We start from the raw sequence: 52873 nt of genomic DNA on the forward strand, positions 1-52873 counted from the left end.
GGCGGGTCGGGCAGCTTGACGATCCGCTCGATCGCGGTCAGCCCGTCCACGCCGGGCATCCGCAGGTCCATCAGCATGACGTCGGGCCGGAAGCGCCCGGCGGCCTCGACGGCTTCGGCGCCGTCCTGCGCCTGCCCGACGATGTCGATGTCCTCGGCGGAGGTCAGCACCGTACGCAGGTGCGCGAGCACCATCGGCTCGTCGTCGACGATCACCAGGCGGATCACGCTCTCGTCTTTCCCTTGGGTGCGCACACCCCGCAGTATCGCATTGACCGGGCCCGCGCCGCCGCCGGACGCGGAACCCGCCGGGGCGGGTTCCGCGCCGTGCGTCAGCCCTTGGCGACCAGGTCCAGCAGGCGGCCGGTGAGGTCGAGGTGCTCGTCCACGCTGCTCGTCAGGTAGGTGATGTCGACGAAGGTCTGGTCCGGCTCGAGGATCCCGGCGATCTTCGTCACCGACTCGGCGATCTGCTCGGCTTCCGTGCCGGGCGCGGCGTTCACGCGCAGCGCCACGCCGAGCGCCTGCGGGTCGCGCCCGGCCTGCTCGGCGTCCGCCCGGATTTTGGCGAGGGTGGAGGTGAGCACGTCCGCGGGGAACTGCTCGGGCACCGACCAGACCGGCAGCCAGCCGTCGGCCCGCTCGGCGACCCGGCGCAGCGCCTTCTCGCCGAAGCCGGCCAGGTGCACCGGCGGCTTGCGCACCGGCTTGAGGCCGACGTGGGATTCGGCGATGGCGTAGCCGACGCCCTCGTGCGACACGGTCTCCTTGGTCCACCACGTCTCGAGCAGGTCGAGCAGGTCGTCCAGCCGCTTGCCGCGCTCGCTCATCGGGATGCCGACGGCCGTGTACTCGTCGGGCGACCAGCCGATCCCGAGGCCGGGCAGCAGCCGTCCGTTGGAGGCGACGTCGAGGCTGGTGAGCAGCCGGGCGAAGTTCGCGGGCTGGTACTGGGTGGCGTTGATGGTGCTGGAGCCGAGGATCGCGGTCTCGGTCACGGCGGCGGCGACGGCCAGCGCGGTGAACGGGTCCTGGGCGGTGTGGAACTCCTCGGGCATGGTGTCGTAGCCGGGGTAGGGCACGACGGGGGCGACGGGCGAGAGCAGCCGGTCACCGACCCACAGACTGGCCGCCCCGGCCTGTTCGGCTTCGCGGGCGTACCGCGCGATCCCGCCCGGTGTGGCCGCCGCCTTGCCGAAGACCGGAAGGCTGAAACCCAAGTGCATGAATTCTCCCCTGGAGAGCGAACGGATCTTTGGTGATCCTCTGCCCAGTAGTACTCCCGTTTAGTTGCTCGTTCAAGCACTACCAGTCGATGTTCGCGAACAGGAACGGTTCGTTCTCCGGCGCGTCCTTGCGGGCCCGTAAGGCTTTTTCGGCGGGCGCTCCGGCGGGGACGCGCAGCGGCGGCTCTCGCTGCTCGATCGTCTCGGCCACCGTGACAGCGACCTCCTCGGGTGTCACGACTTCGCCGCGCAGGGCAGCGAGCTGTTCGCACAGCGGGAGGTACGGATCTTCGTCGGCGAAGAAGACCCTCGGCGCGCTCGGCGCCACCCGAGGAAACCGCGCCGGGCTGGACGATTGCCCTGGACACTCGACACGAAGAGGAGGCGACCGTCGCCGCGAGCGCGCATCGCGGGGAGGACGGCTCTCCTGATCGGTGACGTCCAGGCGCAGCCGCGATCGCGCGGCCGATGCCGTTGCCCGCGGCGGTGATGAGGACGGATGCCCCGGGTTTCTCCTCAAGCGACGAAGTACGGGCCGTTGCCGGCGAAGGAATCCTTGTTCGCGAGCACGAACTGCTCGACCGAAAGCGGGGCCTGGCCGCCGACTCGCTCGACGACGTCGTTGGTGCCCGCGAAAACGCCGTTCCGGTAGTCGATCGCGACGTTGCCGAGGTGCTGGATCAGGTGGGCCGGCAGTCCGCGCGCGGCCATCGACGCCGAGAACTCTTCGACGCTGATCGGCTCGTAGCGCACCGGGATGCCGAGCGTGCCGGCGATGACCTCGGCGATCTCGTGGTGGTTCAGCTCGACCGGGCCGTGGAGGGAGTAGGTGGCGCCGGCGTGGGGCTCGGGATCGGCGAGCACCGCGGCGATGACGCGTCCCTGGTCGGCCGCGGCGATCGGTGCGTGCCTGCCTTCGCCGAACGGGAGGCGCAGGAGACCTTCGCCGTCGCGCAGTTCCCACCACGAGGTGAGCCACTCGGCGAAGAACGTCGGCCGCAGGTGGGTGGTGAGCAGGCCGGTCCGGTCCAGCACGCGTTCGGCGAGCCAGTGCTGCCGCGCCGCGTTGCTGCGGGCCGCGCGGCGGGCGGAGATCTGGGACATGTCCACGATCGAGCGAACGCCGGTTTCCGTTGCCGCTTGGGCGAAGTTGACGGTCGCGTCGAGCAGGCCTTCGCGGATCGGGTAGCAGAAGTAGGCGCCGGTGACGCCGTCGAGCGCCGCGGTGACGGCGTCGAGGTCGAGAAGATCTGCCTGCACGACTTCGGCACCGGCCGCGGCGAGCGCGCGCGAGCGGTCGTCGTCTTGGCGGACCATGGCCCGGACGCGGTGGCCGCGGGCGAGCAGGTGGTCGAGGGTGGCGCGGCCGGTCTTGCCGGCCGCGGCGGTCACGAGGAACACGGAAACCCTCCAGGTGTTGGTAGTTCATTCACTGAACTCCCGCACCGTAGCACGACTCAGTTCAATGAACGAACTGCCGCGGTGTAGGCTCGTCCCATGGCCCTCCCCAGCACCTACGCGGACCGCAACTGCTCCCTCGCGCGCTCCCTGGAGGTCGTCGGGGAGCGGTGGACGCTGCTGATCGTCCGCGACGCCTTCTTCGGCGTCCGGCGGTTCGGGGACTTCGCCGCCCAGCTCGGGATCCCGCGCGCCGTCCTGACCAGCCGGCTGAAGGCCCTCGTGCGGGAGGGCGTCCTCGTCCGCGAAAACGCCGAATACCGGCTCACCGACAAGGGACTCGCGCTCTGGCCGGTCGTGCGCGCGCTGATGGGCTGGGGCGACGCGTTCTACTCCCCGGACGGCGAAAAGCGCACGACCCGCCACGACGCGGACGGCGGCCGCCTCGACGCGGACGGCCGGTGCGAAGAATGCGGCGTGGCCGTCCCGGTGCCGGAGATCCGCATCGAGCCCGGCCCCGGGTACCGGCCGGCCGCGGACCTCGACCCGGTGTCGGCCGCCATGAGCACGCCGCGGCGGCTGCTCGAGCCGGTGGTGTGACCCGCGTCATGCCCTGTCACAGCGACCGGGCAGCCGGTGTCTTGAGGCCGACCGAAGGAGACCTCATGAACACCGCACTCTGGATCGCCGCCGCGCTGCTCGCCGTCGTCGCCCTGACCGGGGGCGTCAGCAAGACCTTCGTGCCGCAGGCCAAGCTCTCCGCGCACCCCGGCGGCGCGTGGACCGGCGAACGCAGCGCCGGTTTCGTCAAGACGCTCGGCGTCCTCGAACTGCTGGCCGCCGCCGGCCTGATCCTGCCCGCCGCGCTCGGGATCGCGCCCGTCATGGTCCCGGTGACGGCCGGCTGCTGGGTCCTGCTCATGATCGGGGCCATGGTCACCCACCTGCGTCACGGCGAAGCGAAGTTCGTCGCGCTGAACCTGGCTTACCTCGCTCTCGCGGTCTTCGTCGCCTGGGGGCGCGCGTGACCGCCACCGAAACCTTCGTCGCGCACCGGAACCTGCTCTTCACCGTCGCCTACGAGATGCTCGGCTCGGCGGCCGACGCGGAGGACGTCCTGCAGGAAACCTGGCTGCGCTGGGCCGACGTCGACCTCGGGGAGGTCCGCGACGAGCGCGCGTACCTGGTCCGCATCACGACGCGGCTGGCGCTCAACCGGCTGCGCACGATGAAGCGCCGCAAGGAGGCCTACGTCGGCCCCTGGCTGCCCGAGCCGCTGCTCACCGCCCCGGACGTCGCCGAGGACGTCGAACTCGCCGAGAGCGTGTCGATGGCGCTCATGCTCGTCCTCGAGACGCTGGCGCCGACCGAGCGCGCGGTCTTCGTGCTGCGGGAGGTCTTCGAGTTCGGCTACGACGAGATCGCCACCGCCGTCGGCAAGACCCCGGCCGCGGTCCGCCAGATCGCGCACCGCGCCCGCAAGCACGTCGACGCCCGCCGCCCGCGCGAGCCGGTCTCCGCCCGCGAAACCCGCGCGGTGCTGGAGTCGTTCCAGCGCGCGCTGGCCACCCGCGACTTCCAGGGCCTGCTGGACGTGCTCGCCCCCGATGTCGTCCTGCTCAGCGACGGCGGCGGCGTCAAGCAGGCGGCGCTGCGGCCGGTCGCGGGCGCGGACAAGGTGGTCCGCTTCATGTCCGGCGGTATCGGCCGCACGGAGGCGGTGCTCACCAGCGGGTTGACGGTGGTCAACGGCAACCCGGGACTGGTGCTGCACCTGGACGGCGAGCTCGACGGCATCATGGCGGTCCGCCTCGACGACGGCCGCATCACCGGGCTGTACTACGTGCGCAACCCGGAGAAGCTGACCCGCGTCGAGTCGGAGACCCCGCTGACCCTGCGGTGAGCGTTCAGACGTGGGCGGAGCTGACGACGTAGGCGGTGATGTGCTCGGCCAGGGCGCGGACCGCGGGGTGGTCGAGGTGCTTCTCGGCTTCCAGCTTGAGCGGCCGCAGCCGGTCCTTGGTTCGGACGGACTTGAGCATCTCGGCGGCGTCGACGGCTTCGATGCCGATCCGCGCGCCGCGCTCGAGGTCGCCGTCGAGCAGGTGGGCGTGCGCCAGCATCGCCAAGCAGAACGCGCGGCTGCGGGCCATGTCCGGGCCGTACCGGGCGACCACGTCGGTCAGCGCGGCGATCGCCGTCCGGGCGTGCCGGGGCCGGCCGCGCAGGGCGAGCTCGGTGCGCACCGTCCCGGTCATCGCCGCGACGTCGGTCTCGGTGAAGAACCGCGCCCAGTCCGGCGGGTCGGCGGGCCCGGCCGCCTCGAACTCCTCGGCCGCCCGCCCGAGCAGGGCGAGCGCGAGCTGTTCGTCGCCCTTCCCGGCGTAGGCCCACGCCTGGTTGGCGCTGAGGATGCTCGCCGCCAGCGCGGAACCGCAGCGCCGCGCGGCCAGCCTGCCGTGCTGGAACTGGGCCAGTGCCTCGTCCGCCGCGCCGTGGTGCAGGTGGATGCGCCCGCGCCGGTAGCGGAGGTTGGCCGCGAGCTCGTCGTTGCCGCCGCGCTCGGCCAGCGCGAGCGCCAGGTCGAGGTGGTGGTGCGCGGCGCCGGTGTGCCCGCTGTCGAAGCTCGTCCACGCCGCCAGGTTGTGCAGGTCGGCGACCGTGGAGAACAGCCGCGCCCGCACCTCGTCCGCAGCCGCGGCCAGGAGCTCGTGCCCGCGGTGGATCCGGACGAGGACGGCGTCGCGGCACATCCCGCCGCCCGCCGTGTAGTCGACCGCGCGCAACGCCCTCGTCTGCGACTCCAGCTGCTCGACGTCGGGCGGCCCGGGGCGGTCGGGCCGGGCCCGGCGGACGGTGAACTCGGCATCGGTCATGGCGACGTCTCCGTTTCGTGGCCGTAAAGCTTACTCGCCGCGCCGGTCCCCGGCGACCGCCGCGGCGGCGGAGGGTAGCGCCGTGGGCGCGGCACGTGACCGCCCGGACAGGTATGGGTTCAGGTACTTGTACGGGTGCGGCGCCGCGCGCCCCGGCGCAAGCTTGACCGGCCCCCGATGACCGCAGGAGGTCGGAAAACCCATGGTGCACGGCCGGTCGCGTCCCCTCCTCCGGGTCGTTCCCCCCGCGAGCGCCCCGGAGCCGCGACCGGCCGGCTCGGGTTCGCGTGACCGCTACGCCGACCTCGACGACCGGCGGCTGGCCGCGATCCTGGCCGCCGAGGACACCGCGGAGGAGCACGGCCTCAACCCGCACACCCGCAGCACCTGCTACGTCCACCGGTGCTGGGCGCACCAGTGCGTCGGCGACCCGCTGCACGTCCTCGTCGTCACCGGGCACCGGTGGTGCCGCCGCTGCGAGTGCCCGGTCGACGTCGCCGTCGACGAGACCCCGCCCGGCGCGGTCCACCTGTTCTGCCCGCGCTGCGGCCAGGCGGGCTCGGCGGCCAACCGCGAAGTCCGCCAGGCGTGCCGCACGAGCCTCGCCGCGATGCACGGCGGCGACACGCCGACCCTCTACCGCATCCCGGACGCCTGACCCCCGCGAGGTTGCTTCCTCCGAGGGGCTTGCGTTGACCGGCCCGCGGGGACGTCCTTACGGTGCTCGGGTGGGCAAGGCCGGCACGACGTGGGGGAAGGGCAACCTGCCCGCCGACACCACGAGCTTCGTAGGGCGCAAGTCGGACGTTTCCGAGGTCAAGCAGCTGCTGACGCGGGCGCGGCTGGTCACGCTGACCGGGGTCGGCGGCGTCGGCAAGACGCGGCTGGCCGTCCAGACCGCCGCCGGGCTCTCGCGGGCGTTCCCCGACGGCGTCTGGCTGGTCGAGCTCGCCGGGCTGCAGGACCCGGCGCTGGTCGCGCACACCGTGCTCGAGGCGCTGGGCGTCCACGACGAAACCGGCCGGAAGCCGGCGGCCGTGCTCGCCGAGCACCTGCGCGACCGGCGGCTGCTGGTCGTCCTGGACAACTGCGAGCACGTCCTCGACGCGTGCGCGACGCTGGCGCACGACCTGCTGCGGGCCGCGCCGGGCCTGCGGCTGCTCGCGACCAGCCGCGAGCGGCTCGCGCTGGCCGGCGAGCACCTCTGGCCGGTGTCCCCGCTGCCGCTGCCCGAGCCCGGCCGCCCGCTGCCCGGCGGGGCCTGGCTGCAATACCCGGCGCTGACGCTGTTCGCCGAACGCGCGGCCGCGGTCGACCCCGGGTTCGCCGTCACCGCGGAGAACCAGGAGCGCGTGGCGCAGGTGTGCCGGCTGCTGGCCGGCATCCCGCTGGCGATCGAGCTGGCGGCCGTCCGGCTGCGGGTGCTGACGCTGGCGGAGCTGGAGTCCGGGCTGGACGACTGCTTCCGGCTGCCCGGGACGGTGAAGCGCGGCGGCGAACCCCGGCACCAGACGCTGCTGGCGGCCGTCGACTGGAGTTTCGCGTTGTGCAGCCCGGCCGAGCGGCGGCTGTGGGCCCGGACGTCGGTGTTCGCGGGCGGCTTCGACCTGCCGGCGGCCGAGCGCGTCTGCGCGGGCGAGGACGTCCGCGGCGGGCTCGCCGGGCTGGTGGAGAAGTCGGTGCTGATCCGCGAAGCCGGACGGTTCCGGCTGCTGGAGCCGTTGCGGCAGTTCGGCCGGGCCAAGCTGACCGAGTCCGGGGAAGCGGCCGAGGCCCAGCGGTCGATGCGGGACCACTACCTCGAACTGGCGGTGCGCGGCGAGCGGGCGTGGTTCGGGCCGGAGCAGGCGGAGGTCTTCCGCCGGACGCGAGTGGAGCACGCGAACCTGCGGGCGGCGCTGGACTACAGCCTGACGGTGCCGGGCGAGCTCGAAACCGGTCTCCGGCTCGCCTCGACGCTCTGGTACTACTGGGCCGGCTGCGGGGTGTTCGGCGAAGGCCGCCACTGGCTCGACCGCGCGCTGGCGCTGTCCCCCGAACCGGGTGCGTCACGGGCGAAAGCGTTGTGGGTCAACGGGTACGTGGCGACCCTGCAGGGTGACAACGCGGGCGCGATCGCGATGCTGGAGGAGTGCCGCGCGTACGCGCGCCGGGCCGGCGACGACGTGGCAATGGCGTACGCGACCCACCGGCTCGGCTGCAACCTGCTGGTGGGCGACGACGTCGGCGACGCGAAGGCGCTGTTCGAGGAGGCGCAGGCGCGGTACCGGCAGCTCGGCGAGCTGAACAGCAACGTGATGCTGGCCGGCATCGAGCTGGCGGTGGCGTCGGTCTTCCTGGGCGACCTCGACCGCGCGGGCGAGCTGTGCGAAGAGGCGTGCGCGACGGGCGACGCCCACGGCGAGCAGTGGGCCCAGGCGTACGCGACGTTCGTCCAGGCGCTGGTGGCGCTGGGCCGCGGCGACTTCACCCGCGCGGCCGAGCGCGGCCGGCATTGCCTGCGCGTCAAGCGGAAGTTCCACGACCTGCTGGGAATCGTGCTGGCGATCGAGGTCCTGGCGTGGAACGAAGCGGCCCGAGGCCACTGGGAACCGGCGGCGACGATGCTGGGGTCGGCCCAGCCGATCTGGCAGGCGGTCGGCTTCCCGATGTTCGGCTCGAGGTATTTCGGGGCCCCGCACGGGGAGTGCGAGAAGTCGGCCCGCCGGGCGTTGGGCGAGGGCCCGTTCACGGCGGCGTTCCGCCGCGGCCGCGAGTTCGGCTTGGAGGAAGCGATCGCGTACGCACTGGGTGACGCGACACCGTCGCCGGTGCCCGGTCCGTCGAGGGTGACACCGTTGACGGACCGCGAGCGCGAAGTGGCGGTGCTGATCGCGGACGGGCGGTCGAACCAGGAGATCGCGGACAAGCTGGTGATTTCCCGGCGGACCGCGGAGGGCCACGTGAACCGGATCCTGCGCAAGCTGGGGTTCGATTCACGCAGCCAGATCGCCGCCTGGGCGGCCCAGGTCTCGCGGCTCTAGGCGAGCCGGGAGTCCCAGTCGGCGAACGACGCCACCAGGTCCTCCGGCGCCCCGATGTCCTTCAACCGCCGCAGCTGGTCCTCGATGTAGTACCGGTACAACGGCACCAGCCCCGCGCTCAACTCCGGCCCCAGCTCGTCAGCGTCCAGCGGATGCCCCTCCCGGACCCGCAACGCCAACCGCACCAACGACTTCGCCGGGGCGTCCGGCTGGGCCAGGTACCACTCGATCGCCTCGTCGTTGTTCGCCGCGCGGCCCGTCTCCAATGTTCCCGAGTACAGGAAGCGGACCGGGAACAGCACCGCCTTCGTGAACCACACCGTGTCCACCAGCAACCGGCGCGGCGCGCGGAACTCCGCCGTCACCTCGGGCGTCGCCAAGACCGCGATCGCGAAGGAAGCGCTCTCCAGCAACAGCTCCGACGCCTCCGGGCGGGCGATCTCCGCCAGGACGTCCGAACCGAGCAGGACCACGCCGTGGTCGGCCAGCTGCAAGCGGTCCAACGCCGGGAAGCGCCCGTCGTCGCGGCCTTCGCGCAACGCCGGCAGGGATGCCCAGAACACCGAAAGCTTGCGGTGCAACGGGCTTCGCTCCTGCAACGCCGTCGTCGTGTCCGCGATCGACGCGCCGTCGGCGTCGGTCAGTACCAGGGCCAGGTCGATGTCGCTCGCCGCCGGGGAGTAGCCGCCGTAGGACAGGCTGCCCAGCAGGTACGCGCCGATCAGGCGCTCTCCCAACGCTTCCTGGTACGCGCGGGCGGCTTCGGCGGCGATTTCGCGGGCGGCCGCGGCCGGGTCGGTGGTCGTCATGCCGCCACCGTATCGCGGCGGGCGCACTCGGCGATGCGGTCCGAGACGACGCCGATCACCTGCCACGCCCGGTCGAGCACCGTGACGACCTCGTCCACCGACCAGTCGCTGCGCCGGCGCAGCAGTTCGTAGCCCATCTCGAGGTGCTCGACGTCGGCTTCGTCGTGCAGGTCGAAGTACTCGTCTTCGGGGAACGCCCGCGTGCCCGCCTGGCTGAACACCAGGCTGCCCGCTTCGAGGGCCAGGTGCGCCAGCACCGCGCGCTGCACGCCCGGCAGGATCCCGAACTGGTCGACGAACCACGACGCGCCCGCTTCGATCACCGGGTCCCAGACCAGTTGCCGGTCGTCCGCGCGGCTGCGGGCGAGGATCTTGTCGTGCCCGATCTCCTCTTCCTGGTGCTCCAGGGCCAGCGCGCGCAGCTCCGGGTCGCTCTCGAACGTGACGCGGGCGCTGATCATCCGCTGGAAGGCGTTCGACCACGGCTGCAGGTAGGTGAGCACGGCCTTCTTGGTCTCGTCGGTCGTGTTCGCGTCGGTCAGCAGCCGGATCAGGTCCGACGCTTCGTACTCCCGCTGCCGCTGCTCGTTGTGCCGGGCCACGCGCTCGACGTCCTGCTGGGTCACGATCGGCTCCTTACCGTGGTGCTTCGGGAGATCATCTTTCCTGGCACGCTAAGCAAGATCAACAGGCGTCAACGAGCGGTCGTACACGGGAAACCGGAAGTACGTGGTGACGTCGCCGCGGCGGCCCGCTGTGCGGTAGCTCACCAGCTCGAGGATCCGCGTCTCCGTCAGCGGTCCCGGCGCCAGCGCGGCGGTGAGGAGGCGGAACCGGCCGGGGTCGACGCCTTCGCGGTGCAGCAGCGCGGCCGTCCGTTCGACGGCTTCTTCGTCACTGGCAGCGAGATCGGGCAGCCGCAGGTAGGTCGTCGACTCGGCCGCGCGGTCGAGTCCGGACCGGAACGCCAGGCAGCTCAAGGCCGCTTCACCAGCGTCTTCCCGGTCACCGGCCAGGGTTTGGTACGCGACGCGCGCGTCTTCGGCGTCGTGGCGCAGCGCCACCGCGGCGACGCGGTTCACCTCGGCGAGGCCCGCGCCGTGGTTGCGGTAGTAGACCTTGACCCGCGCCTCGGCCTCGTCGGCCAGGTCCACCGCGAAGAACTCGATTTCCCGGTTGCCTTCGACGGCTTCGATCCGGCGGCGGGCGTCGTCCCACGCGCGGGCCATGCCGAGCCGGTCCATCGCCTCGGCCACCGCGATCTCGCGGTGCGCGTGCGGCCACGGGTAGAGCCCGAAATAGGTCTTGTGCACGATCCGCGACGGCGGGCGCCAGGCGATCGAGTGCCACAGGGGAGCGGGCGACGGGCGGCCCCCGCGCACGGTGAACGTCTCGTGCACCCGCTGCAGCCTGCGGAAACCGCTCTCCGGCGGCGGCGCGACGTCGTGGCCGAGCCCGTCGAACAGCACCCGCAGTTCGGGGTGCGCCCCGGACCAGTTCACCGACATCTCGGCGGGGAACCCGTCGTCCGCTACATAGGACGGCTGGGCCGGGGTGGCCCCGATCCGTTCGTGCGCCCACGGCGGCAGCAGCGCGCGCAGCATCCGCGTGGTGCGGACGGACTGCTCCACCGAGACCTCGAGCGCTTCACACGCGGTAGACCAGAGCCCGCACAGAAAGTCACCGAAGAGACGACCCTGAGGCGGGTAGTTTTCCCTTATATATTCAGGAAACTCCGGCTCACGACTCGTCACGTCCGGATGCTATCAGTTTGATGCTTGCTCAACTAAAAAGCTGCACCCGGGTGGTCGAACCAATTGGGCCATGTGGGTTTGCCGGTGTCCGACGTGGACACGCACGGACACATCGGACACCGGCGCCGTCCGAGGTGGACAGGGACAGGACAAACCGCAGGTCTCAGACCGGCGCGGGCACGATCGTCATGGCGTGCTTGACCAACCGGATCAGCGCGAGCTTGCTCGAGTCCCTGTCACGCGCGTCACACATGACGATCGGCACCCGGTCCGGGACGACGAGGGCCTCGCGGATCTCGTCCGCGGTGTAGCGCGGCGCGTTGTCGAAGCAGTTCACCGCCACGACGAACGGGATCTTCCGGCGCTCGAAGAAGTCGATCGCGGCGAAGCTGGTCTCCAGGCGCCGGGTGTCGACGAGCACGATCGTCCCGATCGCGCCGCGCGCCAGGTCGTCCCACATGAACCAGAAGCGCGCCTGGCCCGGCGTCCCGAACAGGTACAGCACGTGCCGCGGCGAGATCGTGATCCGGCCGAAGTCGAGCGCGACCGTCGTCGTGGTCTTGCGCTCCACGCCCGACAGGTCGTCCACCCCGGCGCTCGCCTCGGTGAGCACCTCCTCGGTGGTCAGTGGCGGGATCTCGCTGACCGAACCGACCATGGTGGTCTTCCCGGCGCCGAAGCCGCCGGCGATGATGATCTTGACCGGCGTGGGGACCAGTTCGTCAGTACTTGATGAGGCCATCGAGAACCGCCTGGAGTGTTTCGAGGTCCGGCGACTGCGCCGGGTGGTGGGCAGGGGAGCGCGTGATCACGAGACCGCGTTCGATGAGGTCGCCGACGAGCACGCGCACGACCCCCAGTGGGATCTTCACGTAGACCGCGATCTCGGCCACGGACACCGGGTGCCGGCACAGCTGCACGATCGCCTGGTGCTCCGGGCCCAGCCCGGCCGGCTCCTGTTCCGACCGCAGGGTCATCACCTGCGTGGAGAGGTCCAGCCGCGCGTTGTCCGCGGGCGTCCGGCCGCTGGTGATCGTGTAGGGCCGGACGAGGGGCCCGGCGGCCTCGTCGTACCAGCTCTCGTCCCCGCTCATGTGGCCTCCCGCAGGATCTGCGCCGCCTCGCGCGGCGCCGACACCATGTAGTCGCCGACCCGCTTGACCAGGCGGCTCATCTCGTAGGCGATCATCTCGACATCGACGTCGTCCGCGGCCAGCACGGCGAGGCAGGCGCCCTGCCCGGCGGCCGAGACGAACAGGTAGCCGCGCTCCATCTCGATCATGTTCTGCAGCACGGGGCCGCGGTTGAACTGCTTGCTCACCCCCTTGGCCAGGCTCTGCAGGCTGGAGGCGATGGCCGACAGCTGGTCGGAGTCGTCCTTGCCCATGCCGGCCGACTTGCCGATCAGCAGCCCGTCGGCGGACAGCACGATGGCGTTCTGCGCGCCGACCACGCGGTTGACCACGTCGTCGAGCAGCCAGTTGAGATCGGGTTTGGGGTTCCCGTACTCGTTCATGCGTCAGAGACCTTGACTTTCCTCTGTGGACATTCGATGTGCTGTCGCGGACTTACGCATCGTCCGACCCGACCCGGCCCCGGCGAGTGCCCTTGTGGAACGCGGCGAGGGTCCGCGCGGTCCCCTCGCCGGGCGCGACGACGTCTTCGTCGCCTTCGTCGGGTTCGTTTTCGAGCTGGGCGACGAGGTTCTGCTGGGGCTCGCGCCGGGGCAGCCGGGGCCGGTCGTCGGCCGTCGGGGCCGGCGTCGCGGCGGCCTCGGCGGCCGGCGGCTCCGCGACCGGCGGCGCCGCGGCGGGCACCGCGGGCAGCGGGTCGGGCGGCGTGAGCGCGCGAGCCGGGTAGGGCCTCGGCTTGGCCTCTCGCTTCATCGGGATCTGGCCGCTGAACGAGCTGGGCGTGTCCATGGAACCGGGTGCGCTTTCTGCTGCCTGCGGCGCGGGTGCGCCCACCGGGGCCAGCACCGCGGTGGTTTCCGCGGGGGAGGACCCCGGCTCGTCGGAGTGTTCCCCCTGCCGGCCGGCCAGGTGCTGGGACGGGATCAGGACGGTGGCGCGCAGGCCACCGTAGCGGGACGGGTCGAACGTGACGGTCATGCCGAGCTTCGACGCCAGGCGCGCGACCACGAAGAGGCCGAGGCTGGAGTCGGCCCGCAGCGCCATCGCGTCGAACTCGGGCGCCTCGGCCATCATCGCGTTGGCCCACTCGCGGACGCCGTCCTTCATGCCGAGCCCCTGGTCCGACACGTCGACGACGACCCCGCGCGCGACCGCGCGGCTGGTCACCTCGACCGGCGACCCGGGCGGCGAGAACGACGTCGCGTTGTCGACCAGCTCGGCGACGAGGTGGATCGTGTCGGCCACCGCGGCGCCGACGATCGCGACGTCGGGCACCTGCTCCACCTGGACCCGCGCGTACTGCTCGGTTTCCGAGACGGCCGCGCGCAGGACCTCCATCAGCGCCACCGGCTTGCGCCAGCGGCGGCCCGGCTGCTTGCCGCCGAGGATGATCAGGTTCTCGGTGGTGCGGCGGGCGCGGGCGGCGAGGTGGTCGAGCTGGAACAGCGAGGCCAGCTGCGTCGAGTTGTCCTCGCGCGCTTCCATCTCGTCGAGGATCTGCAGCTGCTGGTGGACCAGGACCTGGTTGCGGTGGGCGATGCCGAGGAACACGTTGTGCACACCGCTGCGGGCCTTCGCCTCGCTCGCCGCGGCGTTGACCGCGGTCAGCTGGGCGGTGTTGAACGCCTCGGCCACCTGCCCGATCTCGTCGCGGCCGTGGTCGAGCTGCGGGAGCTCTTCCTTCAGGTCGACGGGTTCGCCGTTCTTCAGCCGCTCCACGATGTTCGGCAGCCGGTTGCGGGCGAGGTCGAGCGAGTCGTTGCGCAGCCGGGCGAGGCGCGTCATCAGCGCGCGGTCGACGAGCGAGCGGGACACCCGCACCGCGACGATGATCGCGGCCAGCGACGCGAGCAGCGCCAGGATGCTGCCGATGATGACGTTGCGCAGCTGGGCGTCACCCGAGTCGATCGCGGCCGCGGAAACCTTGTCCGCCTGGGTGATCGCGAGGTCGTTGAGGCCCTGGGCGACCTGGGTGGTCGTGTTCAGCCAGTCCGTTTCGGACACCGGCACGGAGTTCTGCTCGCTCGGCGACCACGGGCCGTGCTTGACGATCGCCTGCTCGGCGGTCGCCAGCTGCTGCCAGGCGGCGGTCTTGGTCAGTGCCTGGTACTTGTCGCGGACGCTCGCGTCGAGGAACGGCTCGATCTGCGCCAGCTGCGTCCGGTAGGCCCCGGACAGCTGCGCGAACTGGGCGAAGTCGTCGGGGGCGAAGGTGCCGGCCGAGAAGGCGGTCGAGACGAGCGACGTCTCGCGCGACATGGCGTCACCGGCGCGGAACACCGAGGTCGCCGTGATGCCGCCGGTCGCGGCGTCGGCGTCGGGCACGACGCGGGCCTGGGTGTCGAAGAGGTTGGACGCGGTGTCCATCACGCCGTTGTAGTAGCCGTTGACCTGCGCGCGGTCGATGCTGCGGAAGGAGATCTGCGAGCGCAGCACGGGCAGCTGGTCGAACTGGGCCTTCAGCGCGTTGACCTTGGCCGCGATCTCGTCGGGCGCGTTGGAGATGGTCGCGGCGAACGCGTCCTTCAGGGCGCCGAGCTTTTCGTCGGTGGCCTTCTGCTGCTGCTGGAGCCGGCCCGGGCCGAGCGCGGGGTCGTCCAGGTACTGCAGCGCGGACTGGCGTTCCTTCTGGAACTCGGCCAGCGCGGAGGCGGCGGGGATGGACACCTCACGTACCGACGCCGCGACCAGCCGGACGTAAACGCCGTTGAAGAGGAAGTAGGAGGAGACCGCGATCCACAGCACGAGCAGCGTCACGCTGGGAATGAGAACGGTCCTGGTCAGCCTTTTGCGGATCGACTTGTCGTACGGCTTGTCCGACTCGTCCTGGGCGTCTTTGTTCTGCACGGCGGTTCACGAACTCCTGAGTGACGGTCGGCGAAAACTCCGGACCCGGACGAGGAAGCGGACACGACGATGGGACACAGCGGCCGCCGTCACCCGTCTTCGCCTCACCCTCCGTGTTGCCGCGGAATCGATCAGGGTCCGTTTTTTACCACGAACCAGGTGGGACCGGTGGTGCTGACCCGGCGTCCGGACGGGTGTCCGCCGGGCGGCGAACGGTGTTTACCGAACGCGTCCGGTTGATTACCCGCATTTCCTCTGGTAACGGCCCCGAGACGGTTTTCGCGGCGTTGCACGCTGGGCCGAACGGGTGAAAGTGAATTCGTTCGGTCCGCCGCGCCGAGGCGTTCGCAAGGCGGGAAAACGGGCACGACGGTTGCCTGGAGGTGCTCCCCGGCGGGCGACGCTCGGTCACGGGCGCGGGAAGATGATCTTCGTCACGGAAACAGGGGCGGCCGGGGAATCTCTGCTGTCGCGAAAAAGCGTGGGCCGGAGGAGGGTGTCGCGACGGTTCGGGCGGGCCGCGGCGCGCCGGGAACACTTAGGGCTGCGCTGCTTCGGGCTCAGCCGACGTCCGGCTCGCCGAACCCCGCGTCCTCCCGCATCTCCGGCAACGGCCGCCGCGGCTCGCGGACTCCGCTGGGGTCTCCGCCGTCGCTGATCCACACCGTCACCGTCGCCCAGCGGGTCACTCGCGCGCCCGCGGCCGGTAACTGGGCCACCACCACGCCGTTCAGCAACGGGTGCGGGCTGTCGGGATCGGGGCCCTGCAGCAGCAACCCCGCGTCGTGGCCGGACAGCCACGCGTCGAGCGCCTGCCGTCCCCGGAAGTCCGGCACCACGACCGGTTCGTCCACTGCTCCTCACCCGCTCTCCAGCGTAGCGAGCCACACAAGGATTTACATCAGGTGAGCTATTGTCAAGCAGAATGGACATCACCTACAGTTCTGTAAACCAGCCAACGGAGGAGGGTGTCATGACCGCAACCGTGCCCGCCGGGTCGACCGAGCTGTGGCGCGACCGCAAGCGTTACCTGTGGCTGATCGGCCTGGTCGTCCCCTCGCTGGCGTTCCTCGCCATCGGCCTGCACGCCGCCACCGGCTGGGGCGCCTGGTTCTGGATCGGGCCGGTCGTGATCCTCGTCGTCGTGCCGCTGATCGACCTCGGCGCCGGGCTCGACCGCAGCAATCCGCCCGACGACGTCATCGAGCGGCTGGAGAAGGACCGCTACTACCGCTGGATCACGTTCGCGTTCCTGCCGATCCAGTACGTCGGGTTCGCCGCCGCGTGCTGGCTGATCGCCCGCGGCGACCTGACCGTCGCCGACAAGGTCGGGCTCGCGATCTCCATCGGCTGCATCGGCGGGATCGGCATCAACACCGCGCACGAACTGGGCCACAAGAAGGAGAGCCACGAGCGCTGGCTGTCGAAGATCGCGCTGGCGCAGAGCTTCTACGGGCACTTCTACATCGAGCACAACCGCGGCCACCACGTCCGCGTCGCGACGCCGGAGGACCCGGCGAGCAGCCGCGTCGGCGAAAGCTTCTACCGCTTCTGGCCGCGCACGGTCTTCGGTTCGCTGAAGTCGGCGTGGCGCCTGGAGCGCAAGCGCTACGCCCGCCGGGACAAGCACCCGTTCCGCCTCGGCAACGACGTCCTCAACGCCTGGCTGATGTCCCTGGTCCTCTGGGCGGCCATGGTCGTCTGGCTCGGCGCCGGCATCCTGCCCTACCTGGTGATCCAGGCCGTGATCGGGTTCTCGCTGCTGGAGGTCGTCAACTACATGGAGCACTACGGCATGCGGCGGCAGCGCGTCGGCGCCGAGGGCAAGCGCCGCTACGAGCGCGTGGATCCCAGTCACAGCTGGAACTCCAACAACATCGCCACCAACGTCCTGCTCTACCACCTGCAGCGGCACAGCGACCACCACGCCAACCCGACGCGGCGCTACCAGACGCTGCGCGACTTCGCCGAGTCGCCGGTGCTGCCCACCGGGTACGCCGGGATGATCGTGCTGGCGCTGGTTCCGCCGCTGTGGCGCCGGGTGATGGACCCGCGCGTGCTCGCCCACTTCGACGGCGACATCTCCCGCGCGAACATCCAGCCGTCGAAACGCGAGAAAATCCTCGCGCGGTACGGAACCCGCGTCACGGCCGCCGTGCCCGAGCGCGCCGACACCCACGGCGACGCCACCGAAGGCGGCATGTGCCCGGGCTGCGGGTACGTCTACGACGAGAAGCTCGGCGACCCGCGCGAAGGCTTCCCGGCCGGCACTCCGTGGTCGGCGATCCCGGACTCCTGGTGCTGCCCCGACTGCGGCGTGCGCGAGAAGGTCGACTTCGTCGCGCCGGGCCGGGTGGGTGCGTGATGCGGATCGACGCGGACCGCGGGAAGTGCGACGGCCTCGGCATGTGCGAGGCGATGGCGCCGGACTTCTTCGAAGTGGGCGAGGACGGCACGGTCGTCGTGCTCGACGAGCAACCCGGTGAAGAGCACCGCCAGGACGTCGCCGCGGCGGTGGACGCCTGCCCGGTGCTGGCGTTGAAGCTGACATGACGCTCGTCGTCGTGGGTGCCTCGCTGGCCGGGCTGCGCGCGGTGGAGTCCGCGCGCCGCACCGGGTACCGCGGCCGGATCGTCCTCGTCGGCGCGGAGGAGCACCTGCCTTACGACCGGCCTCCGCTGTCGAAGGCGTTCCTCGACGCCGGCGGTCCGTCCAGCGTCGAGCCGTTCCACGCGGAAACGGTGCTGCGGGACGAACTCGGCGTCGAGCTGATGCTGGGCGCGCCGGCGGAAAGCCTCGACACCGACGCGCGCGAAGTCACGGTCGCCGGGATGGCCGTGCGCTACGACGCCCTGGTCATCGCCACCGGCGCGACCGCGCGCAGCCTGCCCAGCGCACGCACGCTCCGGACGGCCGAGGACGCCGTCGCGGTGCGCGCCGCGCTGGACGCCGGTGCCCGCACGGTCGTGATCGGCGCCGGGTTCATCGGCTCGGAAGTGGCGTCGGCGGCCCGCAAGCGCGGCCTGCCGGTGACGATCGTGGAAGCGTCGGCCGTCCCGCTCGCCCGCGCGGTGGGGGAGACCGCCGGGGCGCGGTTGACCGCGCTGCACCGGGAAGCCGGCACCGAGCTGCGGCTCGCCACCGAGGTCACCGGCGTGACCGAGGACGGCGTGCACCTCGCTGGCGGCGAAGTCCTGCCCGCGGACCTCGTGGTCGCCGGCATCGGCGCCGTCCCGGCCACCGGCTGGCTCGAAGGCAGCGGGCTGACGCTGCACGAGCGCGATCGCGGCGTCGTGTGCGACGCGACGCTGGCGGCGGGCCCGCCGGGCGTCTACGCCGCGGGCGACATCGCGCACGTGCCGAACCCGCTCTTCGACGGGCTCGGCATGCGGCTCGAGCACTGGACGAACGCGGCCGAGCAGGGTGCGGCCGCCGCGCGTCACGCGCTCGAACCGGCGTCGGCCCGCCCCCTTGAAGCCGTGCCGTACTTCTGGTCCGACTGGTACGGCCGGCGCATCCAGTTCGTCGGCACCCCGCACGCCGACGAGGTGGTGTCCGCGGGCGGGGTGACGCTCTACCGCCGCGGCGACCGGATCGCCGGCGCGCTCACCGTCGACCGCCCGCGCGAGATCATGAAGTACCGCCGTCGCATCGCCACCCGGGCCGCGTGGGGAGAGGCGCTGGCCTTCGCGGGCGCCGCCTAGAATGGCGATCATGAGTGCGGCACTTCCGGCGGCGCCCGAGGGTGGTCAGCACCGGCGGCCGATCATCACCGCGGCGATCGAGCTGACCGCGCGGTCGGGCTGGCAGGCGGTCACGATGGCCCGGCTGGCCGAGGTCGTCGGCGTCAGCCGCCAGACCGTCTACAACGAGATCGGCTCGAAGGCCGCGCTGGCCGAAGCGATGGTCACGCACGAGCTGGGCCGGTTCCTCTCGGTCGTCGAGGCCGCGTTCGCCCGCCACGAGGACGACCTGGTCGAGGCGATCTACGACGCCGTCCGCGCGGTCCTCGAGCTCGCCGACGACAACACGCTGCTGCGCGCGATCGCTTCCGCGACGCACGGCACCGCCTCGGAGCTGCTGCCGCTGCTGACCACCGAGGCGGGCTCGCTGCTGACGCAGGCGAAGGCGATGCTCACCGCCCGTGTGGCGGCTTACGACCCGCCGTTCACCGGGGAGCAGCTCGGCGTGGTCATCGACATCGTGGTCCGCACGGTCCTCAGCCACGTCATGCAGCCGTCGGACACCCCGGCCCGCACCGCGGACGCGCTGGCGTGGCTCGCGGCCCGCGTCCTCGGCGTGGACGCGACCCCGCCGCTGCGGCACCGCTGATTCAGCGGAGGCCGTGCCGGTCCAGCCAGGCCGAGATCTCGGCGGCGATCTCCTTCGGCCGGTCTTCCTGGGCGTGGTGCCCGGCCTCCCCGCAGGCGACGACGTCGAGCACGGCGATGGTCGTTTCGCACCACCGGGCGACCTTCTCCCCGATGAGCAGCGTGGGGGAGCCCTCGAACGTCATGAGCAGCTTCGGCGTCCCGGTGCTGGTGGCCAGCCACTCGTCGTAGGCCTCGACGCGCGCGACCACCTCGGCCGGCTCGCCGCCGAGGGGCAGCTGCCGGGCCCAAGCGAGCACCGGGCGGCGGCTTTCGGGCGTGGGGAACGGCGCGAGGTACGGCCCGAGGTCCGCCACCGGCGTGCGCACCCCGCCGGTGAACGCCTGCCGGACGAACAGGTTCTCTTCCAGCACCAGTTGCTCGCCGACGCCGGGCGTGCGGATCTTGCGCGTCCGATCCGCCGCTTGCGGGCTCACGTCGTCCCAGGCCATCGGCTTGACGATCGTCTCGAAGAACGCCACCCCGCGGACGCGGCCCGGGTGCCGGGCGGCGAAGTCGAAGGCGAGCGCGCCACCCCAGTCGTGGCCGACGAGGACGACGTCGTCCAGGCCGAGCGCGTCGAACCAGGCGTCGAGGTAGCGGGCGTGGTCGGCGAAGGAGTAGGCGATGTCGGGCTTGGGGGACCGGCCCATGCCGATGAGGTCAGGGGCGAGCAGCCGGCCACCGCCGACGTGGGGGAGGACGTTGCGCCAGCCGTACGACGAACCGGGGTTGCCGTGCAGGAAGACGATCGGGGTGCCGGTGCCGGTTTCTTCGTGGTGCAGCGTCATTTCTCGTCCTTCAGCGGAGTGTCGAGGAGGAGCGTGAGTTCGCGGCTCAGGGCCGCGGTGCGGTCGCCGTCCCGGCCGCCGAGGGGCTCGAGCAGGCGGTCGAGCAGTTCGGCGACGGTCGCGATCGCCGGCTCGACGACCTCGCGGCCGCGTTTGGTGAGGCGCAACCGGATGGTGCGGGTGTCCGCGGGGTCGCGGGTGCGCTCGACGAGCCCGTCGGCGTCGAGGGAACGCGCGAGTTTGGAGGTGTAGAGGGCTTCCAGCCCGGTGTGGTCGGCGAGCTCGCGCTGGCTGGGGGTGTTTCCGGCTCGTTCCAGGCCGAAGAGCGAGGACAGGAAGACGTACTGCGCGTGCGTCAGGCCCATCGGGGCCAGGGCGCGGTCGACTGCCACCCGCCACTTCATCGACAGCCGCCAGACCAGGTGCCCGGGAGTGCTCATGCCGATACAGTACATGGCTACTAAGTACATGGCTACTATCTGACCGACGTGAATGACTCATTCACCTCGTCTGGTGACAGGGCTCCGGCAAAGTCGTGGCCGCGCGGTCTGTCCGGCGTCGCGGCGATGTCATGAAAGGGTCGTTCACGTCGTCTGACGAGGTGAACGACCCGTTCATGGCGTGCGGGCGACCGGATCGGCCGCGCTGACCTGACTTTGCCGGAACCATGCCGCCTGACGACGTGAATGAGTCATTCACGTCATGCGGCGAGTTCGCGGATCCGGTCCATGGCCGCGCGGACCTCGGTGAACCCCGTCGTGAGCGGACTCAACCCGATGCGGATGCCGTCGGGACGGCGGAAGTCGATGAGCACGCCGTTCTCGATCAGCACCCGGGAAAGCCGCTCGGCATCGGGGTGCCGCAAGGTGACGTGACCGCCCCGGCGGGCGTCCTCGCGCGGCGAGGCCACGGTGAACCCGAGCGGGACGAGCCACGCGTCGGCGAGGTCGAGCACCCAGCGCCCGAGCGCGACGGCCTTGGCCCGCACCCGCTCGATCCCCGCTTCGGCCAGCAGCGCCACGCCTTCCTGGACGCCCACCATCCCGAGCACCGGCGGCGTGCCGGACAACGCGCGGCGGATGCCGGGCGCGGGCACGTACCGCTCGGCCATCCCGAACGTGTCGGCCGCGCCCATCCAGCCGGTGATCGGCTGCCCGAACGCCTCGTGGTGGCGCGCGTTGACGTAGAGGAACGCGGGCGCGCCGGGGCCGGCGTTGAGGAACTTGTACGTGCAGCCGACCGCGAAGTCGGCGCCGTCGGCGTCCAGCGCGACCGGGATCGAGCCGACGCTGTGGCAGAGGTCCCAGACCGTCAGGCCGCCGCGCTCGTGCACCACCCGCGTGATCCCGGCGAGGTCGGCGATCGCGGCCGAGCGGTAGTCCACATGGGACAGCACGACCACCGCGGTGCGCGGTCCGGTGGCCGCCGCGACGTCGTCGGCGCTCTCGATCCACCGGACCGTGAGGCCGAGTTCGGCGGCGACGCTGTCGACGAGGAACCGGTCGGTGGGGAAGTTCGCGGTGTCGGTGACGATCTCGTCGCGCCCCGGCCGCAGCGCGACGGCCGCCCGGAGCACCTTGTACAGGCACACCGACGTCGAGTCGGCGACGATCGTCTGCCCGGGCGCGGCCCCGAGGGCGACACGGCCCAGCTCGTCTCCGATCCGCTCGGGCAGCTCGAGCCAGCGTTCTTCCCACGACCGGATGAGCCGGGCGCCCCACTGCTCGGCGACGACCTCTTGGAGGCGTTCGGCGGTGGCGCGCAGCGGCCGGCCGAGGGAGTTGCCGTCGAGGTAGGCGACGACGCCGGGGTCGGTGATCGGGACGAACCGGTCCCGGAACGCCGCCAGCCCGTCCGCGGCGTCGAGGCGCGCGGCCTCTTCGAGCGTGGTCAGCGGTTCTTCTCCTTGACCCGCACGGTTTCCTTGCGCACCTCGGCCTGGGTGGCGCGTTCGCGCACCAGCCAGTCGGGGTTCTCGGCCTTGAGCGCGTCGATCTCCTCGGTGGTGAGCGCCTCGGTGATCCCGCCGCGGGTGAGGCCGCCGATGGAGATGCCCAGCTTCGCCGCGACGACCGGCCGCGGGTGCGGGCCGGTGCGGCGCAGTTCGCGCAGCCACTCCGGCGGGTCGGCCTGCAGCGCGTTCAGCTCGTCGCGCGAGACGACGCCCTCCTGGAACTCCGGGGGCGTGGCTTCGAGGTACACGCCCAGCTTCTTCGCCGCGGTCGCGGGCTTCATCGTCTGGGCGGTCTTGTGCGACGTCATGCCGTCCAGGGTAGCCAGCGCCCCGCCCGGTAGCCTGACCCGGTGACCTCGTTCCGTCTCGCGTACGTCCCGGGCGCGACGCCCGCCAAGTGGGTGCGGACCTGGGGCGAGCGGCAGCCGGACGTGCCGCTGGAGCTGGTGCCGGTGGCCGCGGCCGACGCGACGGAGCTGATCCGCTCGCGCGGTGCGGACGCGGCGCTGCTGCGTAGCCCGATCGACCGCGACGGCCTCCACGCGATCCCGCTCTACACCGAGACGACCGTGGTGGTCGTCCCGAAGGACCACCTGATCGCGGCGGCCGGCGAAGTGTCCACAGCGGACTTGGCCGACGACGTCGTGCTGCACCCGCTGGACGACACGATCGAGTGGTCCGCGCTCCCGGGCCGCCCGGCGGTCTCGCGGCCGGAGTCGACGGCGGACGCGGTCGAGCTGGTGGCGGCCGGCGTCGGCGTGCTGGTCGTCCCGCAGTCCCTGGCCCGCCTGCACCACCGCCGCGACCTGACGTACCGGACGGTCACCGACGCCCCGCAGTCGAGCGTGGCGTTGTCCTGGCCGGAGGACGAGACGACGGACCTGATGGAGACGTTCATCGGCATCGTCCGCGGCCGCACGGTCAACAGCACGCGCGGACGCCGGCAGCAACCCGCGGAGAAGAAGCGGCCGGAACGCAAGCCGCCGGCTCCGAAGAAACCGGCTGCCCGCCGGACCGGCGGCGGCGCCCCGAAGCGGGGCAAGCCGCGCCGGAAATCCTGACTCGGTTCTGACTCAGTTCGTCGCGTACACGCAGTTGCCGTCCGCGCGGTCCGGCAGGTCGGGGTCGTCGAACCAGTGGCCGTCCTCGCCGAGGTAGCGGAACTGCAGCACCGTGCCCGGCGCGACGTCCACCGAAGCCGAGCGGCGGCCGTTGGAGCGCGGGGTCAGGTGGTGGCGGCCGGGCGTCCAGTCGTTGAACGAACCCACGACGCTCACTCGTCCGGGCGGCGCCCCGACCGGGAGGCTGAACGTGACGCGCTGGGTGCCGGCCCGGCTCTTGCTGGTCTTGATCACGTGCGGCGGCCTTTCGGAGAAGGGGGAAGGAGGGCGTGCTCGGCACTGAGCGCCGACATGATGACACAACCGTAACGGTTCGGTCACCCGCAGTGCCCAATGGTGGTACGCAGCCGCTCAACGGTTCGCCACCGACCGGGTGGTCCTGCGGCGAACCATGATCATCTTGCTGCCGGGCGTGCTTTCCGGTGCGAGACTGGCTGCCGTGACCGTCGCCGCTGATAGTCAAGTCAAGGACCCGTGTGCCTGGCTCAGCGCCGTCACCCTCGATCTCGCCGGCGCTCACCCGGCCGACACGCGAGGGGTGCTCTTGACGGTGTGGGACGGGTTGGTCGCCGCTCGGCTCGCCGGGCTGCACGCTGCCGTGGCGTCGCCCCGATGGCGGGCGCGGCAGCTCCACGCCGAAGCGGTCGAGTTCGATCTCGCGCTCCAGCTGGCTCGCAACTGCACCGTCGGCACCGGCCTGGCCATCCCGGCCCGGCTGCCCGGCGCCGCGGTCGCTTGGCCCATCGCGCGCGCCGACGCCGCCGTCGCCGCGATCATTTCCTTCTGCGCCACGGCCGAAACGATGCTCCGCCGGGCCGGCGAGCTGACGCCGGTGTGGGAGGACAGCCTGCTCGGGCCGGTGGCGCTGACCCGCTGGCTGGCCGACTGCTGGACGGGCCGCCACACGGGCTGCCCGCTGCGGCTGCCGGTGCCCCCGCCGTCGTGGTGGCGCTGAGGGCCGTCCGTCAGGAGAAGGCTGGACGCGGGGAGAAAGGAGGCAGGGGTGGCCGCATCAGCTGTCCCGCCCACGAGACTCGCGGACCGAACCCGCGCGGCGGTGCGCGAAGTGCTGCTGGCCGAGCTGTCCTTGGCAGGTCGCCGGGCGCTCGCCGCGGGGTGTTCCCGGGAGACGCTCTTCGAGGTGCTGGACGCTCGGTTGCGCTCGGTGGCCGAGGATGTTTGCGGGCAGCCGAATCCCGCCGTGGCCGATGGCCGGTCGCCGAACTCGCGCTCGGCGGCCGGTTGCGCCGCGCCGGACTCGGCCGACGGCCGGCTCGCGCCCGTGCACTGGGTGGCCGACGAGGTGGGCGGCCGACCGGCCCGCCGGCGCCCGGCGGCCGAGGATGCCTGCGGGCAGCCGGATCCCGCCGCCGTCGGCCGGTTCGCGAGCCCGCCCTCGGCGGGCGAACCGGGTTGCGTCGCGCCGGATTCGGCCGGCTGGCTCACCCACCCGCGCTCAGCGGCCGAGGATCGCCAGCACCGTCGCGACGATCCGCTCCAACCGGGCCTCGTCGGCGAGGGCGGTGACTAGCCAGTCGTCGAGGGTGGATCCGTTGTGCGGCAACCGGTCCAACGCACTCCCGCCGGCCCCGAACACCCGCCGGACGACCGCGCCCACCGCTGTCGGCGGGTCTTCGCCGCCGGCCAAGCGGACCTCGATCGCGCGCAGTGCCTGCTCGGCCCGCGCCGCCAGCCGGGCGTCGTCCGCTTCGGCCGCGTTCACCAGCTGCAGCGGGACCGGCTCGGCCGCGCCGTCCGCCGGCATCGGCGCCACCGGCGCGCGCTTGTGCCCGAGGGGCCGCTCGACGTGCTCGGCGTACCACTTCGGCCGCCTGCCCATCGCCGCCAGCACCTGCCGCACCTCGAGGTCGAGCGTGTCGCGGCCCGGCGGCGGCGCGCCCGTCACCTCGGCCCGGCGCGCCGCCCAGCCGTCCAGCGGCCACAGCTCCGCGCCCGCCGTCGCCGGCACCCCGGCCCACACCAGGATCTGCACGGCCAGGTCGCACAGCCACGGGTCGCGGCCGAGGGCGTCGCCCAGCCAGGCCGGCAGCCGGGGCCGTTGCAGGGCCCCGATTTCGCCGCGGCGCCGCCGGTGCGCGTCGACCGTCGCCGGGCTCAGCCGGGTCGCCAGCCAGCCGTCGAAGTTCTCGATCGGGTCCGTCGCGCGCCGCAGGGCGTGCTCCACGACGGCTTCGACGTCGTCGTGGAAGCGGTCGAGGCAGTCGGGCCGCAGCCATTCCAGCCCGCGGGCGCAGTCCGGGTGCCGCCGCTGCCGTTCCAGTGGCTTGGTGATCCGCGCGAAGACCAGTGGCCAGGCGAGCGTGTAGACCGCCCCGCGCAACCGGGCGAGGTCGCCGGGCGGGGCGGCCGACGCGGAGCCGGCGAGCCTGCCGTCGCGGGCCAGCCGCCGGACGCCGTCGACGTCCGCCGGTCCCGCGCACGGAAAAGTGGTGTCGAGCAACCCGTCCTCCCCGATGCCGTCGACCGGGACATGGTCGGTCAGCCGGGGAACGGGCAAAGGCCGCCCGCGGGCCGAATCACCGCGGAACTGGCCACGCGCTGGCCAACCCCGGGAATCACCTGATCGGCGCAGGCGCTGCCGCCGATCGCGCGGAAGTCCGCGTGCCACAATCGAAACCCGATGGCACACGAGGACGGGTTGCTCCGCGAGCTCACGACGTTGCGCCGCGGCTGGGGGCTGGAAGCCGACCGGCTGCGCGACCGGCTCGGCCCGATCGTCGCCGGCTGGTGCGAAATCCACCGCACGGCGAACGACCGCGAAGCGCGGCGGGTGCTGCGTGACGCGATTTCCACCGCGATCGCGGAGTTCCCGGCCGACGACCGGCTCGCGGTGAACGTCGCGCTGGGCATCGCGCCCGGCTCGCAGCACGCCCTGCTCAGCGACCGGGTCGGCGTCCTCGCCGACCGGCTACGGGTCTCCCCGCGCACGGCGCGGCGCCGCATCGACCGGTCGTTCGCCCGGCTGGCCGCCGAGATCGAGGCCGCCGCGCGTCCCGGCGAAGACGTCCCGGACCCGGATCAGGGCTGGTTCGTCAAGCGGCTGCGCGCCATCGTGCGGCTCGACACGCCCGAGCCGGAGCTGATCGAGGAACGGCTGATCGTCGCGACCCGCGACGGGCTGAGCCGGATCGCGGTCCAGTTCACCGTGCCCCGCCTCGAAGACGGCCACGACGGCGAGCGGGACGTGGCCGCCGACGCCCAGCACGGCGTCCGGATCACCGACGCGAAACGGGTGGGGCAGCGCCACTTCCGCTGGCTGCTCGACCTCCCGCGACCGCTGTCGCGCGGCGACACCCACACGTACGCGCTGGTGATCCGGATCCGCGACGGCCTGCCGATCCGGCCGTCGTACACGTTCGTGCCGCTGGTGGCGTGCGAGTCGTTCACGGTCCGGGTCCGCTTCGACCCGCAGCGGCTGCCGTGGCGGGTGTGGCGGGTGGACCGGGTGCCGCCGTCGGTGCTGGCCGACCCACCGCAGCCGGGCGCACCGCTGCCGCTGGACGGAGCGTGCGAGGTGGCGCAGGAGTTCACCGCCCCGCAGCTGGGCTACGCGTACGGTCTTCGCTGGCTCACCTAAAGCATTCCTTGACCTGAATATTCTACTATGTGAATACTGGCCGCATGGACGGAATCGCGGCAGCACTGGGCGACGCGGCGCGCTGGCGCCTGGTCGAGCTCCTGGCGGAGCGCCCCCGGTCGGTCGGCGAGCTGGCCGAGCTGACCGGCCTGCGCCAGCCGCAGACCACGAAGCACTTGCAGACGCTGGCGCGCGCCGGGCTGGTCACGGTGTTCCCGCTGGGACAGCGCCGGGTGTACGCGCTGGAAGCCGAGCCGCTGGCGGCGTTCGCGGGCCGCCTGACGGACCTGGCGAAGGAGATCGAAGCACACCAGGGGGAGCGAGACGCCGTAGCGCGATACCGCGAAGCGGTAGAGGCGGAGACGGCAGCCGCGGACCAGGACCGCTGGGCGGACGGCCGCGCGTTCGGCTTCGAGCGCGCGCTGCCGGCAGCACGTGACGTGGTCTGGCGGCACTGGACCGACCCGGCGCTGCTGGCATCGTGGTGGGCCCCGCCGTCGATGACGATCACCACGTGCCTCCTCGAGCCACGCCCGGGCGGCCGGGCAGCGCTGGCCTACCGAGACGCGGACGGCGAGTACCGAGCCGAAGGCTGGGTCCGCGTCGCGGACGAGCCGGGTCGGCTGGCATTCGACCTGGCGGTAACGGGTCCGGCGTCGTTCACGGGCCACTACGACGTGGAGCTGACACCGCTGCCAGGCGGCACCCGCTTGCGCCTGGGGCTGCGCATCACGGCAACGACGATCGAGGCGGCCCCGGCGATCGCCGGAATCGAAACGGGCTGGATCCAGGTACTGGACCGCCTCACCGAAGTACTGACGCAGCGAAAGGGCTGACGAATGACCCGCAGAGTAACGGCAAACCTGAGCCTGACCCTGGACGGCCGCTACCAGGGCCCAGGAGGCCCGGCGGACATGAAGTCAATAGTCTCGTACGCGACAACGGAAGTGGCCCGCCGCCACTTGACGCGAATCTGGGAGAAGGCGACAACGGCAGTGCTGGGCCGCCTGAACGCAGAGGGTTTCCTGGGATTCTGGCCAACGGTAGCGGCCGACGAGAGCGCGGACCCACGAGACCGCAACTACGCGAAGTGGCTGACAGAGGCAGAAAAGGTGGTCTTCTCAAGGACGCTGACAGAGGCGCCCTGGAAGCACACCCGAGTGGTGAACGCCCCACCGGCAGAGGTGGTGACGAAGCTGAAGTCCACCGGATCGGGCGACATCCTGATAAACAGCAGTGCAAGCATAATCAAGCCCCTGCTGGCAGCAGACGTACTGGACAGGCTGTATTTGATGATCTGCCCGGAGATAGCGGGCGGAGGAGAGCGCCTGTTCGAGGACGGCCTACCGGCATCGAGGTGGAGTCTGACCCACCAGGAGGCAGGAGACCTGGGAGAACTGGCCCTGGTGTACGACCGACAACGCTGAGGTCCTCTATGGACACCCCGCGCCCGGCAGACCAACCTGACCACAAGGAACGGAGGTCCTCGGGCGAGCTCCAGTGCGCTCGGCAGACCAACCCGACCACAAGGAATGAGGTCCGTGGGCGAGTTCCAGCGGGCCCGGCAGACCAATCCAGCCACACGGAATGAGGGGTCGGTGGGCGAGCTCCAGTGGGCCCGGCAGACCAAGCCGACAGCAAGGAATGAGGGGTCGGCGGGCGAGCTCCAGTGGGCCCGGCAGACCAACCCAGCCACAAGGGACGGGGGTCCGGGGGCGAGCCCCCGGGCGGGGTGTGGGGGTCGCACCCCCACAGAAAGCGGCGAAACGAGGGGTGCGAGCGAAGCGAGCACCCCGAAGGGTAGGGCGGGCGGGGCTCGAACCCGCGGCCAAGGGATTATGAGTCCCCTGCTCTAACCAACTGAGCTACCGCCCCCTGGCCCCGGCGCGCTGGCGGCTCGGGGATGTGCGTTTGCACAGAAGACCCAGTTCGCTTCAAGTTATCACAGCGGCCATCCGGGCAGATCCGGTAGGCCAAACAGGTTGAAGTGGCCACCGGGCGGCGCAGGCTCGTCTAGGTTGCAAGGGCGTCGCCGCTGAACGGAACGGCGGGAGGGTGTGCGATGGTCACGGCACCGCGGGCCACTCCGTACGAACCGCGCGCTGTCCGGTTGGCGCTGCTGGACGCACTAACCGCCGGGGCGGGTCTGGGGTACCTGGCGCACCAGTACCGGGAGGCGCTCGTGGCGAACCTCGCGGCCATCGGCCTGGGCTTGTTGCTGGTTTTGGCGTTGGGGTATGTGGTCCGGGTGTCGGTGCGTGTGCTGCGCCGCGCGAATCGGCGTATGGAGGGGATTTTCGCGGAGGAACTGCGGAAGCCGTCGCCGCGGCCGCGGTGAGGGTGCGGATTCCGTTCAGGTGCCGCCACCGGCCGGAGGGGTAGAAGTCATGGTCGGCGGAAGCGTCGATGTGGGCGGCGTTTCCGGTGGCGTCGTCTTGGGGGTCGTCGTCGGTGGTGCGGTCGTCGCAGTGGTCGTCGGCGGTGTCGTCGGCGAACCGTAAGCCGCGTAGGTGAACCAGATCTGGCCGTACGTCTTCGGCGTCGTCTGGTTGAACATCGCCCGCACCTGGAACGTGGTCGCGGTGTAGGACCCCAGGACCGTGTTGAGCATGAACGCGTTGTTCGGGCTCGGCGTGTTCGGCGACACCACGATCGCTTCCGGCACCTTGCCCAGCGAGTGCGTCACCGTGCAGACGCCGTTGCCGTCGGTCAGGCAGGTGGCCTGCGCGGCCTGGACGATCGGTGCCGGTGACGGCCCGACTGCCGACGAAGCGCCGGCGAAGGCCACCGCGCCCGCCGTCACCACCAGGGCGCCGGCCAGTGCGGCCACCGCGGTTCGTGCCATGACGATCCCCTCCCTCGAAACGACGCATCCGGAGTCGTCCGGCCGTGGCCCGCCGTTACGCGTGTATCCCGGTGTGTACGGCGCCGTTGCGACCTCCCTCCCACGGACCTCTTCCCGACCACCGCCGGCCGGACGCTGTCCCGGCGGACGCTCCTCCGCGCGACCGCCGCAGCCGGCGCGACCGCCGCCACCCTGGGAGGCGGGATCGCGCACGCCGACGTCCCCGCCTCGCCTACTTCGACATCACCCAGCCCTCCTACGACCTCTTCCGCAGCAAGATGCTTCACGAGTCCCACCACGTCATGCAGGGCTTCGCCTTCGACAACGTCAACCGCCGGCTCTTCGTCCAGGCCCAGAACGGCACCTCCGGGGACGACCTCTGCGTCAACCAGCTCGGCTTCAGCGGCGAGTTGCTCGGTTCGACGCACCTCGCGCACGCCGGGCACGGGGTGGCGATCGGGGTGGCGCCCGTCGGCACTTCCCGCAGCCCGCGCTCAGCACGGAAAGCGTTGTCTTCCAGGGCTACACCATCTTCGGCGACCACCTGTACACATTGGACGGACAGGGGCACGCCGACGCCGCGGACATCGACTCCTACGTGACGCGCGTCGACATGAATCAACCGCTACGCCAACATCTTCTACAAGAACGCCCTCGTGGGGTGATCACCGGACCCGGTACCAGGCATTCAGGATCGGCCCGGCGTGGCTCAGCTCCACGACCTCCAGGCGCACCGGCGCACCGCCCGGCCGGTCGAACAGCCGCACGCCGTCGCCAAGCAGGACCGGTGCGATGTGCACCAGCACCTCGTCCAGCAGCCCGGCTTCCCAGCACCGCCGGGCCGTCGCCGCGCCCAGCACCGCCACGTACCCGTCACCGGCCGCCGCGGAAGCCGCCGACACCGCCTCCGCGAGGTCCGGCACCAGCGTGAACCCCGGTGACGGCGCCGCCGAGCGCGTCACCACGAAGATCGGGCCGTCCCAGCGGCCGCCGTAGACCTTGCCCTCCGCCGTCGTCGCGGGCGCGTACGTGTGGTGCCCCATCACGATCGCCCCGATCCCGCCGATCACCCGCTCGACGACCGGGTTCGGCCCCGCGTGCAGGCCGGAGAGCCACGTCATGTCGTCGCCGGGGGCCGCGACGAAGCCGTCGAGAGACATCGTGATGTGGTAGAGGATCTTCGCCATGGTGCCGCCTTCCGAGTGGGTGTCACCACGTACTGACGAAGGCCGCCGGAAAACTCATCGGTCGCAGGGATCAGGCCGGGACGAGCTCCGGCGTGGCGGCGTACCGCCGCGCCAGCGACGCGCAGACGATCAGCTGGATCTGGTGGAACAGCATCAGCGGCAGCACGATCAGCCCCACCTGCGCGTGCCCGAACAGCACCGTCGCCATCGGCAGCCCGCTCGCCAGGCTCTTCTTCGACCCGCAGAACACGATCGTGATCCGGTCCGCGCGCGCGAACCCGAGCAGGCGGGCGCCCCAGCCGGTCGCCGTCAGCACCGCCGCGAGCAGCACGCCGCAGAGGCCGACGAGGACCAGCAGCGGGACGACGTCGAGCCGGTGCCAGATGCCTTCGGTCATGCCCGCGCTGAACGCCGTGTACACCACCAGCAGGATCGAACCGCGGTCGAACAGCTTGAGCGGCGCGGAATTGCGGGTGATCCAGTCGCCGATCCAGCGCCGCGCCAGCTGGCCCGCGACGAACGGCGCCAGCAGCTGCAGCACGATCCCGAGCACGGCCGAACCGTCGACGCCGGCGCCGTCGCCGGCCAGCAGCAGCGCCACCAGCAGCGGGGTCAGCACGATCCCGGCCAGGTTGGACAGCGACGCGCTGCAGATCGCCGCCGCGACGTTGCCGCGGGCGATCGAGGTGAACGCGATCGACGACTGGACCGTCGAGGGCAGCACGGCGAGGAACAGCACCCCGGCGGCGAGCTCGGCGGGCAGCACCGACGACGGCAGCAGCGTGAGCGCCAGGCCGAGCAGCGGGAACAGGACGAACGTGGCCGCCAGCACCACCGCGTGCAGCCGCCAGTGGCGCAGCCCGTCGAGCGCCTCCTGCGTGGACAACCGGGCGCCGTACAGGAAGAACAGCAAGCCGACGGCGATGGTCGTGGCGGTGCTGAAGCCGTCCGCCACGACGCCCGAAGCGGGCAGCAGCGTGGCGACCCCGACGGTGGCGAGGATCGCGAGGACGAACGGGTCGAGGCGCAAGCGGGACATGGATCTCCTTCCACAGCAATTCTCGGCGCCCGGACGCTCATTGTGAACCCCGATGACCGGACTGACTGTCATCGCGAATCGCGATAAAGTGGCCGCGTGCTCGACCCGCGCCTGTGCCGTTCGTTCCTCGCCGTCGCCGAGACGCGCAGCTTCACCGCGGCCGCGCGGCGCCTGGGCGTCGGCCAGCCGACCGTCAGCCAGCACGTCCGGCGCCTGGAGCGCGACTCCGGCGGGCTGCTCTTCGCGCGCGACACGCACACCGTCGAGCTCACCGCGCGCGGGCAGGCGATGCTGGGGTTCGCGCAGACGATCGTGGACACCGAGGAACGCGCGGAGCGGCACTTCCGCGGCGCCGAGTTGCGGGGCCGAGTGCGCTTCGGCGTCTCGGAGGACTTCGCGCTCGGCGAGCTGCCGGAGATCCTGAACCGGCTGCGCCGCAGCCATCCGCTGGTGGACGTCGAGCTGACCGTCGAGCTGTCGGACGTCCTCGCGCAGCGGCTGCGCGCCGGCCAGCTGGACCTGGTGCTGGGCAAGCGCCGCCCGGGCGCGCACCACGGGCGGCTGCTCTGGCGGGAGCCGCTGGTCTGGATCGGCTCGGCGGCGACGGTGCTGGAGCCCGGCCTGCCGGTGCCGCTGGTGCAGTACCCGATGCCGTCGATCACGCGGCAGCTCGCCGTCGAGTGCCTCGAACGAGCGGGCCTCGAGTGGCGCGCCGCGTGCCAGACGTCGAGCCTCACCGGCCTGCGGGCCGCGGCGGCCGCCGGGCTCGGCGTCACCCTGCACGCGCGCAGCCTGGTGCCGGCCGACCTCGTCGAGCTGGCGGGCCTGCCGGAGCCCGGCGACATCGAGTTCATGCTGCTGGCCCGCGAGTCGAAGGAAGGACCGGCCGCGGCGCTGGAGGAGTTCGTCCTCGACTACGTGCGGCGCTAGTCCTCTTCGCCCGTCCCGCGATGCAATGAATGAGTCATTCATGTCGTCTGGCGAGGTGAATGGGTCATTCACGTCATCCCCGCAACGTCATGAACGAGTCGTTCACCTCGCCGGATGCGATGAACGGGTCGTTCATGCAGACGAGCCGCTGTCGACGAACATCGGACGCGCGGCGCCGGCGCTAGTCCTCTTCGCCCGTCAAGAGCCTCCGCAGCCGCCCGAGCGCGCGGTGCTGGGCGACGCGGACCGCGCCCGGCGTCGAGCCCACCGCGTCCGCCGTCTCCTCCGCCGACAGCCCGACGACCACCCGCAGCACGACGATCTCGCGCTGCTTGGCCGGCAGGACGTCCAGCAGCCGCGCCAACCGCTCGTTGAGCTCGAACCGCAGGGCGTGCTGCTCGGGGCCGTCCGCGTCGGAGACGCCGTCGGGGATCTCCGGGACCGGGTCGGAGCGGTTGCGGGCCGCGGCGCGGTGGGCGTCGGCGACCTTGTGCTGGGCGATGCCGTAGACGAACGCGAGGAACGGCCGGCCCTGGTCCCGGTAGGACGGCAGCGCGGTCAGCACGGCGACGCAGACCTCCTGGGCGACGTCGTCGGCCGAGGCGAACGACCGCTCGTGCCGCCCGACGCGGGCGCGGCAGTAGCGCACCACCAGCGGCCGGATGGTGGCGAGCAGGCGGGCGGTCGCGGCGTCGTCGCCGGCGATCGCGTCGGCGACCGGCTCGTCGTGGCGCCGCCAGTGCGCCGGGAACGCCTGCGCGGGCTGCGTCGCGGCGATCTCGCGGACGAGGGCGCGGCTGCGCACCCGCAGCAGCGTGCCCTCCACGTCGAGGCCGACCCGCAGCGAGTCGTGCAGCGCGGCGTTGGACTCCCGCAGCAGCTCGGTGATCGCCCGGTCCCCGTACTCGGTTGCCGGCATGGTGCTCACCCTTCCCTGTCCCGCTGGTCGCCGGGCGGTGCGGCCCGGTGGCGCCTGAGGCGTTCCCGCACGTGGCGGAGGTTGGAACGGACGGTCGCGGGGGCGATGCGCAGCGCGTTCGCGATCTGCGTCGGCGTGAAGCCGTCGAGCGACCACGCGAGCACCATCCGCTGCTGGCCGGGCAGGGAGGCGAGCAGGTCGATGAACCCGGCGTGCTGGTCGACGAGCACGGCCAGCTTCTCGTCGTCCTGCGGGTCGTCCGGCGTCCAGTCGGCGCGCGCGTCGTCCACCGCGTCGAGCAGCCGCCCGGCGACGCGGCGCACCCAGGCCCGCGGGTCCTCGGGGACCGGCCACGCCTCCAGCGCGTGGAGCATCGCTTCGACGGCGACGTCACGGGCGATTTCGACCTCGAACCCCGCCTTGCACAGGAACGCCACGAGCGGGGGGAAGTCGGCGCGGAAGAACGCGTCGAAATCGTCGCCAGCGCACACGGACCCCTCACCACCCCTCGCCTCCACTGGAACAAGTGCGCCGAGGTGACTCCCACGTGTAACGATTCGATCAAGACTGCTCGGTCGGAGTAATGGTCTGCTCCGGATCGGTGACGACCGGTGACGAATGGGCGCGGGCATCTCGGGTACCCGGACCCGATGACCCAGCGAGACACGATCCGGCGCCTGCTGAAGGAGGCAGGTCCGACCTACGCCGCCGAGGCGGGCATCAAGCTCGCCGACCAGCCGGCACCGCTCTACCGGCTGCTGGTGCTGTCGGTGCTGCTCTCGACCCGGATCAAGGCGGGCATCGCGGTCGACGCGGCCCGGGAACTGCGGGCCGCGGGGATGGGCACGGCCAGAGCCATGGCCGGCTCGACGTGGCAGCAGCGCGTGGCCGCCCTCGGCCGCGCGCACTACAAGCGCTACGACGAACAGACCGCGACGGCGCTCGGCGAGGGCGCGCGGTACCTGCTCGACGAGTACCGCGGGGACCTGAGACGGGTGCGCGAGGCCGCGAACGGCGAATTCCGGACACTGGCCGGGCTCCTCGGGAAGGTGCCGCGGCTCGGCCCGGTGGGCGCGGACATCTTCGCCAGGGAGGTGCAGCTCGTGTGGCCGGAGTTTCGCCCGCACCTGGACGGGAAAGCGTTGCGGGGGGCCGAAAAGCTCGGCCTCCCGACGCAGCCCGGCCGGCTCGCGAAGCTGGTCGGTTCCGGCGACCTGGCGCACTTCGCGGCGGCCCTCGTGCGGGTCGCGCTGGAGCGCGGTCTCGCCGATCGGGTGACGTGATCGACATCGAGATCCCGGGAAGAAGGGCGTACTCTCATGTGTTGCAGTCTTGGTTGCCCGGAGGGTGAGCCGGGGACCGAAGCCAAAACCCCCTTGACCCACGCGGATGCGCTCGCGCGTCCGCGAGCGTCAAGTCGGTTGACGCGCCACGACAATGGGAAACAGAAGAAGTAGAGGGAGGTGAACGAAGGAAATGGAAGCCACGATGACGGGCTGGGCGGAACTCGCGGCCTGCAAGGACGAGGACCCGGAACTGTTCTTCCCCATCTCCGCGGTGGGCCCCGGCGCCCGGCAGACGGCGCAGGCCAAGGCGGTGTGCGCGCGCTGCCCGGTACGCGCCGAATGCCTCGGCTACGCGCTGGACAACGGCCTGGACCACGGTGTTTTCGGCGGGACCACCGCCGAGGACCGACGTCGGCTGGCGCGCACCGCGCCGCAGCGGCACCGAGCTGCTTGATCGCCGCCCGGTGACCTCTTCCCGGCGGCCTCGAGGACGAACCCGAATCGGAAGAATTTCTTTCCGGATGGGTGTGCGCCCGGGCGGGTGATTCCCCGTGAATCGCCCGCCCGGGTTTTTTCACGCCCGCCCGTGGTCATCGTGCTCATTCACGGAGGATTTCCGGCAGTCCCCACGCCGCCGCCGGGACGGACTCGAAGGCGGCCAGCTCCGTGATCAGCCCGTGCTCGACGGTCAGCAGGGAGACGCCGAACCAGCGGTACTCGGCTTCGCCCGGCCGCCGGAGCCAGGTCGCCACGGCGGGCTGGCGATTGGCGCGCGTGGGGCGCATCCGGAAGCGGCCGACGCAGTGCGGCGACGCGGGGTCCATAGACAGCGACAGCGCGCGCACGATCGCCGCGGCGCTGCCGAACCAGAGCTCGTACGGCGGCATGACCGCGCGGGCGTCTTCGTGCAGCAGCCGGGCGACGGCTTGCGGGTCACCCTGCTCGTAGGCGGCGATGAACCGCTTGAGCAGCGCGGTTTCCTCGGCCGTCGGATCGCCGGCCGTCCACTCGGTACGGTGGGCGGGCAGCCGTTCACGCAGGGTCGCGCGGGCCCGCTGGAGGGCGCTGTTCGCCGACGCGACGCTCGTCTCGAGCAGTTCGGCGGTCTCCTTGGCCGACCACCCGAGGACGTCCCGCAGGACGAGCGCGGCCCGCTGCCGCGGCGGCAGGTACTGCACGGCGGCGAGGTAGGCGAGTTCGATGGTTTCCCGTTCGACGACGGCGGCGTCCGGCCCGGCCTCGTCGAGCAGCCGGTCGGGGCAGGGTTCGAGCCACGGCAGATCGGCGGCGGCGATCGGGCCGTCGGGTTCTCCGGAAGGACCGAGCTGATCGGGCAGCACCCGCCGCGGCCGCCGCGCGAGGACGTCGAGGCAGGCGTTGGTGGCGATCCGGTAGAGCCAGGTCCGCACACTGGCCCGGCCTTCGAAGCGGTCACGGGCCTTCCAGGCGCGGAGGAAGGTTTCCTGGGCGAGGTCTTCGGCGTCACCGAGCGAGCCGAGCATCCGGTAGCAGTGCACCTGGATCTCCCGCCGATGGCGTTCGACGAGAGTCTCGAAATCCAGCACCCGGGCACGCTAGCGCATCCGCGGTGCCGTGAATGACTCATTCATGTCGCCTGGCGACATGAATGAGTCATTCACGTCGTTCGGGTCGGCGGGAGCGGCGGGTGCCCACACCTCGGCCACCCCCGGCTGGAAGACTGCCCCCGTGAGCGGAACAGTCCTGGTCCTCGGCGGCCGCAGCGAGATCGGCCTGGCCGTGGCGCAACGCCTGGCCGGCGACCACGACAAGATCGTCCTGGCCGCGCGCCCCGGCACGGACCTCACCGCCGCCGTCGCGACCCTCGGGAACGCCGGCACGGTCGAAACCATCGACTTCGACGCCGACGACCTCGCCGGTCACGGTCCCTTCCTCGAGCAGGTCGCCGCCGAACACGGCCCGCTCGACGTCGTCGTGCTCGCCTTCGGCATCCTCGGGGACCAAGCCCGCGCCGAAGCTGACGCCGCCCACGCCGCCGCCATCGTGCACACCGACTACGTCGCCCAGGTCGGCGTCCTCACCCACGCCGCGAACCTGCTGCGCGCCCAGGGCCGCGGCAGCCTCGTCGTGTTCTCCTCCGTCGCCGGGATCCGCGTGCGCCGCGCCAACTACGTCTACGGCTCCGCGAAGGCCGGCCTCGACGGCTTCGCGAGCGGCCTCGCCGACGCCCTTCACGGCTCCGGTGTCCACCTGCTGCTCGTCCGGCCCGGCTTCGTGATCGGGCGGATGACCGAGGGCATGAGCCCGGCGCCGTTCTCGAGCACGCCGGACCAGGTCGCCGACGCGACCGTCGCCGCGCTGCGGAAGCGGCGCGGGGTCGTCTGGGTGCCCGGTGTGCTCCGTCCGGTCTTCTTCGCGATGCGCCTGCTGCCGCGCGCGGTGTGGCGCAAGATGCCGCGCTGACACACTGTGGCCGCAACCACAGCACTCGCGCGTACGCGTTCCGGCACAGTGCGTCGCGAAACCGGCCGGAAGGCTCGGCCGTTCGGCTGGCGTCACAGTTTTTCGACAACTTTCTCAGCTGATTCCCAGCTAACGCGGTGATCCTCGAAGAAGGGGATCCACCGAGGGAAGCAAGGGGAAGTGTCGTGCTGCTGTCGTCCCGGGAGCGTCGCATCGGCGGGCGGGTCGCGCTCGGCGTCGTGTCGGCGCTCGTGCTCGGCGCCACCGGGTACGCCTGGTCGCAGCTGAGCAAGCTGGACGACGGCCTCGTGACCGCCGACGTCATCCCGCCGTCGGCGCAAGTGGACGAAGAGGACACCATCCCCGGCGAACCGCTCAAGGTCGCCCAGAACATCCTGCTCGTCGGGATCGACGCGCGTACCGACGCGTACGGCAACCCCTTGCCACAGAACGTGCTCGACGCCCTCCACGCCGGCAGCGGCGACGACGGCGGCGACACCACCGACACGATGATCGTCGTCCACATCCCGGCCGGCGGCGCCGCGGCCACCGCGATCTCGATCCCGCGCGACTCCTATGTGGACATCGCGGGCGGCTACGGCAAGCACAAGATCAACTCCGCCTACAGCCGCGGCAAGAACGCCGCGATGTCCGGATTGCGCTCCCAAGGCCTCACCGGCGCGCAACTGGAGGTGGCGGCGAACGAGGCGGGCGCGAAGACCGCGATCCAGACCGTGCAGAAGTTCACCGGGCTGACCATCAACCACTACGCGGCCATCAACCTCGCCGGCTTCGACGCGCTGTCGCGGGCCGTCGGCGGCGTCGAGGTCTGCCTCAAGGAGCCGGTGCACGACAGCTACTCCGGCGCGGACTTCCCGGCCGGCCCGCAAACGCTTTCCGGCGCGCAGGCGCTCGCGTTCGTCCGGCAGCGCCACGGCCTGGCCAACGGCGACCTCGACCGCATCGCGCGGCAGCAGGCGTTCCTGTCCGGGATGGCGAAGAAGGTGCTCAGCGCGGGCACGTTCACCGACGTGTCGAAGCTGAACGCGCTGGTCAGCGCCGTCCAGGGGGCCGTGGTGCTCGACCGGGGCTGGGACGTGCTCAGCTTCGCGCAGCAGCTGCGGGGGATGAGTTCCGGCGCGATCGCGTTCGCCACCATCCCGGTGCAGAGCCTCTCGCTGGCGACGCCGTCGGACGGCGACGCGGTGAAGGTCGACCCGGCGCAGGTCCAGCAGTTCATCCGGACGGCGATCAGCACCCCCGCGGTCCAGGCCTCGGGCGACGACACCGCGGGCGGCGTCAAGCCGGTGGCCGCGACCACCACCAGGACCGCGGACAGCAAGCAGCCGGCGACCACGGCGGCCGCCGGCTGCGTCAACTAGCGGCTCACACGAAAGCGCTCTGCCCGGTGATCGCCTTGCCGACGATCAGGGTGTTCATCTCGCGCGTGCCTTCGAAGGAGTAGATCGCCTCGGCGTCGGCGAAGAACCGCGCGACGTCGTAGCCGAGCACGATCCCGTTGCCGCCGAAGATCTCCCGGCTCCAGGCGACGACCTCCCGCATCCGCGAGGTGACGAACGCCTTGGCCAGCGACGAGTGCTCGTCCTTGAAGATCCCCGCGTCCTGCAGCCGCGCGAGCTGCACCAGCATGCCCCACGACGCGGTGATGTTGCCGAGGCTCTTCACGAGCAGGTCCTGCACCAGCTGGAACCGCGCGATCGGCCGGCCGAACTGCGTGCGCTCCTGCGCGTAGGCCAGCGCGGCCTCGTAAGCGCCGATCATCACGCCCAGTGCCTGCCACGCGACGCCGCCGCGGGTGGCGCGCAGGATCTCGGCGACGTCGCGGAAGCCGTTGATGCCCTGCAGCCGGTTCGCCTCCGGCACGCGGACGCCGGTCAGGGTGATCTCCGCGTTCTCGACGATCCGGAACGCGGTCTTGCCCTGGATCTTCTCCGGCACGAAGCCCGGCGTGCCCTTCTCCACGACGAATCCCTTGACGTGGTTGTCGTCGACGTCCCGCGCCCACACCACGACGTAGTCGGCGAAGGTCGCGTTGCCGATCCACTTCTTGGCGCCGTCGAGGACCCAGGTGTCGCCGTCCCGCTTGGCGGTCGTGCGCATCCCACCGGCCACATCGGACCCGCCGAGCGGCTCGGTCATCGCGAACGCGCCGATCTTGTCCATCGCGGCCATCTCGGGCAGCCAGCGGTCGCGCTGTTCCTGGCTCCCTCCACTGTAGATCGAGTACATCGCGAGTCCGTTGTGGACACCGAAGAACGTCGCCACGGACGCGTCCGTGCGGCTCATCTCCATCGCCATCATGCCGGTGAGCAGGTGGCTGACCGCGGGCTTGTGCTCGCCGTAGCCCTCGTACGGCAGGCCCGCCAGGCCGCTCTCGCGGAACATCCCGATGAGTTCCTTCGGGAAGGTGCCGGCTTCCCAGTTCTCGTTCACCAGCGGCTTGACGTCGTTCGTCATGAACTCGCGCGCCTTGACGAGCAGCTTGCGCTCGTCGTCGGGAAGCAGCGCCTCGAAGTCGTAGAAGTCGGCGGTCAGCTTGTCCTTGAGCGGTTCCATGTCAGTTCTCCTCCACTGCGTGCAAAACGGCGAGCTGCTTGCGGTCGCGCGTCTCGGCCAGGTCCGAGTACGTGGAGGAGCCGTAAGCCTGTTCGACGGCTTCGATGAGCCGTTCCTGCTCTTCGGGGCTCTGGCTGGGGTTGCCCAGCCCGGCCCACATCTTCTTCATGGACTTGCCGATGTGCTCGGCCATGTGGCGGTAGCCGCCAGGGCCGCCACCGAGGTGCGAGCCGAGGAACGGCCCGACGGTCGCCCAGCGGATCCCGAGCGACCTGGTCAAGATGAGGTCCAGCTCGGCCGGGGACACCACTCCTTGCTCGACGAGGTAGATCGCTTCGCGGTTGAGCGCGTTCTGCAGCCGGTTGCCGACGAACCCGGGGATCTCCTTGCGCTCCACGACCGGCGTCCGGCCGAGGAGGGTGTAGAACTCGACGGCCCTGTCGACGCTCTCCTGGCTCGTCTGCTCGCCGGGAACGACCTCGACCAGCGGGATCAGGTGCGGCGGGTTGAACGGGTGTCCGATGAGGACACGCGTCCCGTCGATCTCCGCGGTGAACGCCGTGGACGGGATGGCGCTCGACGAGCTCAGCAGCAGCGCGTGCGCCGGCGCCTCGGCGACCAGCTTCGCGAACAGCTCCTTCTTGAACTCGACGTTCTCCGGCCCGTTCTCCTGCACGACGTCCGCATCTTTCACTGATTCAGTGACGTCTTCGGCGAGGTGGACCCGGCTCGCCAGGTCCTCCGCGGTGGTGCCGAGGTGCGGGGCGAACTGTGCCAGTGCCTGTGAGACGGCCTCGGCGAGGTCGGGGCGGGGATCGGTGACCCGGACGGTCAGGCCGTGGTGGGCGAACAGCGCCGTCCAGGACAGGCCGATGGTGCCCGCGCCGATCACAGCGGCGTTCTTCATGACTGGGCTCCCTTCAGGTAGTCGAAGACCGGCTTGACCGGGGCGAGCGTCAGGTCGGTGCGGATGTGGCTCGCGGAGACGACCTCCAGCACCGGCAGGTCGGCCAGCGGGGCCAGGACGTGCTGGAACAGCTGCAGCCGCGCGGGGCCGGTGTAGGCCTCCTTGACCACGACGTCGGTGATCTCGGTGCGGACCAGCTCCTGGACGCGCGGGGCACCGTCGTAGCCGGGGATCGTCTTGAGCATGAACGTCGGGACGGTGATCTGGCGTTCGGCCTCGCGGACGTCCAGCTCGTGGTGCTTGTAGCCCATCGTCGCGGTCGCGACCCGGAGCGTCCCGTAGTCCAAAGTGCCCACGAGGACACCGTTGTCGACATAGAGGTTCGGGCTGCCGACGGTCTTCGGGTACGCGCTCACCTCGCGCCCGGACGCGGTCGCCGGGAAGTTGTCGAGGTACATCGCGTGCAGGTACTCGCCGCGTTCGCCGTCGAAGCTGACCTCGATCGCCTGGCCGGACTCGGTGTACGGGCCGTAGCCGGAGACGTCGCCCATCTTCATGACTTCGAAGCGCACCAACGGTTCTTCGACCCGCAGCGGCTCCGGCACGACGGCGCGCAGAGCGTCGGCGTCGGTGCGGTAGACGACGTTCAGGTACTCGCGGTTCGTGAACCTCGGGACGACCGGCGCGAACGCCGGGGCCGTCAGGGGAGTGGTCACGTGCTGCCGGACTTCTTCGATCTTCATTCGCCTGTCCACTTCGGAGCGCGGCGCTCGGCGAAGGCGGTCATGCCCTCGCGGACGTCGGCGGACTGCATCAGGTTCTTGATTTCTTCGCGCTGCACGGCTTGGGGATCCGCGGCACGCACGATCTTCTTGACGGCGGCGAGCGCCAGCGGCGCGTTCTCCGCCAGCTTTTCGGCCAGCTGCAGCGCGACCGCGGCGGCGTCGCCGGTCGGTGTCACGCGGTTGACCAGGCCCAGCTCGCCGGCGCGGCGGCCGGTGACCGGCTCGCCGGTGAGCAGGAACTCCATCGCCAGGTGGTGCGGAATCCGCTTGGGCAGCCGGAGCACGCCACCACCGGCGGCGATCAGCCCGCGCTTGACTTCGGGGAGCCCGAACTTCGCGTCTTCGGCGGCGACGATCAGGTCGCAACCGAGGGCGAGTTCGAACCCGCCGCCCATGGCGAACCCCTCGACGGCGGCGATCAGCGGCTTGGCCAGCTCGGCCTCGGTCAGGCCGCCGAACCCGCGTCCCGGGATCTCCGGGGACTCGCCTTTGAGCGCGGCCTTGAGGTCCATCCCGGCGCTGAAGGTGCCGTCGGCGCCGGTGAGAACGCCCGCCCGCAGCGCAGGATCGCCTTCCAGCTCGTCCAGCGCGGCGGCCAGCCCAGCTGCGACGGCGGCGTTGACCGCGTTGCGGGCCTGGGGCCGGTCGATGGTGATCAGCAGGGTGCCGCCGATCCGTTCAGTACGAACGTCACTCATGACTTCACACTTCCTTTACGCCACTTTCCCCGTGAAAGTGTTCCGGAGGCGGCCCCTCCACCTCACTTTCACGTGAAAGTGCGGGTGGTTCAGGCCAGCTCGGCGAGGACTTCGGCGGTGTCCTGGCCGGCCAGCGGGGCCAGGCGGCGGATCGAGCCGGGCGTCGCGGAGAACTTCACCGGGATGCCGACCGTGCGGATGGTGCCCTCGCTCGGGTGCTCGACGGTGTCGAGCAGGTGGCCGTCGCGGACGTACGGGTTCTCGTGGGCCTTGTCCAGCTCCAGCACCGGCGCCATCGGGATGCTGTGCTTCGCGCAGACCTCCGCCCACTCCTCGGTGGTCAGCGCCGGCGCGCAGGCGGTGATCTGCTCGGTCAGCCACTCGTTGTCGGCGCGGTCGATGGCCTCGCCGTTGACGCGCGGGTCCTCGGCGAGGTCCGGGCGCTCGGCGGCGGCGAAGAAGTCGCGGAAGTTCTTCGGGTTGTAGGGGATGACGCAGGCGAGGCCGTCCTTGGTGCGGACCGCGGCGTGGCCCTTCGTCATCGACAGCGCGAACCCGGTGGGACCTTCGGCCGGCTCGTAGGTGTGGCCCGCGAGGTGTTCGACCAGGTTGAACGCGAGCAACGTGTCGGTCATCGGGATCTCGATCTGCTGGCCCTGCCCGGTCTTGTCGCGGTGGACCAGCGCGGCGAGCACGCTGTAGGCGATGGTCAGCGACGACACCTTGTCGCCGATGATCGTCGGCAGGTAGACCGGCTCGCCGAGCGCGCGGTTGGCCACGTCGACCAGGCCGGAGGAAGCCTGCACGGTCTCGTCGTAGGCGGCGTTGCCGGCCTGAGGCGAGTCGCCGCGGAAGCCCTGCGCGTGGGCGTAGACCAGCCGCGGGTTGCGCTCGGCGACGTCGGCGTAGTTCAGGCCGAGCCGGCTCAGCGCGCCGGGGCGCATGTTGGTGATCAGCACGTCGGCGGTGTCGATCAGCTTCAGCGCCTGCTCGCGCTCGGTCTCGTCCTTGAGGTCGAGGGCCACGCTGCGCTTGTTGCGGTTCACGTTCAGGTTGAGCGCGGTCATGCCCGGCGTAGTGCGGTACTGGCCGACGCGGACGGTGTCCGCGGGGGATTCGATCTTGATCACGTCGGCGCCCAGGTCGCCCAGGATCTGGGCCGCGTACGGGCCCATCACCACGGTCGAGAGGTCGATCACGCGCACGCCGTCCAGCGGGCCGGTGCTGTTCATCGTTCCGTCCTTTCGCGCCTTGCTGTTTCGCTCTACTTACGAACGTAGGCGCGGGCCGCACGAAAGGGAATGATCATGATACGAACAATGGTGTGACCGCAGCGGTCATGCCATTCTAGGTGGTCAGCGGCTCAACGAAGATCTCTTTCGCGGCTTCGACGAGTTCGCGCAGGTCCCCGTCGGCGCGGTCGCGGCGCCAGAGCAGGCCGGTGTCCAGCTGGGGGCGGAAATCCGTGAAGGGCAGGACGATGACGTTGTCGAGCCGGTAGCCGTGCATCGGGCTCTTCTCGTCGAGCATCGAAATGGAAAAGGCTTCGCCGCTGGAAATGATTTCCGACGTCCCGCCGTAGCCGGTGTTGGTCAACCGGATGCGTTTCTTGACGCCCAGTTCGGCCAATTGGTGGTCGAGCTGGTCGAAATACGCGGGCGTGATTTCCCCGGGTGAGGCCACGTACGGGAACTCGGTCAGCTCGGCGAGGCTGACCGAGTCCCGTCCGGCGAAGAGGTCGGCCGGGACGACCGCGCCGAGCCGTTCCGACATGACGGGCACCTGCTCCAGCGCCGGATCGGTGACGGGCAGCCGGGCCAGGGTGAGGGCGAGCTTGCCCTCGTGCACGCCCTGGACGAGATCGGCGGTGGTGCCGGGCCACCGTTTCAGCTCGTACGTTTCGTGAACGCGCCCGGCGAGGGCGTTGACGCGGTCCCGCAGCTCGGGGTGCACCCCGGCGGGCATGCCGAGAAAGACGGTGCTGCGCCGCGGCCGGGTGGCTTCCCGCAGCTTCCAGGGAATGGCACCGACCCGTTCGAGGACGTCCCGCGCGAGCGGCAGCAGCGCGTTCCCGGCGGCGGTGAGGGTGACGTGGTGGGTGCTGCGGTCGAACAGCTGCTGGCCGAGCTCGTGTTCGAGGTCCTTGATCCGCTGCGAGAGGGGAGAGGCGGCCATGTGCAGCTTCCGCGCGGCCGCGGAGAAGTTCAGTTCCTCGGCGACCGCGACGAAGTAGCGCAGGTGCAGCATCTCCATGCCCCGACCCTACGGCCCGTCCACAGCCGACACGCCGCGGCGGACCAGGTCCAGGAGGCGGCCGGTGCGGTCCGCGCCGCCGGAGAGCGCGATGCCGGTGGCGAGCAGGAGGAGGTCGAGGGCCTCGGTGTCGGCGGCGATGGCTCCGGCCGCCTTCGCGCGGTCGACCAGGGCCGCGGCCGTCTCGTTCACCGACGCGTGCCATTGGGCGAACAGCGTTTCGTGATCGCCGGCCGGAGTGGTCAGCGACAGCGCGAGGTCACGCTTGTCCCGGACGTGCTCGACGAACGCCGCCAGCCACGCGAACAGCTCCGCGCCCGGGTCGGCCGCGTCGAGCCGCGCAGTGCCCGTCAGCGAAGCGACGTCGCTCGCGTACACGGCGATGACCAGCTCGCGACGGCTGGGGAAGTGCCGGTACATCGTCGCGTTGCCGATGCCCGCGCGCCGGGCGACGCGGTCGAGCGGCGCGTCCGGGCCGTCCTCGGCGAACACCTCCTTCGCCGCGGCGAGGAGGAGCGCGTGGTTGTCGCGGGCGTCGGACCGGCGGGCTCGTGCGGGCATCGCGCTCCTTGCCAAACGGGGACTTCCCCGGTTAGCGTAGCCGCACACTATCCGGGGAACTCCCCACTTAAGGAGCGAGCATGGACGCCGCCGAAGTGCACCGCCGGCTGGTCGCGCTGACGCCGTTCACGGCCGAGAGCGTCGTGGAAGGCCTGCGCTACATCGACTCCGACGTCGTCGACCACCGCGGCGGCGCCGGGGGCGACCACCACGGCATCGACGCCTGGCGGGCGAAGTGGGAAGCGATGCTGGACGGCGGGATCTTCGCCGGCTTCCGCGACATCGGCGTGCGGGTCGAGCAGAACGTCGCCGCCGGCGAGTTCTCGGTGAACCGCTACACGAGCACGGGAACGGAGATCTCTACCGGCCGCAGCTACGCCGTGACCAGCATGGACATGATCCGCGTCCGCGACGGCCGGGTGATCGAGCACTGGGCACTCATGGACGTCACCGACCGCGCGGCCCAGCTGGCGCCAGGGGGAACGTCATCGTGAACGCCGCCCCGCCCTCCGGCGCCGGGCCCGCCGTCAGCGTCCCGCCCATCCGCGTCACCAGCCCGTGCACCAGCGCCAGCCCGATCCCGGACCCCACCGGCCGCCGGTCGCGGTAGCGCGCGTTCAGCACTCCCCGCTCGAACGCCACCGGGTAGTCCTCCGGCGCCAGCCCCGGCCCGCCGTCGCGGACCGACAACGACGCTTCCGAAGCGGACACCGAGAGCGAAAACACCATCGGCGCACCCGAAGGCGTCACCCGCAGCGCGTTCTCCGCCAGCCCGTCGACCACCTGACGCAGCCGCCGGGCGTCCGCCACCACCAGGACCGGAGAAGAAGGCGCCGAGACCCGCAGCTCCACGTCCTCCCGCGCGCAGCGCAGCTGCCACACCTCCGCGCAGTCTCGGACCAGCGCACCGAGATCCAGCGACGTCACGTCGAGCCGGAACTCGTCCGCGCCGAGCCGCGCCAGTTCCAGCAGGTCCGTCACGAGCCGCTCCAGCCGCACCGCCTCGCGCTGGATCGTCTGACCGGCCCGGACCGCGTCGTCACCCGATGCGACGCCGTCCGCGATCGCCTCGGCGAAGCCCGTCACCGCGGTCAACGGCGTCCGCAGCTCGTGCGACACCGACAGCAGGAAGTCCCGCTGCCGGGCCTCGCTCACCGCCAGCGCGTCGGCCAGCGAGTTCAACGATCCCGCGACCTCCGCCACCTCGCGCGGCCCCTGGACCGGCACCCGCACGTCCCGCCGGCCCGCCCGCAACGCCCCCGCTGCCGCGGCCGCGCGGCGCAGCGGACGGCCCAGCAACCGGCCCGACACGAACCCCGCCAGCGCGGCTACCAGCAGACCGATTCCCAGCGCCAGCGCGATGTTGCGCACCAACGCCCGTTGCGTCGCTTCGGCGTTGCGCGCCGGCAGGACCAGCGCGAACGCCGCCCCGCGCGTGCCGACCACCCGCGTCTCGACGAGGTATTGCGAGCCGCCGACCGTGACGCGCCCGGAGTGGTCCGCGCCGAGGCCGAGCTTGCCCGCGGCCTGTACCGCGACCGCCTCGCCGAGGGCCTGCCCGCCGCCCGCGCGCCGGACCACCACCGAGATGCCCTGCCCCCGCACGACGTCGGCCACCTTGCCGACGCCCAGCCGGTTGCCGATGCCGGTCTCGTCGAGCTGCGTCGCGACCACGTCGGCCTGCGCCGACAGCGACGACTGCAGCACGTTGTCCGCCGTCGTCCGGATCAGCCGGGCCGCGACGAGCCCGGCCACGATCACCGCCACGCCCGCCACCGCCAGGCACACGAGCGTGATCCGCCCGGCGAGCGTGCCCCTCACGCCGGGTCCGCGGCGTAGCCGATGCCCCGCACCGTCCGAATCGGACTCGACTCGCCCAGTTTCGCCCGCAGCTGCGCCACGTGGACGTCGACCGTGCGCGTGCCCGCCGCCGCGGCGTACCCCCAGACGGCGCTCAGCAGCTGGTCGCGCGAAAGCACCTGCCCGGGGTGCCGGAGCAGGTGCGTGAGGAGGTCGAACTCGGTCGACGTCAGGGAAATCTCGGTGTCGCCGGCCCAGGCGCGGCGGCTGGTGACGTCGACGCGCGCGCCGCCCACGGCGAACGTCTCCGCCGCCGGCGTCGCCCCGGAGGCGCGACGCAGCACCGTTCGGACGCGGGCCGCCAGCTCGCGCGGGCTGAACGGCTTGGTCAGGTAGTCGTCGGCGCCGATCTCCAGGCCCAGCAGGCGGTCCAGCTCGTCGTCGCGGGCGGTGACGAACAGCACCGGCGTCCAGTCGCCGGCCGCGCGCAGCGCCTTGCAGATCTCGATCCCGTCCATTCCGGACAGTCCGATGTCGAGCACGATCGCCACCGGCTTGAGCCGCCGGACGGCGTCCAGCGCGCGGCCGCCATCGGCTTCGACGTGCACGCCGAAGCCGTCGCGCTTGAGGTACAGCGCCGCCAGTTCGGCGATCGCGGCCTCGTCCTCGACCACGAGGACGAGGCCGCGTCCCGGTGACCCCATGCCCGCTCCCGTCGCCGTCGTCACCAACGGGGAGACGCTAGCCGGTCAGGGGGAGCCATCGCTGTTCATGTCGGATTCGATGCCGTTGAGCGTCGACTCGATGCCGCTCAGCTCGGACGACGCGGGCGCGTTGTCGGACGGCGAGCCGGCCAGGTTGTCGCGGCAGCCCGAGCAGCCGAGCGCGATGAGCGCGGCGGCCCCGACCGCCGCCGCGACCCTCGCGCCCCTCACTTGGCCGGCTTGCAGTGCGCGGCCGCGAAGGCGTCGAGCTTCTGCTTGGCCGCGTCGATCTCCCCGATCCGGCCCTGGCGCTTGGTGGCCCGCTGGTCGAGCTGGTCGGCGCGCTGGGTGTGGCCCTTGGCGCGCTGGTCGGCGGCCCGGGCCTTGAGGTTGGCGACCGAGCCGGTGAGCTCGGCGCCGCCGTTGATCCGCGTCTTCAGGTTGTCGGCCTTCTTCTGCAGCTTCGGCACCCAGTCCGAGCAGACCTGCTGCGACTCCTCGGGGCTGAGCGTGATCGGCGCGACCGGCGCCGGCGACGTCGTCTGGGCCGAGGCCAGCGGCGCCGCCACCAGCAGGCAGGCCGCGCTCCCGCAGCCCGCCAGCGCCAGCCGCGTCCAGGTGGTTCCTCGCATCGTGTCTCCCTTGGGTGAGGTGCTTGCGGGGAGAACTTTCGCGGGGCGGTGTTCGGAGGGCGTCCGCCTAGTGTTCGGGCTTTGTAAGGCCGAGGGTGAGCGATGTCCGGGCGAGGTCGAACGTCAGCGTGTCACCCAGCACCGGCAGGTCCGGGTCGAACAGCAGCCCGTCGGTGCCGCCGAGCAGCAGGCCGAGCCGGTGCCCGGCCGGCACGACGTGGTCGAGCGCGGTGAGGGTGAACGTCATCGAGTACATCCGGCCCGGCACGAGCGGCTCGCCGTGCCGCAGCGTCGCGTGGTGCCCGAGGTCCGCCGAGCCGTACGCGACGATTCGGTGGTCGACGTGCACGACGTCCGCGGCGGTGTCGAGGAAGCACGCGGAATCGCCGGGCCTGCTCACGCCCCAGCAGGATGTCGTCGTGAGGTTCTTGATCCCGCTGCCGTAGTTCGCGGTGTTGCGCACCTCGGCCGGCCCGTAGTCGACGAGCGCGACGCCGAGCCGCGCGGCGGTCTTGTCGGACGACGCCGTGACCGTCACCGACGGCGACCCGGCGATCCGCACCGCCGAGGGCAGGGGAGCGCCGGTGAACCGCGCGGCCGACACCCCGGCCGCCCAGTCCTCACGGCCCACGGCGGGGTCGTCGGCGACCGTGGCCGTGCCCGAGCCGCGGAGCCCGAGCGTGCCGTCGGCCGACCCGCGCACGGTCACCGGTGCCGTCGCGGGCGGCCAGACGCGGACGTCCGTCCAGCGGCCGGGGGCGGTTTCGAGGTGCACTGCGAGCTCGTCCTCGACGCCGTTGCGGACGCCCTTCAGCCAGCGGTCGAACCAGCGGCCGAGCGTCTCGATCCACCGTGCGCGCTGCAGGTCGAACGGGTCGACGTGCCCGGCCTGGCTCAGCCACGCCTTGCGCGGGACACCCGCCCGGCCGAGCGCGTCCCAGTACGCGGCGAACTGGTTCGGTGCGACGGCGCCGTCCCCGAAGCCCTGCGCGACGAGCACGCTCGCCCGCCCCGGCCGCGGCACGTAGTTCACGCTCCGCCAATAGGCGTTGTAGTCGCCGTTCGTGCCCATGCGCGCCTTCAGTTCCGCTTCGAACGGCTCGCACAGCTCGCTCGCGCGCTCGTTGTAGGTGAAGGCCGACCCGGTGTGCTCCGGCGTGGCCAAGGGCGCGCCGTTCGCGATGAGCTGGCTGTAGTTGTCGGCGACGCCTTCGATCGGCACCACGGTCTTCAGCCCGGCGATGCCGGAGGCGGCCATGCCGATCGCGGTGGCGCCGTCCTGGGACTTGCCGATCGCGCCGACGTCCCCGGTGGCCCAGTCCGCCCGCACCGGCCGGCCGCCTTCGGGGGCGTCGAACGCCTTCGCCCGCCCGTTGAGCCAATCCACGACGGCGTTGCCGCTGCCGACGTCGTCGAAGCACCCCGACGAGCGGTTCGTCCCGCCGACGTCGGCCAGCACCACCGCGTAGCCGCGCGGCACGAAGTAGTTGTCGTAGAACAGCGGGAACTGCTCCGGGGTGCCGTCCGGCGCGTAGGTCTTCTTCTGCGACTCGTTGCCCCGGCCGCAGCACGCGTAGTACGGGCTGACGTCCAGGATCACCGGGACCCGCCCACCGGTCGCCGGCCGGACGACGTCCGCGGCGACGCGGTCGGGCTTCCCGTCGCGGTCGTGGTCGGTGCCGGTCTCGACCCAGGCCGTTTCGCGGACCGTTCCGCCGGCGGCCGCTGCCACGGGCGTCAGCCCGCTCGTCGTGATCAGTGCGGCCAGAAACCCCAGTAGCAGACGCATCGCGCCAGTATCACGGGTTCCGTTCGTACATCGCCAGGAACTGCGCCATCGCCGCGTTCACGGCGTCGCGGTCGCCGGTCGTGACGAGGTCGAGCAGCAGGCCGCGCGTCACGGCGAGGCCGAGCCTGGCGTGGGCGGGCCGATCGGCTTCGGGGACGCCGCGCTCGGCCAGCAGGGCCTCGACCGGGCCCAGCCAGTCGTCGATGACGCCTTCGAGGAACTCGGCCGTTCCCGGCGTGCCGCCGAGGGCCTGGCCGTAGAGCTGGAAGAACAGCTTCTCGTTGGCGCGCAGGTCATCGTCGGTGAGCCGGCGCCAGAAGTCCGCCGGGTCGAGGTCGGCGAGTGCTGCGCGCTGGCGGGCTTCGACCTCCCGGGCCACCGCCGTGAGCAGGCCTTCCTTCGACCCGAAGTGGTAGATCAGCATGCGGTGGCTGGTGCCGAGGTCCGCGGCCAGCGCCCGGAGGCTCTGCCCGGCGCCGCCGTGGTGGGCGATGCGGTCGATCGCCGCGTCGAGGAGCTTCGCGCGCGGGCTTGCGTCGATCATGTACCAAATGGTACACGTACCAAATGGTACAGAGAATCTCGGTGCGCGGGGTGACTTCCGCGGACGCCGACGCCGTGTACGCGCTGCTGCGGGACGGCGCGAGCTGGCCGCGCTGGTCGCCGCTGGGGTCGTTCGAGCTGGTCCGCGAGGGCAAGGACGAGCCGGAGGGGCTCGGCGCGATCCGGCTGTTCCGGACCGGCGGCATCCGCTCGTACGAGGAGATCGTCGCCCTCGAGCCCGGCCGCCGGTTCGGCTACGCGCTCGACCACGGCCTGCCGCTGCGGGACTACGTCGCCTACGTCGACCTCACCCCCGTGGACGGCGGCACGGAGATCCACTGGCACTCGTCGTTCACGGCGAAGGTGCCCGGCACCGGCTGGTTCTACCGCCGGTTCCTCGCCCGCTTCATCGGGCGGGTCGTGGCGGGGCTGGCCGAGGCCGCGCCGGTGGCCCCATAAAGTAGGCGCATGTCCGCGCCACGACGGGGATCGACCGGCCGCACCCAGGAGGAACGCAGCGCGGCGATGCGCGTCCGGCTGCTCGACGCGACGATCGACTGCCTCGTCGAGTACGGCTACGCGGGCACCACGACGACCCGGGTTGCCGACCGCGCCGGCGTCACGCGCGGCGCGCAGGTGCACCACTTCCCGACGAAGGCCGACCTGGTGACGTCGGCGGTCCGGCACCTCGCGCGCAAGCGCACCGAGGTCGCGATGGCCGAGCTCGACCGGCTCCGCGGGTCGAGCGACCCGGTCGGCGACGCGTTGCAGCTGATGTGGGAGATGCACCAGGGGCCGGTGTTCTCGGCGACGATCGAGCTGTGGGTCGCCGCCCGGACCGACCCGGACCTGCGCGGCCAGCTGGCGGCGGTCGAGCCGATCGCGGCGGCGGGCCTGGTCGAGTTCGGCACGGCGCTGCTGCCGGAGCAAGCGGAGCACCACGAGTTCCTGCACGCGGTATACACGGCGATGGACGTGGTGCGCGGCATCCTGATCGCGAGCTGGGCGACGCGGGACCAGGAGGAGCTGGAGGCCCGCTGGGAGCGCGGCCGCCGCCACCTGAGGCTCCTGTTCACGACCGTGATGGCCACTGCCTGAACGGCGTGTTACTCTCCCCGGGAAAGTGAGGTGCACCGTGGGGCCGGACCCGTACGACCGCAACTGCCCGACCCGCCAGCTGCTCGACCGCATCGGCGACCAGTGGACGGTGCTGATCGTCGGCGCCCTGCGGGACGGCCCGCTGCGCTTCACCGAGATCGCCCACCGGGTGGACGGGATTTCCCAGAAGGTCCTGACGCAGACGCTGCGCAGCCTGGTCCGCGACGGGATCCTGACGCGCACGGCATACGCGGTGATCCCGCCGAAGGTCGAGTACGAGCTGACGGCGCTGGGACGCAATTTGTCCGAGCCGCTGGACATGCTGGATCGCTGGGCTCGTCGCCACATGACGGCTGTGCAGGAAGCCCGCGACGCCTACGACGCGGAGCACACCCCCGCGTCGGCTTGAGTTCGCTCATCGGCGCAGTGTCAGCAGCCGTCGGGGCGGGTGGTAGTCGTAGCCGTACCCGACGTCCCGAAACCCCAGGCACAAGGCGAACGGTCCGTCGTGGAACTCCCGCCGCAGCGCAGCCCAATTCCGGGTCAGATACTCGGCCGCGGCCCAGGTGGTGTCGCCCTTCCGCCCCAGACAGAAGATCACCGTCGTGCCGCGGACGGTGTCGTGCACCTTTTCGACGATGGCCGGTTCGAGGAACTCCAGCTCGATCCGCCGCCCGACGTCCGAACCGGTGAGCACCTCGGCGTAGCTCGTCGTCGGTTCTGAAAGCTCCCGGTCTGCCGGCCCCTCGATGGACAAGCGGAGGCTTACCAGGTTCTCCTCCAGGTACATCTCGCGGACGCGGTTGCGTGCTGCTGCGCCGACAACGATCAAGTTGCTGCTCAGGTCGGCGAACTGGCGCGGGTCGTCCGTCGACGACGGACTTACGGTGTTGTGCACGTCGTAGTGGTAGCGGCCAAGGTAGACGGCGTCGACCAGTCCGCGGACCAGGTCTGGGAGACGCAGGGACGCGGACCCGAA

The 52873-nt window shown here is 71.5% G+C and carries 65 protein-coding genes and 1 tRNA gene (2 of these 66 running past the window's edge); 26 read left to right on the top strand and 40 right to left on the bottom strand.

From position 1 onward, the window contains the following. From ABFJ78_RS17220 to ABFJ78_RS17235, 4 genes are all read right to left on the bottom strand, one after another. Nucleotides 1–227, bottom strand: the start of a protein-coding gene (locus ABFJ78_RS17220) for a response regulator transcription factor (protein ID WP_364462079.1). Its footprint begins 421 nt before the window's first position; only the first 227 of its 648 coding nucleotides appear in the window; the start codon lies at nt 225–227; its stop codon lies off the left edge, out of view. A gap of 104 nt (nt 228–331) precedes the next feature. Beyond that, the gene (locus ABFJ78_RS17225) at nt 332–1225 is read right to left on the bottom strand and encodes a TIGR03619 family F420-dependent LLM class oxidoreductase (RefSeq protein ID WP_436387350.1); all 894 of its coding nucleotides are present in this window, start codon (nt 1223–1225) and stop codon (nt 332–334) included. A gap of 79 nt (nt 1226–1304) precedes the next feature. Continuing rightward, nucleotides 1305–1553 carry a hypothetical protein gene (locus tag ABFJ78_RS17230; protein WP_436387351.1) on the bottom strand — a complete coding sequence of 83 codons (249 nt, stop codon included), beginning with the start codon at nt 1551–1553 and terminating at the stop codon, nt 1305–1307. Between the two features lie 188 nt (nt 1554–1741). After that, complete coding sequence (locus tag ABFJ78_RS17235; protein WP_436387352.1) at nt 1742–2626, bottom strand: NmrA family NAD(P)-binding protein; 885 nt, start codon at nt 2624–2626, stop codon at nt 1742–1744. 96 nt (nt 2627–2722) lie between these two features. Between ABFJ78_RS17235 and ABFJ78_RS17240 the strand changes: the two genes are divergently transcribed. The 3 genes from ABFJ78_RS17240 to ABFJ78_RS17250 all read left to right on the top strand — a co-directional run bounded on the left by ABFJ78_RS17240 (nt 2723) and on the right by ABFJ78_RS17250 (nt 4526). Beyond that, nucleotides 2723–3223, top strand: a complete 501-nt coding sequence (locus ABFJ78_RS17240; protein WP_436387353.1) for a winged helix-turn-helix transcriptional regulator — start codon at nt 2723–2725, stop codon at nt 3221–3223. A gap of 65 nt (nt 3224–3288) precedes the next feature. After that, nucleotides 3289–3651 (top strand): DoxX family protein, encoded by a 363-nt coding sequence (locus ABFJ78_RS17245; protein WP_436387354.1) that lies wholly within the window; start codon nt 3289–3291, stop codon nt 3649–3651. Next, nucleotides 3648–4526 (top strand): RNA polymerase sigma-70 factor, encoded by an 879-nt coding sequence (locus ABFJ78_RS17250; RefSeq protein WP_436387355.1) that lies wholly within the window; start codon nt 3648–3650, stop codon nt 4524–4526. The genes ABFJ78_RS17245 and ABFJ78_RS17250 overlap by 4 nt, the downstream gene beginning before the upstream one ends. Nucleotides 4527–4530: 4 nt before the next feature. On the opposite strand, the gene ABFJ78_RS17255 is transcribed toward ABFJ78_RS17250, so the two are convergent. Further along, nucleotides 4531–5499, bottom strand: a complete 969-nt coding sequence (locus ABFJ78_RS17255) for a transcriptional regulator (protein ID WP_436387356.1) — start codon at nt 5497–5499, stop codon at nt 4531–4533. 202 nt (nt 5500–5701) lie between these two features. Between ABFJ78_RS17255 and ABFJ78_RS17260 the strand changes: the two genes are divergently transcribed. Both ABFJ78_RS17260 and ABFJ78_RS17265 read left to right on the top strand, forming a co-directional pair. After that, nucleotides 5702–6157 (top strand): hypothetical protein, encoded by a 456-nt coding sequence (locus ABFJ78_RS17260; RefSeq protein ID WP_436387357.1) that lies wholly within the window; start codon nt 5702–5704, stop codon nt 6155–6157. A 70-nt stretch (nt 6158–6227) separates the two neighbouring features. Further along, nucleotides 6228–8522 (top strand): ATP-binding protein, encoded by a 2295-nt coding sequence (locus ABFJ78_RS17265; RefSeq protein WP_436387358.1) that lies wholly within the window; start codon nt 6228–6230, stop codon nt 8520–8522. Here the strand turns inward: ABFJ78_RS17265 and ABFJ78_RS17270 are convergent. The 8 genes from ABFJ78_RS17270 to ABFJ78_RS17305 all read right to left on the bottom strand — a co-directional run bounded on the left by ABFJ78_RS17270 (nt 8519) and on the right by ABFJ78_RS17305 (nt 15919). After that, nucleotides 8519–9331 (bottom strand): hypothetical protein, encoded by an 813-nt coding sequence (locus ABFJ78_RS17270; RefSeq protein ID WP_436387359.1) that lies wholly within the window; start codon nt 9329–9331, stop codon nt 8519–8521. The genes ABFJ78_RS17265 and ABFJ78_RS17270 overlap by 4 nt on opposite strands. After that, a complete protein-coding gene (locus ABFJ78_RS17275) occupies nt 9328–9957 on the bottom strand; it encodes a hypothetical protein (protein WP_436387360.1) in 630 nt (209 codons plus the stop codon). Before ABFJ78_RS17275 ends, ABFJ78_RS17270 begins: the two co-directional genes overlap by 4 nt. Nucleotides 9958–10005: 48 nt before the next feature. Next, nucleotides 10006–10962 carry a hypothetical protein gene (locus ABFJ78_RS17280; RefSeq protein ID WP_436387361.1) on the bottom strand — a complete coding sequence of 319 codons (957 nt, stop codon included), beginning with the start codon at nt 10960–10962 and terminating at the stop codon, nt 10006–10008. A 286-nt stretch (nt 10963–11248) separates the two neighbouring features. Then, nucleotides 11249–11827, bottom strand: a complete 579-nt coding sequence (locus tag ABFJ78_RS17285) for a GTP-binding protein (protein ID WP_208608335.1) — start codon at nt 11825–11827, stop codon at nt 11249–11251. Continuing rightward, nucleotides 11808–12179 (bottom strand): DUF742 domain-containing protein, encoded by a 372-nt coding sequence (locus ABFJ78_RS17290; protein WP_086680729.1) that lies wholly within the window; start codon nt 12177–12179, stop codon nt 11808–11810. Before ABFJ78_RS17290 ends, ABFJ78_RS17285 begins: the two co-directional genes overlap by 20 nt. Continuing rightward, nucleotides 12176–12601, bottom strand: coding sequence for a roadblock/LC7 domain-containing protein (locus ABFJ78_RS17295; protein WP_364461841.1), 426 nt, complete (start codon nt 12599–12601; stop codon nt 12176–12178). Before ABFJ78_RS17295 ends, ABFJ78_RS17290 begins: the two co-directional genes overlap by 4 nt. A 52-nt stretch (nt 12602–12653) precedes the next feature. Next, the gene (locus tag ABFJ78_RS17300) at nt 12654–15065 is read right to left on the bottom strand and encodes a sensor histidine kinase (protein WP_436387362.1); all 2412 of its coding nucleotides are present in this window, start codon (nt 15063–15065) and stop codon (nt 12654–12656) included. Nucleotides 15066–15625: 560 nt separating this feature from the next. Further along, the gene (locus ABFJ78_RS17305; protein WP_436387363.1) at nt 15626–15919 is read right to left on the bottom strand and encodes a PASTA domain-containing protein; all 294 of its coding nucleotides are present in this window, start codon (nt 15917–15919) and stop codon (nt 15626–15628) included. Nucleotides 15920–16038: 119 nt separating this feature from the next. Between ABFJ78_RS17305 and ABFJ78_RS17310 the strand changes: the two genes are divergently transcribed. Genes ABFJ78_RS17310 through ABFJ78_RS17325 form a run of 4 tightly spaced genes read left to right on the top strand, consistent with a single transcriptional unit; the run spans nt 16039 to nt 19397 of the window. After that, a complete protein-coding gene (locus tag ABFJ78_RS17310) occupies nt 16039–17430 on the top strand; it encodes a fatty acid desaturase (protein ID WP_436387364.1) in 1392 nt (463 codons plus the stop codon). Continuing rightward, nucleotides 17430–17618, top strand: a complete 189-nt coding sequence (locus tag ABFJ78_RS17315; RefSeq protein WP_436387365.1) for a ferredoxin — start codon at nt 17430–17432, stop codon at nt 17616–17618. Before ABFJ78_RS17310 ends, ABFJ78_RS17315 begins: the two co-directional genes overlap by 1 nt. Then, nucleotides 17615–18769, top strand: a complete 1155-nt coding sequence (locus ABFJ78_RS17320; protein WP_436387366.1) for an NAD(P)/FAD-dependent oxidoreductase — start codon at nt 17615–17617, stop codon at nt 18767–18769. Before ABFJ78_RS17315 ends, ABFJ78_RS17320 begins: the two co-directional genes overlap by 4 nt. 1 nt (nt 18770) lies before the next feature. Continuing rightward, on the top strand, nt 18771–19397 hold the full coding sequence (locus tag ABFJ78_RS17325; RefSeq protein ID WP_436387367.1) for a TetR family transcriptional regulator: 627 nt from the start codon (nt 18771–18773) through the stop codon (nt 19395–19397). Between the two features lies 1 nt (nt 19398). Here ABFJ78_RS17325 and ABFJ78_RS17330 read toward each other — a convergent pair whose 3' ends face one another. The 4 genes from ABFJ78_RS17330 to ABFJ78_RS17345 form a co-directional block, all read right to left on the bottom strand. Then, nucleotides 19399–20226 (bottom strand): haloalkane dehalogenase, encoded by an 828-nt coding sequence (locus tag ABFJ78_RS17330; protein ID WP_436387368.1) that lies wholly within the window; start codon nt 20224–20226, stop codon nt 19399–19401. Next, nucleotides 20223–20666, bottom strand: coding sequence for a MarR family winged helix-turn-helix transcriptional regulator (locus tag ABFJ78_RS17335; protein ID WP_436387369.1), 444 nt, complete (start codon nt 20664–20666; stop codon nt 20223–20225). The genes ABFJ78_RS17330 and ABFJ78_RS17335 overlap by 4 nt, the downstream gene beginning before the upstream one ends. A 260-nt stretch (nt 20667–20926) precedes the next feature. Further along, nucleotides 20927–22120: a kynureninase gene (locus ABFJ78_RS17340; protein ID WP_436387793.1), complete on the bottom strand. Its 1194-nt coding sequence runs from the start codon at nt 22118–22120 to the stop codon at nt 20927–20929. Then, entirely contained in the window at nt 22117–22488 is a 372-nt protein-coding gene (locus ABFJ78_RS17345) for a DUF5997 family protein (RefSeq protein WP_436387370.1), read from the bottom strand. The genes ABFJ78_RS17340 and ABFJ78_RS17345 overlap by 4 nt, the downstream gene beginning before the upstream one ends. A gap of 42 nt (nt 22489–22530) precedes the next feature. Here ABFJ78_RS17345 and ABFJ78_RS17350 point away from each other — a divergent pair, with 42 nt between their 5' ends. After that, the gene (locus ABFJ78_RS17350) at nt 22531–23241 is read left to right on the top strand and encodes a LysR substrate-binding domain-containing protein (protein WP_436387371.1); all 711 of its coding nucleotides are present in this window, start codon (nt 22531–22533) and stop codon (nt 23239–23241) included. A gap of 12 nt (nt 23242–23253) precedes the next feature. Here the strand turns inward: ABFJ78_RS17350 and ABFJ78_RS17355 are convergent, their stop codons facing one another. After that, nucleotides 23254–23535, bottom strand: a complete 282-nt coding sequence (locus ABFJ78_RS17355; RefSeq protein WP_436387372.1) for an isoamylase — start codon at nt 23533–23535, stop codon at nt 23254–23256. 205 nt (nt 23536–23740) lie between these two features. Between ABFJ78_RS17355 and ABFJ78_RS17360 the strand changes: the two genes are divergently transcribed. Both ABFJ78_RS17360 and ABFJ78_RS17365 read left to right on the top strand, forming a co-directional pair. Next, nucleotides 23741–24256 (top strand): hypothetical protein, encoded by a 516-nt coding sequence (locus ABFJ78_RS17360; protein ID WP_436387373.1) that lies wholly within the window; start codon nt 23741–23743, stop codon nt 24254–24256. Nucleotides 24257–24304: 48 nt separating this feature from the next. Continuing rightward, nucleotides 24305–24832 (top strand): hypothetical protein, encoded by a 528-nt coding sequence (locus ABFJ78_RS17365; protein WP_436387374.1) that lies wholly within the window; start codon nt 24305–24307, stop codon nt 24830–24832. On the opposite strand, the gene ABFJ78_RS17370 is transcribed toward ABFJ78_RS17365, so the two are convergent. Further along, nucleotides 24758–25819 carry a hypothetical protein gene (locus ABFJ78_RS17370; protein ID WP_436387375.1) on the bottom strand — a complete coding sequence of 354 codons (1062 nt, stop codon included), beginning with the start codon at nt 25817–25819 and terminating at the stop codon, nt 24758–24760. The genes ABFJ78_RS17365 and ABFJ78_RS17370 overlap by 75 nt on opposite strands. A gap of 123 nt (nt 25820–25942) precedes the next feature. Here ABFJ78_RS17370 and ABFJ78_RS17375 point away from each other — a divergent pair, with 123 nt between their 5' ends. From ABFJ78_RS17375 to ABFJ78_RS17385, 3 genes are read left to right on the top strand one after another with little or no spacing between them, the layout of a single operon-like run. Further along, nucleotides 25943–26899 (top strand): hypothetical protein, encoded by a 957-nt coding sequence (locus tag ABFJ78_RS17375; protein ID WP_436387376.1) that lies wholly within the window; start codon nt 25943–25945, stop codon nt 26897–26899. Between the two features lie 44 nt (nt 26900–26943). After that, nucleotides 26944–27735 carry a metalloregulator ArsR/SmtB family transcription factor gene (locus ABFJ78_RS17380; RefSeq protein ID WP_436387377.1) on the top strand — a complete coding sequence of 264 codons (792 nt, stop codon included), beginning with the start codon at nt 26944–26946 and terminating at the stop codon, nt 27733–27735. Between the two features lie 3 nt (nt 27736–27738). Beyond that, nucleotides 27739–28326: a dihydrofolate reductase family protein gene (locus ABFJ78_RS17385; protein WP_436387378.1), complete on the top strand. Its 588-nt coding sequence runs from the start codon at nt 27739–27741 to the stop codon at nt 28324–28326. 374 nt (nt 28327–28700) lie between these two features. On the opposite strand, the gene ABFJ78_RS17390 is transcribed toward ABFJ78_RS17385, so the two are convergent. Further along, nucleotides 28701–28774 (bottom strand) — tRNA-Ile (locus tag ABFJ78_RS17390). A 187-nt stretch (nt 28775–28961) separates the two neighbouring features. On the opposite strand from ABFJ78_RS17390, the gene ABFJ78_RS17395 reads away from it, so the two are divergent. Further along, nucleotides 28962–29237, top strand: coding sequence for a hypothetical protein (locus ABFJ78_RS17395; RefSeq protein ID WP_436387379.1), 276 nt, complete (start codon nt 28962–28964; stop codon nt 29235–29237). A 15-nt stretch (nt 29238–29252) separates the two neighbouring features. On the opposite strand, the gene ABFJ78_RS17400 is transcribed toward ABFJ78_RS17395, so the two are convergent. Then, nucleotides 29253–29744, bottom strand: a complete 492-nt coding sequence (locus ABFJ78_RS17400) for a hypothetical protein (RefSeq protein ID WP_436387380.1) — start codon at nt 29742–29744, stop codon at nt 29253–29255. Between the two features lie 278 nt (nt 29745–30022). On the opposite strand from ABFJ78_RS17400, the gene ABFJ78_RS17405 reads away from it, so the two are divergent. Next, nucleotides 30023–30346 (top strand): phage baseplate protein, encoded by a 324-nt coding sequence (locus ABFJ78_RS17405; protein WP_436387381.1) that lies wholly within the window; start codon nt 30023–30025, stop codon nt 30344–30346. Between the two features lie 63 nt (nt 30347–30409). Here the strand turns inward: ABFJ78_RS17405 and ABFJ78_RS17410 are convergent, their stop codons facing one another. Together ABFJ78_RS17410 and ABFJ78_RS17415 are read right to left on the bottom strand one after the other, a co-directional pair. Further along, nucleotides 30410–30931 (bottom strand): dihydrofolate reductase family protein, encoded by a 522-nt coding sequence (locus ABFJ78_RS17410; RefSeq protein ID WP_436387382.1) that lies wholly within the window; start codon nt 30929–30931, stop codon nt 30410–30412. 70 nt (nt 30932–31001) lie between these two features. Next, nucleotides 31002–31970: a bile acid:sodium symporter family protein gene (locus ABFJ78_RS17415; RefSeq protein ID WP_372666860.1), complete on the bottom strand. Its 969-nt coding sequence runs from the start codon at nt 31968–31970 to the stop codon at nt 31002–31004. 96 nt (nt 31971–32066) lie between these two features. On the opposite strand from ABFJ78_RS17415, the gene ABFJ78_RS17420 reads away from it, so the two are divergent. Then, the gene (locus ABFJ78_RS17420) at nt 32067–32900 is read left to right on the top strand and encodes a LysR family transcriptional regulator (RefSeq protein WP_372666861.1); all 834 of its coding nucleotides are present in this window, start codon (nt 32067–32069) and stop codon (nt 32898–32900) included. A 181-nt stretch (nt 32901–33081) separates the two neighbouring features. Here the strand turns inward: ABFJ78_RS17420 and shbA are convergent, their stop codons facing one another. After that, nucleotides 33082–33678, bottom strand: a complete 597-nt coding sequence (gene shbA / locus ABFJ78_RS17425) for an RNA polymerase sigma factor ShbA (RefSeq protein ID WP_372667216.1) — start codon at nt 33676–33678, stop codon at nt 33082–33084. A 146-nt stretch (nt 33679–33824) separates the two neighbouring features. After that, nucleotides 33825–34310, bottom strand: a complete 486-nt coding sequence (locus ABFJ78_RS17430) for an RNA polymerase sigma factor (protein ID WP_436387383.1) — start codon at nt 34308–34310, stop codon at nt 33825–33827. Between the two features lie 159 nt (nt 34311–34469). On the opposite strand from ABFJ78_RS17430, the gene ABFJ78_RS17435 reads away from it, so the two are divergent. Both ABFJ78_RS17435 and ABFJ78_RS17440 read left to right on the top strand, forming a co-directional pair. Beyond that, a complete protein-coding gene (locus ABFJ78_RS17435) occupies nt 34470–35102 on the top strand; it encodes an endonuclease (RefSeq protein WP_436387384.1) in 633 nt (210 codons plus the stop codon). Nucleotides 35103–35295: 193 nt separating this feature from the next. Next, nucleotides 35296–35559, top strand: a complete 264-nt coding sequence (locus ABFJ78_RS17440) for a WhiB family transcriptional regulator (RefSeq protein WP_086679434.1) — start codon at nt 35296–35298, stop codon at nt 35557–35559. Between the two features lie 145 nt (nt 35560–35704). Here the strand turns inward: ABFJ78_RS17440 and ABFJ78_RS17445 are convergent, their stop codons facing one another. Next, a complete protein-coding gene (locus ABFJ78_RS17445) occupies nt 35705–36670 on the bottom strand; it encodes an RNA polymerase subunit sigma-70 (protein ID WP_436387385.1) in 966 nt (321 codons plus the stop codon). Nucleotides 36671–36812: 142 nt separating this feature from the next. On the opposite strand from ABFJ78_RS17445, the gene ABFJ78_RS17450 reads away from it, so the two are divergent. Both ABFJ78_RS17450 and ABFJ78_RS17455 read left to right on the top strand, forming a co-directional pair. Next, the gene (locus ABFJ78_RS17450) at nt 36813–37547 is read left to right on the top strand and encodes an SDR family NAD(P)-dependent oxidoreductase (RefSeq protein ID WP_436387386.1); all 735 of its coding nucleotides are present in this window, start codon (nt 36813–36815) and stop codon (nt 37545–37547) included. Nucleotides 37548–37732: 185 nt separating this feature from the next. Then, nucleotides 37733–38929 carry an LCP family protein gene (locus ABFJ78_RS17455; RefSeq protein ID WP_436387387.1) on the top strand — a complete coding sequence of 399 codons (1197 nt, stop codon included), beginning with the start codon at nt 37733–37735 and terminating at the stop codon, nt 38927–38929. A gap of 4 nt (nt 38930–38933) precedes the next feature. Here ABFJ78_RS17455 and ABFJ78_RS17460 read toward each other — a convergent pair whose 3' ends face one another. The 7 genes from ABFJ78_RS17460 to ABFJ78_RS17490 all read right to left on the bottom strand — a co-directional run bounded on the left by ABFJ78_RS17460 (nt 38934) and on the right by ABFJ78_RS17490 (nt 45328). Beyond that, the gene (locus ABFJ78_RS17460; RefSeq protein ID WP_436387388.1) at nt 38934–40124 is read right to left on the bottom strand and encodes an acyl-CoA dehydrogenase family protein; all 1191 of its coding nucleotides are present in this window, start codon (nt 40122–40124) and stop codon (nt 38934–38936) included. Between the two features lies 1 nt (nt 40125). After that, a complete protein-coding gene (locus ABFJ78_RS17465; protein WP_436387389.1) occupies nt 40126–41031 on the bottom strand; it encodes a 3-hydroxyacyl-CoA dehydrogenase NAD-binding domain-containing protein in 906 nt (301 codons plus the stop codon). Next, nucleotides 41028–41774 carry an acetoacetate decarboxylase gene (locus ABFJ78_RS17470; protein WP_436387390.1) on the bottom strand — a complete coding sequence of 249 codons (747 nt, stop codon included), beginning with the start codon at nt 41772–41774 and terminating at the stop codon, nt 41028–41030. The genes ABFJ78_RS17465 and ABFJ78_RS17470 overlap by 4 nt, the downstream gene beginning before the upstream one ends. Next, on the bottom strand, nt 41771–42514 hold the full coding sequence (locus tag ABFJ78_RS17475; protein ID WP_436387391.1) for a crotonase/enoyl-CoA hydratase family protein: 744 nt from the start codon (nt 42512–42514) through the stop codon (nt 41771–41773). The genes ABFJ78_RS17470 and ABFJ78_RS17475 overlap by 4 nt, the downstream gene beginning before the upstream one ends. Before the next feature lie 89 nt (nt 42515–42603). Further along, on the bottom strand, nt 42604–43746 hold the full coding sequence (locus ABFJ78_RS17480) for a CaiB/BaiF CoA transferase family protein (protein WP_436387392.1): 1143 nt from the start codon (nt 43744–43746) through the stop codon (nt 42604–42606). Nucleotides 43747–43861: 115 nt separating this feature from the next. Beyond that, a complete protein-coding gene (locus ABFJ78_RS17485; protein ID WP_436387393.1) occupies nt 43862–44767 on the bottom strand; it encodes a LysR family transcriptional regulator in 906 nt (301 codons plus the stop codon). Between the two features lie 9 nt (nt 44768–44776). Further along, the gene (locus tag ABFJ78_RS17490; protein WP_436387394.1) at nt 44777–45328 is read right to left on the bottom strand and encodes a TetR/AcrR family transcriptional regulator; all 552 of its coding nucleotides are present in this window, start codon (nt 45326–45328) and stop codon (nt 44777–44779) included. A gap of 80 nt (nt 45329–45408) precedes the next feature. Between ABFJ78_RS17490 and ABFJ78_RS17495 the strand changes: the two genes are divergently transcribed. After that, entirely contained in the window at nt 45409–45822 is a 414-nt protein-coding gene (locus ABFJ78_RS17495; RefSeq protein WP_436387395.1) for an ester cyclase, read from the top strand. Here the strand turns inward: ABFJ78_RS17495 and ABFJ78_RS17500 are convergent. The 6 genes from ABFJ78_RS17500 to ABFJ78_RS17525 all read right to left on the bottom strand — a co-directional run bounded on the left by ABFJ78_RS17500 (nt 45776) and on the right by ABFJ78_RS17525 (nt 50797). Continuing rightward, nucleotides 45776–47149 (bottom strand): sensor histidine kinase, encoded by a 1374-nt coding sequence (locus ABFJ78_RS17500; RefSeq protein ID WP_436387396.1) that lies wholly within the window; start codon nt 47147–47149, stop codon nt 45776–45778. The two genes, ABFJ78_RS17495 and ABFJ78_RS17500, sit on opposite strands and share 47 nt — an antisense overlap. After that, complete coding sequence (locus tag ABFJ78_RS17505; protein WP_436387397.1) at nt 47146–47832, bottom strand: winged helix-turn-helix domain-containing protein; 687 nt, start codon at nt 47830–47832, stop codon at nt 47146–47148. Before ABFJ78_RS17505 ends, ABFJ78_RS17500 begins: the two co-directional genes overlap by 4 nt. A 45-nt stretch (nt 47833–47877) precedes the next feature. Then, nucleotides 47878–48063 carry a hypothetical protein gene (locus tag ABFJ78_RS17510; RefSeq protein WP_436387398.1) on the bottom strand — a complete coding sequence of 62 codons (186 nt, stop codon included), beginning with the start codon at nt 48061–48063 and terminating at the stop codon, nt 47878–47880. Then, nucleotides 48060–48464, bottom strand: coding sequence for a hypothetical protein (locus tag ABFJ78_RS17515; protein ID WP_436387399.1), 405 nt, complete (start codon nt 48462–48464; stop codon nt 48060–48062). Before ABFJ78_RS17515 ends, ABFJ78_RS17510 begins: the two co-directional genes overlap by 4 nt. A 67-nt stretch (nt 48465–48531) precedes the next feature. After that, nucleotides 48532–50253, bottom strand: a complete 1722-nt coding sequence (locus ABFJ78_RS17520; protein ID WP_436387400.1) for a CocE/NonD family hydrolase — start codon at nt 50251–50253, stop codon at nt 48532–48534. 10 nt (nt 50254–50263) lie between these two features. Beyond that, a complete protein-coding gene (locus ABFJ78_RS17525; RefSeq protein WP_436387401.1) occupies nt 50264–50797 on the bottom strand; it encodes a TetR/AcrR family transcriptional regulator in 534 nt (177 codons plus the stop codon). Between the two features lie 23 nt (nt 50798–50820). Between ABFJ78_RS17525 and ABFJ78_RS17530 the strand changes: the two genes are divergently transcribed. From ABFJ78_RS17530 to ABFJ78_RS17540, 3 genes are all read left to right on the top strand, one after another. Further along, nucleotides 50821–51255, top strand: a complete 435-nt coding sequence (locus tag ABFJ78_RS17530) for an SRPBCC family protein (protein ID WP_436387402.1) — start codon at nt 50821–50823, stop codon at nt 51253–51255. A gap of 66 nt (nt 51256–51321) precedes the next feature. Further along, a complete protein-coding gene (locus ABFJ78_RS17535) occupies nt 51322–51894 on the top strand; it encodes a TetR/AcrR family transcriptional regulator (RefSeq protein ID WP_436387794.1) in 573 nt (190 codons plus the stop codon). 37 nt (nt 51895–51931) lie between these two features. Continuing rightward, on the top strand, nt 51932–52303 hold the full coding sequence (locus ABFJ78_RS17540) for a winged helix-turn-helix transcriptional regulator (protein WP_436387403.1): 372 nt from the start codon (nt 51932–51934) through the stop codon (nt 52301–52303). A 6-nt stretch (nt 52304–52309) separates the two neighbouring features. Here ABFJ78_RS17540 and ABFJ78_RS17545 read toward each other — a convergent pair whose 3' ends face one another. Then, nucleotides 52310–52873, bottom strand: the 3' portion of a protein-coding gene (locus ABFJ78_RS17545) for a hypothetical protein (protein ID WP_436387404.1). 237 nt of this gene lie beyond the right edge of the window; 564 of the gene's 801 nt are visible here — the last part of the coding sequence; the start codon falls outside the window, past its right edge — the gene reads right to left on this strand; it ends in the stop codon at nt 52310–52312.

The organism is Amycolatopsis sp. MEPSY49 (genome assembly GCF_051337345.1).
In the GTDB taxonomy this organism is placed as follows: domain Bacteria; phylum Actinomycetota; class Actinomycetes; order Mycobacteriales; family Pseudonocardiaceae; genus Amycolatopsis.

What these genes read in the sequence shown, in the direction of transcription:
- ABFJ78_RS17225 (WP_436387350.1), bottom strand. Translation starts at nt 1,225, where the DNA reads ATGCACTTGGGTTTCAGCCTTCCGGTCTTCGGCAAGGCGGCGGCCACA.
- ABFJ78_RS17240 (WP_436387353.1), top strand. Translation starts at nt 2,723, where the DNA reads ATGGCCCTCCCCAGCACCTACGCGGACCGCAACTGCTCCCTCGCGCGC.
- ABFJ78_RS17245 (WP_436387354.1), top strand. Translation starts at nt 3,289, where the DNA reads ATGAACACCGCACTCTGGATCGCCGCCGCGCTGCTCGCCGTCGTCGCC.
- ABFJ78_RS17255 (WP_436387356.1), bottom strand. Translation starts at nt 5,499, where the DNA reads ATGACCGATGCCGAGTTCACCGTCCGCCGGGCCCGGCCCGACCGCCCC.
- ABFJ78_RS17260 (WP_436387357.1), top strand. Translation starts at nt 5,702, where the DNA reads ATGGTGCACGGCCGGTCGCGTCCCCTCCTCCGGGTCGTTCCCCCCGCG.
- ABFJ78_RS17270 (WP_436387359.1), bottom strand. Translation starts at nt 9,331, where the DNA reads ATGACGACCACCGACCCGGCCGCGGCCGCCCGCGAAATCGCCGCCGAA.
- ABFJ78_RS17285 (WP_208608335.1), bottom strand. Translation starts at nt 11,827, where the DNA reads ATGGCCTCATCAAGTACTGACGAACTGGTCCCCACGCCGGTCAAGATC.
- ABFJ78_RS17290 (WP_086680729.1), bottom strand. Translation starts at nt 12,179, where the DNA reads ATGAGCGGGGACGAGAGCTGGTACGACGAGGCCGCCGGGCCCCTCGTC.
- ABFJ78_RS17295 (WP_364461841.1), bottom strand. Translation starts at nt 12,601, where the DNA reads ATGAACGAGTACGGGAACCCCAAACCCGATCTCAACTGGCTGCTCGAC.
- ABFJ78_RS17310 (WP_436387364.1), top strand. Translation starts at nt 16,039, where the DNA reads ATGACCGCAACCGTGCCCGCCGGGTCGACCGAGCTGTGGCGCGACCGC.
- ABFJ78_RS17315 (WP_436387365.1), top strand. Translation starts at nt 17,430, where the DNA reads ATGCGGATCGACGCGGACCGCGGGAAGTGCGACGGCCTCGGCATGTGC.
- ABFJ78_RS17320 (WP_436387366.1), top strand. Translation starts at nt 17,615, where the DNA reads ATGACGCTCGTCGTCGTGGGTGCCTCGCTGGCCGGGCTGCGCGCGGTG.
- ABFJ78_RS17325 (WP_436387367.1), top strand. Translation starts at nt 18,771, where the DNA reads ATGGCGATCATGAGTGCGGCACTTCCGGCGGCGCCCGAGGGTGGTCAG.
- ABFJ78_RS17330 (WP_436387368.1), bottom strand. Translation starts at nt 20,226, where the DNA reads ATGACGCTGCACCACGAAGAAACCGGCACCGGCACCCCGATCGTCTTC.
- ABFJ78_RS17335 (WP_436387369.1), bottom strand. Translation starts at nt 20,666, where the DNA reads ATGAGCACTCCCGGGCACCTGGTCTGGCGGCTGTCGATGAAGTGGCGG.
- ABFJ78_RS17345 (WP_436387370.1), bottom strand. Translation starts at nt 22,488, where the DNA reads ATGACGTCGCACAAGACCGCCCAGACGATGAAGCCCGCGACCGCGGCG.
- ABFJ78_RS17375 (WP_436387376.1), top strand. Translation starts at nt 25,943, where the DNA reads ATGGCACACGAGGACGGGTTGCTCCGCGAGCTCACGACGTTGCGCCGC.
- ABFJ78_RS17380 (WP_436387377.1), top strand. Translation starts at nt 26,944, where the DNA reads ATGGACGGAATCGCGGCAGCACTGGGCGACGCGGCGCGCTGGCGCCTG.
- ABFJ78_RS17385 (WP_436387378.1), top strand. Translation starts at nt 27,739, where the DNA reads ATGACCCGCAGAGTAACGGCAAACCTGAGCCTGACCCTGGACGGCCGC.
- ABFJ78_RS17395 (WP_436387379.1), top strand. Translation starts at nt 28,962, where the DNA reads ATGGTCACGGCACCGCGGGCCACTCCGTACGAACCGCGCGCTGTCCGG.
- ABFJ78_RS17400 (WP_436387380.1), bottom strand. Translation starts at nt 29,744, where the DNA reads ATGGCACGAACCGCGGTGGCCGCACTGGCCGGCGCCCTGGTGGTGACG.
- ABFJ78_RS17405 (WP_436387381.1), top strand. Translation starts at nt 30,023, where the DNA reads ATGCTTCACGAGTCCCACCACGTCATGCAGGGCTTCGCCTTCGACAAC.
- ABFJ78_RS17410 (WP_436387382.1), bottom strand. Translation starts at nt 30,931, where the DNA reads ATGGCGAAGATCCTCTACCACATCACGATGTCTCTCGACGGCTTCGTC.
- ABFJ78_RS17415 (WP_372666860.1), bottom strand. Translation starts at nt 31,970, where the DNA reads ATGTCCCGCTTGCGCCTCGACCCGTTCGTCCTCGCGATCCTCGCCACC.
- ABFJ78_RS17435 (WP_436387384.1), top strand. Translation starts at nt 34,470, where the DNA reads ATGACCCAGCGAGACACGATCCGGCGCCTGCTGAAGGAGGCAGGTCCG.
- ABFJ78_RS17440 (WP_086679434.1), top strand. Translation starts at nt 35,296, where the DNA reads ATGGAAGCCACGATGACGGGCTGGGCGGAACTCGCGGCCTGCAAGGAC.
- ABFJ78_RS17460 (WP_436387388.1), bottom strand. Translation starts at nt 40,124, where the DNA reads ATGGAACCGCTCAAGGACAAGCTGACCGCCGACTTCTACGACTTCGAG.
- ABFJ78_RS17465 (WP_436387389.1), bottom strand. Translation starts at nt 41,031, where the DNA reads ATGAAGAACGCCGCTGTGATCGGCGCGGGCACCATCGGCCTGTCCTGG.
- ABFJ78_RS17470 (WP_436387390.1), bottom strand. Translation starts at nt 41,774, where the DNA reads ATGAAGATCGAAGAAGTCCGGCAGCACGTGACCACTCCCCTGACGGCC.
- ABFJ78_RS17475 (WP_436387391.1), bottom strand. Translation starts at nt 42,514, where the DNA reads ATGAGTGACGTTCGTACTGAACGGATCGGCGGCACCCTGCTGATCACC.
- ABFJ78_RS17480 (WP_436387392.1), bottom strand. Translation starts at nt 43,746, where the DNA reads ATGAACAGCACCGGCCCGCTGGACGGCGTGCGCGTGATCGACCTCTCG.
- ABFJ78_RS17485 (WP_436387393.1), bottom strand. Translation starts at nt 44,767, where the DNA reads ATGGAGATGCTGCACCTGCGCTACTTCGTCGCGGTCGCCGAGGAACTG.
- ABFJ78_RS17490 (WP_436387394.1), bottom strand. Translation starts at nt 45,328, where the DNA reads ATGCCCGCACGAGCCCGCCGGTCCGACGCCCGCGACAACCACGCGCTC.
- ABFJ78_RS17495 (WP_436387395.1), top strand. Translation starts at nt 45,409, where the DNA reads ATGGACGCCGCCGAAGTGCACCGCCGGCTGGTCGCGCTGACGCCGTTC.
- ABFJ78_RS17505 (WP_436387397.1), bottom strand. Translation starts at nt 47,832, where the DNA reads ATGGGGTCACCGGGACGCGGCCTCGTCCTCGTGGTCGAGGACGAGGCC.
- ABFJ78_RS17515 (WP_436387399.1), bottom strand. Translation starts at nt 48,464, where the DNA reads ATGCGAGGAACCACCTGGACGCGGCTGGCGCTGGCGGGCTGCGGGAGC.
- ABFJ78_RS17520 (WP_436387400.1), bottom strand. Translation starts at nt 50,253, where the DNA reads ATGCGTCTGCTACTGGGGTTTCTGGCCGCACTGATCACGACGAGCGGG.
- ABFJ78_RS17525 (WP_436387401.1), bottom strand. Translation starts at nt 50,797, where the DNA reads ATGATCGACGCAAGCCCGCGCGCGAAGCTCCTCGACGCGGCGATCGAC.
- ABFJ78_RS17530 (WP_436387402.1), top strand. Translation starts at nt 50,821, where the DNA reads ATGGTACAGAGAATCTCGGTGCGCGGGGTGACTTCCGCGGACGCCGAC.
- ABFJ78_RS17535 (WP_436387794.1), top strand. Translation starts at nt 51,322, where the DNA reads ATGCGCGTCCGGCTGCTCGACGCGACGATCGACTGCCTCGTCGAGTAC.